Source organism: Actinacidiphila guanduensis (assembly GCF_900103985.1).
GTDB classification, from domain to species: domain Bacteria; phylum Actinomycetota; class Actinomycetes; order Streptomycetales; family Streptomycetaceae; genus Actinacidiphila; species Actinacidiphila guanduensis.
Genome location: NZ_FNIE01000001.1, coordinates 55,044 through 110,754 on the forward strand (window position 1 = coordinate 55,044; position 55,711 = coordinate 110,754).

At 73.2% G+C, this 55,711-nt stretch carries 52 protein-coding genes and 3 pseudogenes (2 of these 55 only partly in view); 18 read left to right on the forward strand and 37 right to left on the reverse strand.

Annotated features, from left to right (window positions below; translation table 11 throughout):
* Nucleotides 1-73, forward strand: partial view of an MBL fold metallo-hydrolase gene (locus BLR33_RS00285; RefSeq protein ID WP_093782176.1) — the 3' end only. It extends 779 nt beyond the left edge of the window; the window shows 73 of its 852 coding nt (coding positions 780-852); the start codon falls outside the window, past its left edge; the stop codon is at nt 71-73.
* Between the two features lie 17 nt (nt 74-90).
* Here the strand turns inward: BLR33_RS00285 and BLR33_RS00290 are convergent, their stop codons facing one another.
* Complete coding sequence (locus BLR33_RS00290) at nt 91-510, reverse strand: STAS domain-containing protein (RefSeq protein ID WP_093782177.1); 420 nt, start codon at nt 508-510, stop codon at nt 91-93.
* Nucleotides 511-646: 136 nt separating this feature from the next.
* On the opposite strand from BLR33_RS00290, the gene BLR33_RS00295 reads away from it, so the two are divergent.
* Nucleotides 647-994 (forward strand): helix-turn-helix transcriptional regulator, encoded by a 348-nt coding sequence (locus BLR33_RS00295; protein ID WP_093782178.1) that lies wholly within the window; start codon nt 647-649, stop codon nt 992-994.
* 21 nt (nt 995-1,015) lie between these two features.
* Here BLR33_RS00295 and BLR33_RS00300 read toward each other — a convergent pair whose 3' ends face one another.
* Nucleotides 1,016-2,056 (reverse strand): protein kinase family protein, encoded by a 1,041-nt coding sequence (locus BLR33_RS00300; RefSeq protein ID WP_245771049.1) that lies wholly within the window; start codon nt 2,054-2,056, stop codon nt 1,016-1,018.
* Between the two features lie 134 nt (nt 2,057-2,190).
* Nucleotides 2,191-2,907 carry a GntR family transcriptional regulator gene (locus BLR33_RS00305; RefSeq protein ID WP_093782180.1) on the reverse strand — a complete coding sequence of 239 codons (717 nt, stop codon included), beginning with the start codon at nt 2,905-2,907 and terminating at the stop codon, nt 2,191-2,193.
* Nucleotides 2,908-3,064: 157 nt separating this feature from the next.
* Between BLR33_RS00305 and BLR33_RS00310 the strand changes: the two genes are divergently transcribed.
* Together BLR33_RS00310 and BLR33_RS00315 are read left to right on the forward strand one after the other, a co-directional pair.
* On the forward strand, nt 3,065-4,216 hold the full coding sequence (locus BLR33_RS00310) for a thiolase C-terminal domain-containing protein (RefSeq protein ID WP_218136578.1): 1,152 nt from the start codon (nt 3,065-3,067) through the stop codon (nt 4,214-4,216).
* The gene (locus tag BLR33_RS00315) at nt 4,213-4,650 is read left to right on the forward strand and encodes a Zn-ribbon domain-containing OB-fold protein (protein ID WP_093782181.1); all 438 of its coding nucleotides are present in this window, start codon (nt 4,213-4,215) and stop codon (nt 4,648-4,650) included. The genes BLR33_RS00310 and BLR33_RS00315 overlap by 4 nt, the downstream gene beginning before the upstream one ends.
* A gap of 112 nt (nt 4,651-4,762) precedes the next feature.
* Here the strand turns inward: BLR33_RS00315 and BLR33_RS00320 are convergent, their stop codons facing one another.
* From BLR33_RS00320 to BLR33_RS00390, 15 genes are all read right to left on the reverse strand, one after another.
* The gene (locus BLR33_RS00320) at nt 4,763-5,497 is read right to left on the reverse strand and encodes a GntR family transcriptional regulator (protein ID WP_176930055.1); all 735 of its coding nucleotides are present in this window, start codon (nt 5,495-5,497) and stop codon (nt 4,763-4,765) included.
* A 256-nt stretch (nt 5,498-5,753) separates the two neighbouring features.
* Nucleotides 5,754-6,479, reverse strand: a complete 726-nt coding sequence (locus tag BLR33_RS00325; protein WP_093782183.1) for an ABC transporter ATP-binding protein — start codon at nt 6,477-6,479, stop codon at nt 5,754-5,756.
* Complete coding sequence (locus tag BLR33_RS00330; protein WP_093782184.1) at nt 6,476-8,341, reverse strand: branched-chain amino acid ABC transporter ATP-binding protein/permease; 1,866 nt, start codon at nt 8,339-8,341, stop codon at nt 6,476-6,478. The genes BLR33_RS00325 and BLR33_RS00330 overlap by 4 nt, the downstream gene beginning before the upstream one ends.
* Before the next feature lie 43 nt (nt 8,342-8,384).
* Complete coding sequence (locus BLR33_RS00335; RefSeq protein WP_093782185.1) at nt 8,385-9,257, reverse strand: branched-chain amino acid ABC transporter permease; 873 nt, start codon at nt 9,255-9,257, stop codon at nt 8,385-8,387.
* A gap of 88 nt (nt 9,258-9,345) precedes the next feature.
* Nucleotides 9,346-10,569 carry an ABC transporter substrate-binding protein gene (locus tag BLR33_RS00340; RefSeq protein ID WP_093782186.1) on the reverse strand — a complete coding sequence of 408 codons (1,224 nt, stop codon included), beginning with the start codon at nt 10,567-10,569 and terminating at the stop codon, nt 9,346-9,348.
* A 159-nt stretch (nt 10,570-10,728) separates the two neighbouring features.
* Complete coding sequence (locus BLR33_RS00345) at nt 10,729-11,976, reverse strand: PrpF domain-containing protein (protein WP_143031598.1); 1,248 nt, start codon at nt 11,974-11,976, stop codon at nt 10,729-10,731.
* Entirely contained in the window at nt 11,969-14,374 is a 2,406-nt protein-coding gene (locus BLR33_RS00350; protein WP_093782188.1) for a CaiB/BaiF CoA-transferase family protein, read from the reverse strand. Before BLR33_RS00350 ends, BLR33_RS00345 begins: the two co-directional genes overlap by 8 nt.
* Nucleotides 14,371-15,225 carry an enoyl-CoA hydratase/isomerase family protein gene (locus BLR33_RS00355; RefSeq protein WP_093782189.1) on the reverse strand — a complete coding sequence of 285 codons (855 nt, stop codon included), beginning with the start codon at nt 15,223-15,225 and terminating at the stop codon, nt 14,371-14,373. The genes BLR33_RS00350 and BLR33_RS00355 overlap by 4 nt, the downstream gene beginning before the upstream one ends.
* On the reverse strand, nt 15,222-16,007 hold the full coding sequence (locus BLR33_RS00360; RefSeq protein ID WP_093782190.1) for a carboxymuconolactone decarboxylase family protein: 786 nt from the start codon (nt 16,005-16,007) through the stop codon (nt 15,222-15,224). Before BLR33_RS00360 ends, BLR33_RS00355 begins: the two co-directional genes overlap by 4 nt.
* Nucleotides 16,008-16,077: 70 nt before the next feature.
* Entirely contained in the window at nt 16,078-17,004 is a 927-nt protein-coding gene (locus BLR33_RS00365; protein WP_093782191.1) for an NAD(P)-dependent oxidoreductase, read from the reverse strand.
* On the reverse strand, nt 16,997-17,410 hold the full coding sequence (gene pcaC, locus BLR33_RS00370; protein ID WP_093782192.1) for a 4-carboxymuconolactone decarboxylase: 414 nt from the start codon (nt 17,408-17,410) through the stop codon (nt 16,997-16,999). Before pcaC ends, BLR33_RS00365 begins: the two co-directional genes overlap by 8 nt.
* A gap of 11 nt (nt 17,411-17,421) precedes the next feature.
* A complete protein-coding gene (locus BLR33_RS00375; protein WP_093782680.1) occupies nt 17,422-17,808 on the reverse strand; it encodes a cupin domain-containing protein in 387 nt (128 codons plus the stop codon).
* Nucleotides 17,809-17,813: 5 nt separating this feature from the next.
* Entirely contained in the window at nt 17,814-18,725 is a 912-nt protein-coding gene (locus tag BLR33_RS00380) for an NAD(P)-dependent oxidoreductase (RefSeq protein ID WP_093782193.1), read from the reverse strand.
* Entirely contained in the window at nt 18,722-19,591 is an 870-nt protein-coding gene (locus tag BLR33_RS00385; protein ID WP_093782194.1) for an SDR family NAD(P)-dependent oxidoreductase, read from the reverse strand. Before BLR33_RS00385 ends, BLR33_RS00380 begins: the two co-directional genes overlap by 4 nt.
* A complete protein-coding gene (locus BLR33_RS00390) occupies nt 19,588-20,382 on the reverse strand; it encodes an N-acyl homoserine lactonase family protein (RefSeq protein WP_093782195.1) in 795 nt (264 codons plus the stop codon). The genes BLR33_RS00385 and BLR33_RS00390 overlap by 4 nt, the downstream gene beginning before the upstream one ends.
* 627 nt (nt 20,383-21,009) lie before the next feature.
* On the opposite strand from BLR33_RS00390, the pseudogene BLR33_RS00395 reads away from it, so the two are divergent.
* From BLR33_RS00395 to BLR33_RS00405, 3 genes and pseudogenes are all read left to right on the forward strand, one after another.
* Nucleotides 21,010-21,138, forward strand: a pseudogene (locus tag BLR33_RS00395) (RICIN domain-containing protein); the annotation flags it as partial.
* Nucleotides 21,139-21,333: 195 nt separating this feature from the next.
* Nucleotides 21,334-24,180, forward strand: a complete 2,847-nt coding sequence (locus BLR33_RS00400) for a carbohydrate-binding protein (RefSeq protein ID WP_245771050.1) — start codon at nt 21,334-21,336, stop codon at nt 24,178-24,180.
* 217 nt (nt 24,181-24,397) lie between these two features.
* Nucleotides 24,398-24,658: a GlsB/YeaQ/YmgE family stress response membrane protein gene (locus BLR33_RS00405; RefSeq protein ID WP_093782196.1), complete on the forward strand. Its 261-nt coding sequence runs from the start codon at nt 24,398-24,400 to the stop codon at nt 24,656-24,658.
* Between the two features lie 124 nt (nt 24,659-24,782).
* Here the strand turns inward: BLR33_RS00405 and BLR33_RS00410 are convergent, their stop codons facing one another.
* Complete coding sequence (locus BLR33_RS00410; protein WP_176930056.1) at nt 24,783-25,697, reverse strand: ribonuclease BN; 915 nt, start codon at nt 25,695-25,697, stop codon at nt 24,783-24,785.
* 298 nt (nt 25,698-25,995) lie between these two features.
* Nucleotides 25,996-26,838, reverse strand: coding sequence for a DUF4097 family beta strand repeat-containing protein (locus BLR33_RS00415; protein ID WP_093782197.1), 843 nt, complete (start codon nt 26,836-26,838; stop codon nt 25,996-25,998).
* 364 nt (nt 26,839-27,202) lie between these two features.
* Here BLR33_RS00415 and BLR33_RS00420 point away from each other — a divergent pair, with 364 nt between their 5' ends.
* The 3 genes from BLR33_RS00420 (at nt 27,203) to BLR33_RS34615 (ending at nt 29,308) form a co-directional block, all read left to right on the forward strand.
* Nucleotides 27,203-27,655: an ATP-binding protein gene (locus BLR33_RS00420; RefSeq protein WP_093782198.1), complete on the forward strand. Its 453-nt coding sequence runs from the start codon at nt 27,203-27,205 to the stop codon at nt 27,653-27,655.
* A gap of 126 nt (nt 27,656-27,781) precedes the next feature.
* A complete protein-coding gene (locus BLR33_RS00425) occupies nt 27,782-28,768 on the forward strand; it encodes an aminoglycoside phosphotransferase family protein (protein WP_093782199.1) in 987 nt (328 codons plus the stop codon).
* Between the two features lie 120 nt (nt 28,769-28,888).
* Entirely contained in the window at nt 28,889-29,308 is a 420-nt protein-coding gene (locus BLR33_RS34615) for a hypothetical protein (RefSeq protein WP_143031599.1), read from the forward strand.
* Nucleotides 29,309-29,585: 277 nt separating this feature from the next.
* On the opposite strand, the gene BLR33_RS00435 is transcribed toward BLR33_RS34615, so the two are convergent.
* Together BLR33_RS00435 and BLR33_RS00440 are read right to left on the reverse strand one after the other, a co-directional pair.
* Nucleotides 29,586-29,756, reverse strand: coding sequence for an AAA family ATPase (locus tag BLR33_RS00435; protein ID WP_245771051.1), 171 nt, complete (start codon nt 29,754-29,756; stop codon nt 29,586-29,588).
* Between the two features lie 91 nt (nt 29,757-29,847).
* On the reverse strand, nt 29,848-30,729 hold the full coding sequence (locus BLR33_RS00440; protein ID WP_245771052.1) for an NAD(P)H-binding protein: 882 nt from the start codon (nt 30,727-30,729) through the stop codon (nt 29,848-29,850).
* Nucleotides 30,730-30,828: 99 nt separating this feature from the next.
* Here BLR33_RS00440 and BLR33_RS00445 point away from each other — a divergent pair, with 99 nt between their 5' ends.
* Nucleotides 30,829-31,296, forward strand: coding sequence for a MarR family winged helix-turn-helix transcriptional regulator (locus tag BLR33_RS00445; protein WP_093782203.1), 468 nt, complete (start codon nt 30,829-30,831; stop codon nt 31,294-31,296).
* On the opposite strand, the pseudogene BLR33_RS36865 reads toward BLR33_RS00445, so the two are convergent.
* Both BLR33_RS36865 and BLR33_RS00455 read right to left on the reverse strand, forming a co-directional pair.
* A pseudogene (locus tag BLR33_RS36865) lies at nt 31,199-31,504 on the reverse strand (phosphotransferase); the annotation flags it as partial. The gene BLR33_RS00445 and the pseudogene BLR33_RS36865 overlap by 98 nt on opposite strands.
* Before the next feature lie 150 nt (nt 31,505-31,654).
* Nucleotides 31,655-33,094, reverse strand: a complete 1,440-nt coding sequence (locus BLR33_RS00455) for a discoidin domain-containing protein (protein ID WP_218136580.1) — start codon at nt 33,092-33,094, stop codon at nt 31,655-31,657.
* Nucleotides 33,095-33,488: 394 nt separating this feature from the next.
* Here BLR33_RS00455 and BLR33_RS00460 point away from each other — a divergent pair, with 394 nt between their 5' ends.
* Entirely contained in the window at nt 33,489-33,740 is a 252-nt protein-coding gene (locus BLR33_RS00460; protein ID WP_093782204.1) for a DUF6400 family protein, read from the forward strand.
* Entirely contained in the window at nt 33,724-33,966 is a 243-nt protein-coding gene (locus BLR33_RS00465) for a hypothetical protein (RefSeq protein WP_093782205.1), read from the forward strand. Before BLR33_RS00460 ends, BLR33_RS00465 begins: the two co-directional genes overlap by 17 nt.
* A 204-nt stretch (nt 33,967-34,170) precedes the next feature.
* Here BLR33_RS00465 and BLR33_RS00470 read toward each other — a convergent pair whose 3' ends face one another.
* Nucleotides 34,171-35,178: an aldo/keto reductase gene (locus BLR33_RS00470; RefSeq protein ID WP_093782206.1), complete on the reverse strand. Its 1,008-nt coding sequence runs from the start codon at nt 35,176-35,178 to the stop codon at nt 34,171-34,173.
* A 104-nt stretch (nt 35,179-35,282) separates the two neighbouring features.
* Between BLR33_RS00470 and BLR33_RS00475 the strand changes: the two genes are divergently transcribed.
* Nucleotides 35,283-36,167: an AraC family transcriptional regulator gene (locus BLR33_RS00475; RefSeq protein WP_093782207.1), complete on the forward strand. Its 885-nt coding sequence runs from the start codon at nt 35,283-35,285 to the stop codon at nt 36,165-36,167.
* 63 nt (nt 36,168-36,230) lie between these two features.
* Here the strand turns inward: BLR33_RS00475 and BLR33_RS00480 are convergent, their stop codons facing one another.
* The 3 genes from BLR33_RS00480 to BLR33_RS00490 form a co-directional block, all read right to left on the reverse strand.
* Nucleotides 36,231-38,087, reverse strand: coding sequence for a beta-xylosidase (locus BLR33_RS00480; protein ID WP_107408821.1), 1,857 nt, complete (start codon nt 38,085-38,087; stop codon nt 36,231-36,233).
* A 43-nt stretch (nt 38,088-38,130) separates the two neighbouring features.
* The gene (locus BLR33_RS00485) at nt 38,131-40,152 is read right to left on the reverse strand and encodes a glycoside hydrolase family 31 protein (RefSeq protein ID WP_322987079.1); all 2,022 of its coding nucleotides are present in this window, start codon (nt 40,150-40,152) and stop codon (nt 38,131-38,133) included.
* 441 nt (nt 40,153-40,593) lie between these two features.
* A complete protein-coding gene (locus BLR33_RS00490; protein WP_093782208.1) occupies nt 40,594-41,652 on the reverse strand; it encodes a LacI family DNA-binding transcriptional regulator in 1,059 nt (352 codons plus the stop codon).
* A gap of 337 nt (nt 41,653-41,989) precedes the next feature.
* On the opposite strand from BLR33_RS00490, the gene BLR33_RS00495 reads away from it, so the two are divergent.
* Complete coding sequence (locus tag BLR33_RS00495) at nt 41,990-44,008, forward strand: family 43 glycosylhydrolase (protein ID WP_218136581.1); 2,019 nt, start codon at nt 41,990-41,992, stop codon at nt 44,006-44,008.
* Nucleotides 44,009-44,075: 67 nt separating this feature from the next.
* On the opposite strand, the gene BLR33_RS00500 is transcribed toward BLR33_RS00495, so the two are convergent.
* Nucleotides 44,076-44,447, reverse strand: coding sequence for a VOC family protein (locus BLR33_RS00500; RefSeq protein ID WP_093782209.1), 372 nt, complete (start codon nt 44,445-44,447; stop codon nt 44,076-44,078).
* Nucleotides 44,448-44,701: 254 nt separating this feature from the next.
* Nucleotides 44,702-45,685, reverse strand: a complete 984-nt coding sequence (locus BLR33_RS00505) for a phosphotransferase family protein (RefSeq protein WP_093782210.1) — start codon at nt 45,683-45,685, stop codon at nt 44,702-44,704.
* A 289-nt stretch (nt 45,686-45,974) separates the two neighbouring features.
* Here BLR33_RS00505 and BLR33_RS00510 point away from each other — a divergent pair, with 289 nt between their 5' ends.
* Nucleotides 45,975-46,178: a hypothetical protein gene (locus BLR33_RS00510; protein WP_093782211.1), complete on the forward strand. Its 204-nt coding sequence runs from the start codon at nt 45,975-45,977 to the stop codon at nt 46,176-46,178.
* 139 nt (nt 46,179-46,317) lie between these two features.
* Here the strand turns inward: BLR33_RS00510 and BLR33_RS00515 are convergent, their stop codons facing one another.
* Together BLR33_RS00515 and BLR33_RS00520 are read right to left on the reverse strand one after the other, a co-directional pair.
* Nucleotides 46,318-46,890: a TetR/AcrR family transcriptional regulator gene (locus BLR33_RS00515; protein ID WP_093782212.1), complete on the reverse strand. Its 573-nt coding sequence runs from the start codon at nt 46,888-46,890 to the stop codon at nt 46,318-46,320.
* 447 nt (nt 46,891-47,337) lie between these two features.
* Complete coding sequence (locus BLR33_RS00520; protein ID WP_093782213.1) at nt 47,338-47,835, reverse strand: MarR family transcriptional regulator; 498 nt, start codon at nt 47,833-47,835, stop codon at nt 47,338-47,340.
* Nucleotides 47,836-47,985: 150 nt separating this feature from the next.
* On the opposite strand from BLR33_RS00520, the gene BLR33_RS00525 reads away from it, so the two are divergent.
* Nucleotides 47,986-49,137 (forward strand): PP2C family protein-serine/threonine phosphatase, encoded by a 1,152-nt coding sequence (locus BLR33_RS00525; protein WP_093782214.1) that lies wholly within the window; start codon nt 47,986-47,988, stop codon nt 49,135-49,137.
* A 109-nt stretch (nt 49,138-49,246) separates the two neighbouring features.
* Here the strand turns inward: BLR33_RS00525 and BLR33_RS00530 are convergent, their stop codons facing one another.
* The 5 genes from BLR33_RS00530 to BLR33_RS00550 all read right to left on the reverse strand — a co-directional run bounded on the left by BLR33_RS00530 (nt 49,247) and on the right by BLR33_RS00550 (nt 54,273).
* A complete protein-coding gene (locus tag BLR33_RS00530; RefSeq protein WP_093782215.1) occupies nt 49,247-49,696 on the reverse strand; it encodes a response regulator in 450 nt (149 codons plus the stop codon).
* On the reverse strand, nt 49,693-51,240 hold the full coding sequence (locus BLR33_RS00535; RefSeq protein ID WP_093782685.1) for a sensor histidine kinase: 1,548 nt from the start codon (nt 51,238-51,240) through the stop codon (nt 49,693-49,695). The genes BLR33_RS00530 and BLR33_RS00535 overlap by 4 nt, the downstream gene beginning before the upstream one ends.
* Nucleotides 51,241-51,342: 102 nt before the next feature.
* On the reverse strand, nt 51,343-52,560 hold the full coding sequence (locus BLR33_RS00540) for a PP2C family protein-serine/threonine phosphatase (protein ID WP_093782216.1): 1,218 nt from the start codon (nt 52,558-52,560) through the stop codon (nt 51,343-51,345).
* A 233-nt stretch (nt 52,561-52,793) separates the two neighbouring features.
* On the reverse strand, nt 52,794-53,387 hold the full coding sequence (locus tag BLR33_RS34620) for a hypothetical protein (RefSeq protein WP_093782217.1): 594 nt from the start codon (nt 53,385-53,387) through the stop codon (nt 52,794-52,796).
* Nucleotides 53,388-53,466: 79 nt separating this feature from the next.
* Nucleotides 53,467-54,273, reverse strand: a complete 807-nt coding sequence (locus BLR33_RS00550; RefSeq protein WP_093782218.1) for a hypothetical protein — start codon at nt 54,271-54,273, stop codon at nt 53,467-53,469.
* Nucleotides 54,274-54,602: 329 nt separating this feature from the next.
* Between BLR33_RS00550 and BLR33_RS00555 the strand changes: the two are divergent.
* A pseudogene (locus BLR33_RS00555) lies at nt 54,603-55,711 on the forward strand (ATP-dependent Clp protease ATP-binding subunit); it runs 1,429 nt beyond the window's last position.

Here is a 55,711-nt window from a genome sequence, read left to right on the forward strand (position 1 = left end):
CGCCCGCTACCCGGACCGCGTGAACCCGCTGACGGTGTGGATGTCGGCGGTCAGGCTGCTGCCAGCCGCCTGACCGCCGCGCCCCTCCTGCTACGCGGCCTTGGACTCCGCGAAGAACAGGGGCGCCGTGTCGGTCAGGGTGAGGACGCGGGAGACGGCGGGCGAGACGCGCAGCAGGCGCAGCGGGATGCCGTGCTCGCGGGCGAGGACACGCAGGTGGAGGAGGACGTTCAGACCGGAGCAGTCGAAGAAGCGGACGGCGTTGAGGTCGATGTCGAGACCGCCGAGGGACTCGACGAGGTTGGAGCACAGCACGTGGCGAAGGGTCGCGGCGCAGTCGAGGTCCACTTCGCCGCCGACTGCGGCGCGCACCCGCCCGGACCGCTCGGTGATGCGGATGGCCAGCCGACCGCGCAGGTCCCTGACCAGGCGCCCCCCGGCGACAATTTGCTCGCGGACGGGCGGTTCCTCTTCTTCTCCGTACGCGTACGCGAGCGAGACGAGTTCCATCACGGATGTCGCCGTTCTCCTCGTGGGTGGGGCGGTGCCCCTTCAGCATGGGTGAAGAACCCTCCACCCGTCAACAAATACGTGAAAACTTTTTCACGTATGGATGTGCGTGAATCTTCAGCCGTACGATGTCCGCATGGACGACGCCGCACGCCTCCGACCGGGATGGACCTTCCTCACCAACCACGCACGGGTCCTGGCTGCGATTGCCCGCGACCCGGGCGTGCGCGTACGCGACATCGCCGCCAGGTGCCTGCTCACCGAACGCGCCGTCCAGAAGATCATCGCCGACCTCGAGGACGCGGGGTACCTCGCGCACACCCGCAGCGGGCGCTCCAACCACTACACGGTCAAGGACCGCGCACCCCTGCGGCACCCCGCCGACACCGGCCCCATGGTGGCCGACCTGCTCTCCATCCTGGCCGTCCAGCAGCGCGCCGACGCCCCGCCGGACGGCCGCCCCCAGGACGACCACGGCGAATAGCCCCCGCCTCCGCCCGCCCGGTCAGCGGGCGGCCCGCAGCAGCCCGGTCAGCTCCTCGTGCGGGTACGGGGTCGTGCGGCTCTCCCGGCGCAGCGCGCGCAGGAACGTGCCCATCGCGTCGGCCACGGGGGCGTGGCGGGTGACGATGCCGGCGAGCACCGCGGGCATCCCCTCGGGCGTCGCTCCCTTCGCGCATGCATGCGCGAAGTCCGCGCGGGCATCCGGGTCGTGGCCGTACACCTCGGCGACCAGCCAGCTCACGAGGTGCCACAGTGTGTAGCAGCGGTCGTAGCCGCGGTGCCGCTCGAAGAAGGCGGTCTCGGCGGCGGAGAGGTCGAAGTCCGAGGACAGGGCGAGGCCGTAGTCGGCGAAGAACAGCCGCTCGCCGTCGGTGAGGACGTTGGCGAAGTGGGCGTCGAAGTGGAGCAGCCCGCGGTCGTTCATGAAGGCCACGCCGGCGGCCAGCTCGCGCTCCACCATGGCACAGGCCCGCTCGGCCGGACCCGCGCCTGCGGCGACCTGCGTGCGGAGCCAGGTGTGCAGGTCGTGCGGGACGTACTCCAGGAAGAGGGTCAGGCTCGCGGTCGCCTCCCGCAGCGACTCAATCCGGCGGCGCACCGCCGGATCACTGCCCCAGTAGGCCACGGCCCGCTCCACATCGGCCAGTTCGGATGGCAGCGGCCGCCGGGGGCCGGGCAGCACCCGCCAGTGGTAGGTCAGCGGGAAGCCGTCGTACTCCCCCGCGAGCGCCCACGCGGTGGTCGCCTCGTGCACCGCCAGCTCGCGCCAGGCGCCGAATCCCGGGCCGCCGAAGCCGTACTGGCAGAAGGGTGGCAGGCCGAACAGGTTCGCGGTGGAGCCGATGTGCTCGGGGCGGCGCTCGATGTCGGTCAGCGGCACCTGCTTGACGAAGACGGGGACACCGTCCACCTCCAGCAGCACCGATCTCCCGCCGATCCCCGAGCCGTGCGGTGTGCCCGCGGCCACGAGCGCGCGCAATTCGCCCTCGTCGCGGGCCGCGAGCGCGGCGGAGACGGCGCGGTGCGCGGCGAGCCGTCTCACGCGGGACGTGTCCGGGCTCCGCACGTGCTCCTCCGCTCGAAGTGCCCTTCGCACGCGGCCGGTTCGGCGTTGCCGCGAGGGCGTCTCGTCCAGCCTCTCACGGGCGCGGGAGCCCGAGGTGCGCGGTGGCAGGTCTACGGCGGCGGCGCCTGCGACATGCGGGCCAGGCCGATGCGCGCGGCGTTGCGGATGTGGGTGGCACTTGCCTCGGCCGCGGCGTCCGCATCGCGGGCCTCGATCGCGCAGAGCAGGGTGTGGATCTCGGCCAGGCTCTGCTGCACGCGGCCGGGCACCGAGAAGGAGGTCTGCCGCAGCAGCCGGACCCGGCTCTGCAGGCCGGTGAGGGTCCAGGTGAGGACGGGACTGGCGGCGCCTTCCAGCAGCACGGCGTAGAAGGCGTCCTTGGCGCGCAGCGGGCCGAGGGTGTCGTCGGTGGGCGCGGAGGCGGCGGCGAGGTCCTCGTAGACCTGCCGCAGGTGGTGGACCTGGGCGTCGGTGGCGCGTTCGGTGAAGCGGCGGGCGGCGAGCATTTCCAGGACGCCGCGCAGCTCGTAGATATCGGCGGCCTCGCTCACGGTCAGGACGGTGACGACGGCGCCGCGCTGCGGGACGGAGGTGACCAGGCCCTCGGACTCCAGGCGGACCACGACCTCGCGGACGGTCGCCCTGGACACCCCGAGCCGTTCCATGAGTTCGCGCTCGATCAGCCGCTGGCCGGGGCGCAACCGGAAGTCGAGGATCTCGCGGCGCAGGACGTCGAGCACCTGGTTGCGCAGCGGTGCGGAGACGCGGCCGATCGCGGTCGGCTGCCAGCTGTCCCCCGGCGTCGTGTGCGGTTCGTCCGGTGTCATCCGTTGCACCCCCGTGGCGTGTGGTGGTGGACGGTGCCGCCGCTCGGCTGTGACCTGCGGCGTACCGCCCGGGGATTCCCGTTCGGGCATGGTGCCGGCGGGACCCTTGCCGATAGTATCGTCTGACAGTCGGACGAACTGACAGAGGGAGTCGGGTGTGGGTTCAGGAATCGGGCCGCCCCCCGCAGTCGCGGTCATCGGCGCAGGAGCGACAGAACAGGGGGAGCTTCCCGGCGAGTCCCCCGAAGTCATCGCGGTTCGGGCCGCGGTGGCCGCGCTGGAGGACGCCGGGATCGACAAGTCGGCCGTGGACGGCCTGATCACGTGCAAGGCGCCGCTGACCACGCACGGCACCGACGAGGCGATGGGTCCGTTGCTCGGGATCAACCCCGACTACAGCACCACCCTCGACTACGGCATGGCCGGCTTCTCGCTGCATCTGGCCGCGATGGCGATCCGTTCGGGCCTGGCGAGCACCGTGCTGCTCACCTACGGCACCAACGCCCGCAGCGCGCGCATCGGTTTCTCCCGCCCGATCGGCGGCTCGGCGCAGTGGGCGGCCCTGACCGGCTTCCTGCACGTGGCGGGGCCGGCCGCGATGGCCGCCCGGCGTCACATGCACCTGTACGGCACGACCGAGGAGCAGTTGGGCTGGGTCAGTGTCGCGCAGCGGGAGTGGGCGGCGCTCAACCCGCGCGCGGTCTTCCGCTCCCCCATGGGCATCGGCGACTACCTGGCGCAGCCGTACGTCGTGGAGCCGCTGCGGCGGGCCGACCTGACCGTCATCTCCGACGGCGGTGCCGCCTTCGTGGTCACCTCCTCCGAGCGGGCGGCCGACCTGCACGCCAAACCGGTGCACCTGCTGGGCATGGCCCAGCGCTCGGCGATCCGCAACGAGCAGAACGAGGACAAGTTGATGCGCCCGTGGCTGGGCTCCATCGCCGAGCAGGTGTACCGCAACGCGGGCCTGGGACCGGACGACATGGACCTGGCCTACCTCCAGGACGGCACCTCGGTGTGGGTGCTGCAGATGCTGGAGTGGTACGGCTTCTGCGGCCTGGGTGAGGCGGGCCCGTTCCTGGCCGAGGGCCACACCCGCCCCGGCGGCCGGCTGCCGGTCAACACCCATGGCGGGCAGCTCTCCGAGAGTTACACCCACAACTGGATGCACCTGTACGAGGCGGTGGCCCAGCTGCGGGGCGAGGCCGGGGACCGGCAGGTCCCGGGGGCCGAAGTCGCCCTGCATGCCCAGACGCACGACTTCTGGAAGGGCGCCGCCACCATCCTGTCCACCCGGAGTGCGGTATGAGCACGACGCCCGAGGCGGCCGACAAGCCCGCCAAGCCCCTGCCCGACCTGGCCGACGCGGTCACCGCCCCCTTCTGGGCGGCCACCCGCGAAGGGCGGCTGACCGTCCCGCGCTGCACCTCCTGCGGCTACCGGCTGTGGCCGCCGGAGGCGCTCTGCCCGCAGTGCCAGCACGCGGAGTTCGCCTGGGAGGAGGTCGAGCCGGCCGGCACGCTGTGGAGCTACGCCACCTACCACCGCGCCCTGGACCCAGCCTTCGCCGACGAACTGCCCTACGTGGTGGGCCTGGTGGAGCTCACCTGCGGGCTGAAGATGTACGGCCTGATGCGCGGCGACCCGGCCGACCTGGTGATCGGCCGCCCGGTGACCGCCTTGTTCGAGCCGGTGGACGACGAGGTGACCTTCGTCCGCTGGAAGGCCGCCGCCGACGGCTGAGGCACCCGCGCCCGAGGCGGCAAAGCGGCGGCCCGGCACGATGCCGGGCCGCCGCCTCCCCTCGGGGGCTTTCGGGTGCCCGCCGCGACGGCAGGCAGGACGTGCCGAGGCTCTAGCTCCGGGCGGCCTCCGCCCCGTTCTCGGCGAGTTGGCTCAGCGCGCTCGCCGCTGCGTTGCGCACATGGGCGGTCGCGGCGGCGGCCACCGCGTCCAGGTCGCGGCGTTCGATGGCGGCGACCAGCTGGCGGATCTCCTCCAGCGACGCCTCCGGGCGGCCCGCGGTGGCCAGCGAGGTGGCCCGCAGCAGCCGGATGCGCCCCTGCATGGTCTGCAGCGTCTGGGCGAGGACGGGGCTGCGGGCCCCCTCGAAGACGATCTGGTAGAAGTCGTCCTTGGCCCGCAGCCGGCTCTGGGTCTCCGAGCCGGCCTCGGTGATCTCCTCGATCCGGGCCAGCGCGCCGCGCAGTTGGGCGACCTCCTCGTCGGTGGCCCGCTTCACGAAGCGCTGCATGACCAGCACCTCCAAGGGGACCCGCATCTCGTAGATGTCCTCGGCCTCGACCGGGGAGAGCACCGCGACGATCGCGCCGTGCTGGGGCTGGATGGTGACCAGCCCCTCGGCGACGAGGCGGGAGAGCACCTCGCGGATGGTCGGCCGCGACACGCCCAGCTGCTCGATCAACTCCCGCTCGATCAGCCGCTGTCCGGGCCGCAGCTGGAAGTCGAGAATGCCCTGCCGGATCACGTCGAGGACCTGCTCGCGAATCGGGGCTGCGACGCGGCCGATCCGGGCGCCGGCGAAGGGCGCTCCGGCCGCGCTGCCCGCCATGCTCTTGTCCGATCCCACGCTGTGTCCTCCCAATGGTGGCCTGTGCGGCCGTGTGCTTCGTCTGCGAGGCGTCCGTGCCTCGGTGTGCCGGCGCCCGTGTGCCGGCGGGCGGGTCCGGGGACGCCGACCTGCGCTCATATATTGTCTGACAATGAGCCGGCGCGCCCACCCAGCATAGGGCCTGCGCGGTCCGTGGCCGCCACCGTCGGCCGCCGCGCCCGCCGCCCCTCCACGGCGGACGCGGCGGCCGTCGGTGGCGCCAACTCCCGTACGGTCACTCGAAGTACGCCGAGGCGATGTCGCTGGCGTCCTCCCACAGCCGCACCCGCCCGTCCCCCAGCAGGTGGACGCGGTCGCAATGCTCGTGCAGCATCCGGCTGTTCTGGTCCACGACCAGCACGCCGATACCGTGCGCCCGGCCGAGCGCGGCCAGCGCCTCGATGGCCGTGCGCAGGGCGCGCGGTGACAGGCCCAGGCTCATCTCGTCCACGAGCAGCACCCGGGGGCTGCCGATCAGGCCGCGGAAGAGAGCGACCATCTGCTGCTCGCCACCGCTGAGCCGGCCGGCCTTCTGGTCGCGCAGCCGCACGACCGCGGGGAACGCCTCCTCCAGCGCGCCGCGCAGGGTCCGCTCCGCGGGCACCTTCCGGACGATGCCGAGCCGGATGTTCTCCTCGACCGTCAGATCGGCGAAGATCCCGCGCCCTTCGGGGACATGGGCGACGCCGGCCCGCGCGACCGCCTCCGGCCTTGCCGGCAGCGGGACGCCGTCCAGCGAGATCACCCCGCGGCTGCGGGCGGCAAGGCCCGAGACGGCGCGGAGTGTGGTGGTCTTGCCGGCGCCGTTGCGGCCGGCCAGGCCGACGATCTCGCCCGGCGCGACGGCGAGCGAGAGCCCGTCGAGCACCCGTGCGCCGGAGAAGCGCACGTGCAGGTCCTCGATGCTCAGACCCGCGCCCGCCTGCTCCCGGCGGGTCCCCTCCTGGCTCACCGCGGTCATGACTTCCCTCCGGCTCCCACGAACACGTCCACGACCTGCTCGTCGGTGAGGACGTCGGCGGCCGTGCCCGAGGTGAGGACCCGGCCGAAGTCCAGCACTGTGCAGCGGTCGGCGATCCTGCGGACGAAGCCGACGTGGTGGGCGATGACCAGGACGGTCACGCCCGCCCGCCGCACACCTTCGATGGCACCGGCCACGGCTCCGATCTCCTCCTCGCCGAGCCCGGCCGTCGGCTCGTCGAGGAGCAGCAGCTCGGGCTCGTTGGCGAGGGCGCGGGCGATGTCGATGTGCTTCTGCTCGCCCATCGTCAGCTCGCCGGCGTGCACGTCCCAGCGGGACCTCGGGAAGTCCAGCAGTTCCAGTGCGGCGACGGCCCGTTCGCGGGCGACACGGTCGCGCCGCCGGGTGCCGGGAAGTCCGGCCATCTCCAACAGGGCCGAGCCGTCGTGGGTGGCGTAGGCGCCCACCTCGACGTTCTGCCGCGCGGTGAGGTCGGCGACCAGCGAGGGATGCTGGAAGGTCCGTGAGATGCCGCGGGCCCGGCGCACGGAGACCGGCAACCCGGTCACGTCGTCGCCGTCCAGGACCACCTGCCCGGTGGCGGGCTGGATGCCGCTGATGCAGTTGAGCAGCGTGGTCTTGCCTGCGCCGTTCGGGCCGATGATGGCGTGCACCTCGCCGCGGGCGACGCTCAGGTCCACCCCGCCGAGCGCGCGCACACCGCCGAAGTCGACGCCGATGCCCTCCAGGACGAGCAGCGGCGGGCCCTGCGGGACAGCGGGCTCCTCACGGGGGCGGACCTCGGCGAGGACCGCGGGTCCGCAATCCTCCCCCGGGGCGGGCGCCTGTGCGGCCGGTACGGCCCCGTCCTCCGCGGGTCCGGCGGCCGGCGTCCCCTTCCCGCGCAGGGCGAGCAGCTTGCGCACGCCCTGCTCCACCAGGTCGTACAGGCCGCGGTTGAAGAGCACCACGACGGCGAGCACGACCAGGGAGAACAGCAGTTGGGAGGCGGACGCCGAGGTGGAGGCGAAGCCGTTGACGAGGCTGAAGAAGAAGATCGCGCCCAGGACCGGCCCGACGATGCTGCCGGTGCCGCCGACGGCAACGATCGCGAACAGCTCGATGGACTGGCTGATGCCGAAGGTGTCGGGCGAGAGGTAGCCGACGTCGAGGGCGAGCATACAGCCGCCGAGTCCGGCGACCGCTCCGGCCAGCGCCTGCGCGCGGACCTTCTCGCGGAAGACGCGTACGCCGAGGACGGCGGCGACGACCTCGTTCTCCTTGACCACGCGGGCGGCCATGCCGGCGCGGACCTTGGTGTAGCGCAGGCACAGGGCGACGCTGATCGCGAGCGCGATCCACACCGTGTAGTAGAGCCAGTCGCCCTGGGAGAGGCTGTTGGCGCCGATGGTCACGGGCAGCACGGCCAGGCCGTTGGAGCCGCCGGTCCAGTGCGACAGCCGCGCGCCGCTGATCAGGTCCACCGCGACCGCGCCCAGGAAGAAGGTGCCGACCGCGGACCCGAAGAACCGCAGCCGGACGAAGAGCGAGCCGATCACGGCGGCGACCAGCGCGGCGGCGAGCACGCCGGCGATGATGGCGGGCACCCACGGCCAGTGCGCGTGGACGCGCACGGCGGCCATGACGTAGGCGCCGATGGCGAAGTACACGAACTGGCCGAAGGAGAACTGCCCCGAGTAGCCGGTGAGCACGTCCAGGCCGACGGCGCCGACCGCGTAGATCATGGCGACGACCAGGATGCCCTGGTCGCTGACGCCGGTCACCACCAGCGGTGCGAGCGCCAGCAGCAGCAGGAGCAGCAGCGCGGGCCGCCCCACGTCGTCCCTGGCTCGCGTCAGCATGGTTCAACTCCCCGGTGGTCGTTGCGGTGTCGGGTGGGCGCGGTCACAGCCGCCTCACCTGGGCGGTGCCGAAGAGCCCGTTGGGGCGTACGGCGAGGGTGAGCAGCATGATCGCCAGCGCGCTGGCCAGGGTCAGGTCGCTGCCCCAGTAGGTGGAGACCAGGTCGGTGGCGACGCCGATGATGATGCCGCCGACGAACGTGCCCCCGAGGCTGGTGAATCCGCCGACGACCGCCGCCGCGAAGGCGAAGAGCAGGATCGGGTTCATCATCTGCGAGAAGAGCAGCTGCTTGGGGGCGAGCAGCAGGCCGATGAGCAGGGCCAGGCAGCCGGCGAGCATGTAGGCGATCGTCGACAGGCGCTGGGCGCGCACGCCCAGCAGCCGCGCGGTCTCCGGGCGCTGCGCGACGGCCAGGAACTGCAGGCCGGTGCGGGTGTAGCGGAACATCGCCACGAAGCCGGTGACGATCACCAGCACGATCCCCACCGTGATCAGGTCGGACCAGCGCAGCAGCACCCCACCGACCTTGGTGCCTCCGCTGGGCAACAGGGACGGGAAGTGGTACGGCTGGTCACGGCCGAAGAACACGTCCGCCATCGCCGCCAGCAGCAGGAACAGCGCGACGGTGCGCACCAGGGTGTTCGCCTGGTTGCCGCCGAAGGGCCGCAGCACCACCTGGTAGACGAGCACGCCGAACACGGCGCTGCACACCAGGCCGATGCCGGCCGCGGGCCACAGGCCCATGCCGTCCTTCCACAGTTCGTAGACGATGAACGTCTCGAACATGCCGATGTTGCCGACGGCGAAGTTGGCCACTCCTGTCGTCTTGTAGAGGAAGACGAGGATGAAGGCCAGCATGCCGATGAGCAGCCCGAAGGCGATGCCGCTCACGATGACCGATAGAGCAAGTCCCATGTCGTTCTCCCACTTCGCCGGGGGCGGCCGTACGGGTCCCGGTGGGGCCCGTACGGCCGCGCCGCCGCGCGTCCTCGCGTTCGGTCCGTCATCCGCCGATCGAGCCGGCCTGGTAGAAGGCGCCGTTCTTCACGCCGAAGATGTAGAGGTTGGAGACCCCCACGTGGTTGGTGGCGGAGAAGGTGATCGGCGGGTAGATCTCCGACGCCTTCACCTGCGACATGCTCTCCATCGCCGTCACCACGCTCTGGCTGGAGATCGGCTTCCTGGCGGCCTTGAGCACCGACTCCACGACCTGGGCGGTGCCGCAGCCGCGCAGGGTGACGCCCTCGACCTTGATCTTGGCGGCCTTGAGCACGGTGACGCAGTCGGTGCCCTCGGCGCTGGAGGGCGCGATGGTGTCGGAGGTGACCAGCAGCTTGGGCTGGAGCGCGGCGGAGACACCGGCCAGGAACGTCTGCTGGGAGACCGCGCTGGAGCCGACCAGGAACTTCTTGGGCGCGAAGCCGTTGTCGGTCATCGCCTGGGTGAGCCGGGCGGCGTCCTGCGGGATCTGGTCGAGCACCACGTAGTCGGGGTGCTTCTGCTTCATCTTCAGCACCTCGGGCGAGAAGTCCGCGGTGCCGGGCGGGGCGTTGTAGTCGCCGACGAAGGTGCCGCCGGCCTGCTTGACCGCGGCCTCGACCTGCTTGGCAGTGGTGGGCGAGTCCGGGGTGACGGTGCTCATCAGGGCGACCGTGCCGGGGCCGTGCTGCTGGAAGACCCAGGGGATCTCGGCGACCAGCTGGCTGCCGTAGGTCGGCATGAGGTTGAAGTACATCGGGCTGAGCGGCTTCAGCAGTGTGGTGGAGGCGCCGAAGACGTACATGAAGGGGATCTTGGCCGCGTTCAGCAGCGGCAGCTGGGCCGGCGGCTGGAGGCTGCCGCACTGGCCGGTGACGGCGACGACCTTCTCGGCGATGAACGCCTTGGTGTTGGTGACTGCGCGGGCCGCGTCGTAGCCGTCGTCGCGGTTGTCGACCTTGATCTTGTGCCCGTCGATGCCCCCCCGGGCGTTGACGTGGTCGAACCAGGCGAGCATGGCCTTGTTCATCGGCGCGCAGCTGGAGCCGACCGCGCCGCTCAGGGGCACCGAGATGCCCAGTTTGATGTCACCGCTCGCCGAGCTGCCCGAGCCCGAGCCGCCGCAGGCGCTCAGGACCAGGGCGGCGGCGGCCACCACGGCGGCGAGCGCGCCCCTGCGCGTGCCGAACCGCCCGTGGGCTCTGGCGGTGAACCGTGGACCGGCCCCTCCGCTGTGACGTCTTGCCATCACCGACTCCTTGTGGACTTTCGCATCCCATCGAGGTCCCTGAAAAGGATGGGGAGGATGAGAGATTGTCTGACAGGCTGACAATTCGTGAAGTGTGCCGACTGTAGCCCCCGGATGGAGGCACAGCAATAGGTCTGACGTGGTGCGATGACGCAGTGGCTACGCGTCGGCCGCACCGGCGGGCGGCACGGCCGACCGGATGCGGTCCTCCACGGGGATGACCGAGCACAGCCGCTCGACCTCCGCCTTCCGCACGAACACCTCCCCGCGCATGATCGGCCGGGCGGTGCGGGCGATCCGGACAGCGTCCACGACGCACTCGCCGCCCTCGTCGTGGGCGACCGCCTCGACCACCGAGATTCCGGAGGGGTGGGCGAGCAGCACGCTGCCCTCCTTGCGCCGCGGGTACAGGTCGTGGACGACCGTGCCCTCCACCACCGCGGCCACCGCCGTACAGCAGCTCGCGGTCCCCGGGAACGCCTCGTGGAGGGTGTCGCGCATCGGCTGGATGCCGGCGAAGCGCACCGCGAGGTCGTAGTCCGAGGCGGCGAGGTCCCCGCCGCCGTAGAGGTCGAAGTCCCGGGCCGCGGTGAAGCCGACCGGCCAAGGCGTGGTCGTGGCGTGGTCCACGCCGAGCAGGTCCTGGGCGGCCCGGCGCACCTCGTGGAAGCGCTCGGCGACCCCCAGGGGGCCCTGCGCCGGCATCTCCAGGCCGGTCAGGCCCACGTCCTCGGCCCGGAAGAACACGCACATGTTCGCCAGGTCCAGGATCGAGCAAATCACCTCTCCCACGCCCGGCACGGTGATCACATCGGTGCGCCGGCCGGTCGGGAAGAGCCCGCCGCCGAGCGAGGCGCCGATCGCCCGGGAGAAGTCGGTGGTCACCGGGGCCCCCGGCCCGGTCACCCCCGCCATCTCGAAGTCGCCCGCGACCAGCGGGCTGCCGTCCGGCCCGGTCGGCACGTCGACGGTGAGGAGCATGCGCGTGTTGGTCTGGTGGACACGCACGCTGGTGCGCCCGGGCACCGCCGGCACCAGGCCGGCCAGGATCGCGTACGTCCCCACGGCGGGCGTGAGGTTGCCGCAGTTGAAGTCCCAGTAGACCCGCTCCTCGCCGATGCCGATCTGGGCGAAGGTGTAGTCCACGTCGGCGTCGGGGCGGGCGCTCTCCTCGACGATGCAGCACTTGCTCGTGGTCGGCATCGCGCCGCCGATCCCGTCGATCTGCCGGGCGTCGCGCGCGCCGAACATGTCGATCAGGTACGGGCCCCACAGTGAGCGGTCGGCGGGCAGGTCGCGCCCGCGCAGGTAGACCCCCTTGCTGGTGCCGCCCCGGATCACCATGGCGGGGATGGCGGTCATCTCCGCGGCCATGAGTCCGCTCGCGGCGCTCATCGCGTCAGTCACCGGCTCTCGCCTTCCTTCCGTCCGTCGGTTCCCCGGCCGGCACCGCCGGCCGGGCGCAGTGGACGGCGCCGGCGTCCTCCAGACGCCGTACGTCGCCGGGTGCCAGGCCGGCCAGTCCGGTCAGCACCTCCCGGGTGTGCTCGCCGATGGCCGGCGCCACCGGCCGCACGGCCGGGGCGTAGCGGGCGAACATCATCGGGGAGCCCTTCACCGGCGGCCCGTCGCCGCCGAGGGTCACGCCGCGCGCGGTGAAGCGCGCGGTGGCCGCCCGGTCGGCGGCGGTGAGCACCGGCACGGCGGGCACGCCCGCGGCCAGCAGTGCGGCCGCGACCTCGTCGCGCGGGAGCGCGGCCGTCGCGGCGGCGACCAGTGCGGCCGCCTCGGGTCCGTCCCACCAGTGCGCATCGCGCCCGGCGAGGTCGGGACGGCCGAGCCAGTGCGCGAGGGCCGCGCGGTGGCCGTCGGTGGTGCACGCCACCGCGATCCAGCGGTCCTCGCCCGCGGCCGGGAAGGTGTCGTGCGGTGCGGCCCCGGGCCTGCGGTTGCCGGTCACGGCCGCGTCACGGCCGTTGACGACGTGGTCGGCGATCTGCGCCGACAGGGTCCAGCTGACCGCTTCGCGCTGGGACAGGTCGAGTTCGGCGCCGGTGACGTCCTGCTGCAGGCAGTAGGCCACGGCCGCCGCACCCACCAGGGAGACCAGCTGGTCGGGGTAGTTGACCTCGTAGGAGGACCAGGTGGGGCCGCGCTCGGGGTAGCCGGTGACGGAGGCGAGGCCGGAGAGCAGGTCCAGTGTCGAGCCGAAGGAGCGGTTGCCCGACTCCGGGCCGCGCTGCCCCTGGCTGGACAGCGACAGGCACACCAGGCGCGGGTTCTCCGCCAGCAGCGTGGATGCGTCGATGCCGAGCCTGCGGGTCACGCCCACCCGGAAGTTCTCCACCACCACGTGGGAGTGCCGGGCCAGTTCGCGCACCAGCAGTTGCCCCTCGGCGGTCTTCAGGTCGATCGCCACGTCCAGCTTCCCGATGTTGTTCGACGGGAAGTACGGCGAGGTGGGCGGTGGGCCCGAGCACAGCTGCGACTCGGTGAGCTTCCAGGTGCGGAAGGTGTCGGGCCGTTCGGTCCACTCGACCTTCAGCACCGTGGCACCGTGGTCGGCGAGCAGCCGGGTGACCGCGGCGCCCGCGGTGATGGTCCCGAAGTCGAGGACGACCACGCCCTCCAGCGGCAGCCGGCCTGCCGCGGCCGGGTGCGCGGCGGGCTCCTCACGCGCCGGCCAGGCGGTGGTGCTCGCGCCTTCGGCCGGCGGCTCGCCGGAGTCCCAGCCGAGCCCGGCGCCGTGCAGGGGGCCGCCGACGGCGGGCACCCGCCCGGCGCGTGCGGCCGGCTGCCGGTTGAGGAAGCCGCGGCCGGCCAGCTGCTCGGAGGCGGCGAGGTCGGATGTGCGGGTCACCCAGCCGAAGGGCAGGCCGAGCTTTTGGGCGCGGGTGTAGACCTCCTGCGCCGGCAGCTGCGCGGTCCACCGCTCGATCACCGGCCACCAGCGCTCGGGATGGGCGCTTCGCTCGTCCTGCGAGGCGAGCGCGGGGTCGCGCAGCGCCGGGTCGCCGACCAGCTCGACCACCGCGGGCCAGTGCCGGGGCAGGAAGATGTAGCCGACCCAGCCGTCCGCGGCGCGCACCAGCCGCCAGTCGCCCTCGTCGCGCACCGCGCGGCCCGGGGCGATGCCGGTCATCGACCAGTTGACGTCGCTCTTCCAGTCCATGTACGCGGCCACGTCGCACAGCGCCACCTCCACGAGGTCGCCGCCCTGCCCCGCGTCGCGGCGCAGCAGCGCCAGCATCGCGCCGAGGAAGCCGGTGACGGCCCCGCAGTGCGCGGCCTGCTCGCCGCCGAGGGCGAGCGGCTGCCGGCCGGCCTCGCCGATCATGGTGGCCAGGCCGCCGTAGCTCTCGGCGAGCAGGCTGTCGGCGGGCAGGTCGCTGTACGGGCTGCCGGAGCCGAAGCCGGTGATCCACACGACGACCAGCTCCGGGTGGGCGGCGGCGAGTTGGTGCGGGTCGATGCCGAGGGCGCGGGACCGGGCCGGGGTGGCGTCCAGGACGAGGACGTCGGCGCCGTCGAGCAGGTCGCGGGCTTGCGGCAGCAGCCGGCCGTCCCGGTCCACGGCGGCCAGGCCGCGCTTGCCCGCGTGGACGGCGACGAACTCCAGTGACAGGCCGTCGGAGTTGACCGGGCCGCGGTGCCGCAGGGGGTCGGCGGGGTCGGTGGCGCCGCGCACGACGTGGTGGCCGAGGCCGGCGAACAGCCGGCCGCACACGCCGCCCGCGACGCTCTCGGTCAGCTCCAGCACCCGCAACGGGCGCGGCGGCGCGGGCGCGACGGGTTCGGCGGTCATCGGTCGGCCCCCTGCCCGGGGTGGCGGACACCGCCGAGGAAGCCGTCCAGGGCGCCCTCGTGGGAGCGGGTGCGCGCGTGGATCTCGGCGTTGACGTACGCGCCGAACTCCAGGGCCGCGCGCCACTCGCCGATCTGCATCGGGATCTGCCAGAGCGCCTTCTTCGACCACTCCAGGGCGACGGGGTCGAACCCGGCGACCCGCTCGGCGAGTTCCAGGGTCCGCACGTCCAGCTCGTCCGCCGGCACGGCGAGGTTGGCCATGCCCCACGCCTCGGCGGTGCGGCCGTCGATGCGCTCGGCGGTGAGCACCATCCAGGCCGCGCGCTTGGCGGACAGCCGCAGTTGGGCGGCCGGGCCGGCAAGTCCGGGGTAGAAGCCGAAGCCGATCTCGGGGGTGCCGATCCGCGCGTCCTCGGCAACGACGGCCAGGTCGCACGTGTTGATCAAGGTGGCGCCGCCGCCCAGGGCGTAGCCGGCCACCGAGGCGATGACGATGGCGGGGTGGTGCCGGATGTCCTCCTGCACCATGCGCCAGCTGCGGTTCAGCTCGTCCTCGTCGTCGCGGCTCTTGGTGGCGAGCTGGGAGAGGTCCATGCCGGCGCAGAAGGTGCCGCCGGCACCGCTGAGCACCACCACGCTCGCGTCCCTGCACCGCGCCAGCGCCTCCCGCAGCGCCTGGCGGGCCCGGCGGTCCAGGGCGTTGCGCTTGTGCGGCCGGTTGAGGGTGATACGGGCGATCCGGTCGCTCACCCGGGTGAGGAGGATCGGCTCGGTGCCGGCCCGGTCCTCGCGCTCCTGGGACTGCGCGGGTCCGGTCCGGTCGGCGGGGCCGGGCGGGGTCGCCGTCATCGCCCGGCCCCGCCGTTCTGCTCCGCCGTGCGCACCTCGTCGAGGACCTCCTCAAGGATGGGCGCCGCGGCGGTGACCGCGTGGACACCGAGGACGGAGGCGATCTCCATCACCTCGAGGATCTCCTCGGGGGTGGCGCCGTAGCCCAGGGCGTTCTCGATGTGGGCCTCCAGGCCCAGGGTGTAGAGATGAGTGGCGGCGGTGTCGAAGGCGATGTAGACGAGTTCCTTGACCTTCGGCTCCAGCGAGCCGCCGCGCCAGGGCACCGAGGAGAACTCGGTGTAGGCGGCGAGGAGTTCGGGGTCGAGTTCGAGGATCTCGTCCCAGAAGGGGTTCCAGTAGCCGCGGTTCTCGGTGAAGTCGGCCTTGATCTGCTCCTGCCGCTCGGTGAGCGGGGCGGGTCCGGTGCGCAGGCCCTTCTCCTGAAGGACCCGCACCAGCACGGGCACGCCGATGTTCATCGCGTGGATGCCGAGCGTGGCGCACAGCTCCAGCACCTCCATGATCTGGGCCGGCGGCACGCCGATGTCCAGGGCGGCGCGCACGTGCTGCCGCACCCCGGGCAGGTACATGTGGGTGGCGTTGGCGTCGACGGCTATGTAGATCAGTTCCTTCACCTGGGGCGTCAGGTGGTTCTGCCGCCAGGGGACGGCGGAGAAGTCGAGGTAGGCGAGGAGGAACTCCGGGTCGAGGCGCAGGATCGACTCCCAGGTCGGGCTCCACGTCCCGCGTACCTCGATGAACCGCGCCTTGATCTCTTCCTGGCGGGCGGTGAGTGTCATGGTGTGCCTTTTCTCGTGCGGTGGGCGCCCGGGCCCGCTCCGAAAGGGGCTGCCGGTACGGGGACGGTGGTCACGCGGCCGCGGGCGGCGGGGCGTGCTCGTCGAGCCAGCGGGCGATCTCGGTGTGGTCGGCGTCGGCGGGCAGCTCCTCGGCGGCCCGGGCCCACACGGCGACGGCGTCCGCGCCCAGCCGGCTCGGCAGCCCGACCTGCTCGGCCAGGGCGACGGCGATCCGCATGTCCTTGAGCATCAGCCGTAGGCCGAAGCCTGAGTCGTAGCTGCCGGGCAGCACGAAGCGGGGCCACTTGTTCTCGGTGGAGCCGCTGCGACCGCTGGAGGCGTTGACGATCTCCAGCACCCGGGCGGGGTCGAGCCCGAACCGCCGGCCGGCGAGCAGGGCTTCGCTGGTGACCAGCAGGTGCGTGGCCGACATCAGGTTGTTGAGCGCTTTGACGGCGTGGCCGCTGCCGATGCCGCCGGAGCGGAACAGGGTGCCGAATCGTTTCAGCAATGGTTCGACCCGCGCCACGTCCGCGTCCTGGCCGCCGACCATCACGGCGAGTTCGCCGGTGACGGCCCGGGCCACACCGCCGGAGACGGGCGCGTCGACCATCGCGACGCCGGCCGCGGCGAGTTGCCCGGCCAGGGCCCTGGTCCGGGCCGGCTCGGAGGAGCTCATGTCGACCACGGTCGTGCCTGGCCGCAGTGCCGCAGCAACCTGCGGGGCGCCCAGCACCGACTCGACCACGCCGGAGTCCGGCAGCATGAGGATCACGGTCGCGGCCCCGGCGACCGCGGCCGCCGCGGAGTCCGCCACGGCTCCCCCCGCGGCGGCGAAGGCGTCGCGGGCCGCGTGGCCGACGTCCGAGCCGACCGTCGGCACGCCCGCCCGGACCAGCTGCGAGGCCATCGGCAGGCCCATCCTGCCGAGGCCGACGAAGGCGACGTGCCCTGCGGCCCCTTCGGTCCTTTCGGCCCCTTCGTGCGTCTCACTCATCGCCGGGCTCCTCGACCTCGCCCAGTTCCTTGAGCACCTTCTCCGCGACGCGGAAGGACTCAAGGGCCGCCGGCACGCCGACGTAGATCGCCGTCTGTAGCAACACCTCCTGGATCTCGGCCACCGACGCGCCGTTGGTGCGGGCGCCGCGCACGTGGACCGCCAGCTCGTGCGAGCGGTTGAGTGCGGTGAGCATGCCGAGGTTGAGCAGGCTGCGGGTCTTGCGGTCCAGCCCCTCGCGGCCCCACACCGCGCCCCAGCAGTACTCGGTGACGAGTTCCTGCACCGGGCGGGTGAAGTCGCTGACCTGGCCGAGCGAGCGGTCGACGTGCTCGGCGCCCAGGACCGCGCGGCGCAGGTCGAGCCCGCGCTCGTAGGTCTCGGCGTGCGTTGCCTGTGTCGTCATCGAAGGGGTCCTCACATCGGGCGGGGGCCGGCGCCCTGGGCACCGGCGACTTCCTCGGCCCACACCGTGGTGCCGAGCGAGATGGCGAGATGGACGAGATAGGAGCCGGAGCCGGCGCCGTGCCAGTGCCGCTCACCGGGCGGCACCCACACCACGTCGCCGGGCCGCAGCGGCTCCGCAGGGCCGCCGTCGCTGCAGACCAGGCCGGAGCCGGCGAGGACGTGCAGGATCTGGCCGTGCTCGTGGTGGTGCCAGAAGGTGCGGGCACCGGGGGCGAAGAAGACGGTGTTGATCACGACGCCGTCGGTGGCGGGCAGCACCGGGTCGGCCCACACGGTGCCGGTGAAGGTGTCGGACTTGCGTGCCGAGTCGGGCAGTTGCCTCGAGCGGCCGGGCATGATGATCACGCCGCTCCTCCTTCGGCCTGCGCGGTGTGCAGCCGCACCCCGCCGGAGACGTCGCCGATCGCGTCCACGACGGTGTTGCTGATCCGGTCGGCGTAGCCCAGGCCGTTCGCCAGCCCGAAACTGGCCAGCGGGCCGCCGGCGTTGAGCGAGGAGACGCCGAGGGCGGCGGCGAGGTCGGCGTAGAGGGTGACGTCCTTCATCATCAGGGCGTTGGTCAGGCCGCCCTCCAGGTAGTCGCCGGTGATGATCCGCGGGAAGCGGTTCAGCGTGGCGAAGTTGACGCCGGAGCTGGCGTTGAGGACGTCGAGCAGGACCGCGAGGTCCAGGCCCGCCTTCTTGCCGGCGACCATGACCTCGGCGGTGGAGGCGAGGGCGACGGCGTTGAGGAAGTTGTTGAGGACCTTGGCGGTGTGCCCGGCGCCGCTGTCGCCGAGGCTGAAGATCCGCGAAGAGAAGGCGTCCAGGACCGGGCGGACCTCCTCCAGCGCCTCGGGGTCGCCGCCCACCATGAGGGTGAGCGCGCCCTTGTCGGCGGCGGCCGCGCCGCCGGAGATGCCCGCATCGAGGAAGGCGGCGCCCCTGGCGGCGAACTGCCGGGCGAGTTCCCGGGTGGAGGCCGGGTTCGCGGTGCTGAGGTCCACCACCACCTGGCCGTCGCGGGCGTGGGCGAGCACGCCGTCCTTGCCGCCGATGACCTTCTCGATCACCTTGCTGTCGGGCAGCGACAGCAGCACCGTGCGGCAGGCCGCGGCCACTTCGCCCGCGCTCGCCGCGGCCCGCGCGCCCACGTCGGCGGCAAGGCCGTCCCGCACGTCGAAGCCGAGCACTTCGTGCCCGCTCTCGACGAGCCGCCTGACCATCCGCCCGCCCATGTTGCCCAGGCCGATGAACCCGATCCGTCCGGTCATCCGATCCCTCCGTCCCCGCCGGCCGGCACCGCGGTGCCGTACAGCGCTTCGTCCAGTTCGCGGGTGGGCCAGGCCCCGGCGCCGCCCGAGGGGCGCACGGTGTTGACGACGCTGGCGCCGCCGTCGGCCGAGACCACCTGGCCGGTGATGTAGGCGGCATCCTCGCTGAGCAGGAACGCGGTCACGGCCGCGATGTCCGCCGGGGTCCCGGCACGGCGCAGCGGCGTGGTGGACGCCCGCTGCTCCATGTCGTTCTTGCCGCCGACCGCGCCGGCAGCCGCGGCGAACAGATCGGTGGGCACGATGCCGGGGGCGACCGCGTTGACCCGTACCCCGATCGGCCCGCCGTACAGGGCGGCTCCGCGCAGCAGGCCGAGCGTGGCGTGCTTGGAGGTCTGGTAGGCCAGCAGGTCGGCGCTGCCGGTCAGGCTCGCGATCGAGGCGGTCAGAACGATCGCCCCGCCGCCGCCCTGGGCTGCGAAGCGCCGGAAGGCGGCCCGCAGCCCGAGGAACTGGCCGCGCACGTTGACCGCCTGCACCCGGTCGAACTCGGCCGCGGTCAATTCGGGCAGGGGCGCGAAGGTGCCGAAGATCCCGGCGTTGAGGTGGTAGAGGTCCACCCGGCCGAAGGCCGCAACGGCGGCGGCGTCCCAGCGCGCGGTCGCCTCCTCGTCGGCCACGTCGGCGGCCACGGCGACGGCCTCGGCGGGCAGTTCGGCGGCGGTGCGGCGGGCCGCGGCCTCGTCGATGTCGACAGCGACGACGCGGGCGCCCTCCTGCGACAGCCGCAGCGCGCTGCCCCGGCCGAGGCCGTTGCCGGCGCCGGTGACGACGGCGACCTTGCCCTCGAAGCGTGCCCCGCTCATGCCCGCGCCCTGCCGATCACGGCGGTGGCGTCGCCCAGCGGGCCGCCGTCGCGGCCGAAGCGGTCCAGGGTGGCCGGGTCGTGGCCGCTGATCACCTGGCCGCCCGTGGCCAGGGCCCCGACGGTGTCAAAGCCGGCGTACATGCCGACCAGGTCGGCGACCGAAACGAAGGGCATCGCCTTCTCGCTCTCCTCGTAGTAGTGGACGGCGTCGGAGGCGAGCAGCACGGGCCCGGCGGCGGTCTCGACGCGGACCACGCTCTGGCCGGGGGTGTGGCCGCCGACGCGGATGACCTCGATGCCGTCGGCCACGGTGGTCCGCTCGTCGAAGAGCACGGCCCGGCCGCTGTCCACGACGGCGGCGAGCCCGGCCAGTTCGGCGTCCTCCACGGAGTGGTGGAACTGCACGTGGCGGCTGTGTGGGCCGGCCCAGAACTCGGCCTCGGCGCGGGCCAGGACGACCGGCGAGCGGTCGAAGTGGCCGAGGTTGCCGATGTGGTCGTAGTGGGCGTGGGTCACGATGACCGTGGGCGCGTCCGCCGGGTGGACGCCGAGCGCACCGAAGGCCTCGACGGGGTCGATGAGCGTGGTGCGCTTGCGCTTCGCCCCGCCGGCCCGGCTGAAGCCGGTGTCCACGACGAAGGTGTGCTCATCGTTCCGGACGATCCAGAAGAAGTAGTCCATGCCGATGGGCGCGTCCGGCTCGCCGTAGAGGCCGTAGTTGAGGAAGACCTCACTGCGGACCGTCTGCCGCGTCCCGTAGCGGACGACGACGATCTCGTACCCGGTCACGGGTGCCTCCGCTCGTCGGTGGTGCACTCCGACGGGATGGCATGACTCATCGCCATTTTGCCCCCTTTGGCTCGGCTCCCGCGATCGATTGCCTGACTATATGACCGTCTGACAATCCTGCCAAGAGGTGGCGCACGACCGTTCCGGATCGGATGCGCACCCCGTCCGCACGCACCCGACGCACCTCACCGCGAGGCCGCCTCCACCGACGGCCGGGCACACACCGTGGACGTGCAGGTCGACGTCTCGGCCGAGTGGGTGCACGGCGACAACGCCACGGCGGTCGTGCGGGCGCAGCGGAACAACGGCACGCAGACCGTCTGGCCTGCGGGCAGGCCACCCCGGATGTGCTCCAGGAGAACTCCGACCAGGCGCCCTGGCGGCGTCCGGTCCTCGCCGCCCTCACCGCGACGACCGGGCTGACCTGGCGGCTCGGCCAGGGCACGGCGGACTGGTTCGCCCCCGACAGCGCGGCCGCGCTGTCCGCCGCCAGGGCCTGGACCAGCAGGCGCACCAGGCCGCGGCCAGTACGTGGTCGCCTCGGCCGCCCAACGCGGCTTCCAGGACCGCCCGGTCGTCGGCGGGATGTTCGCGCCGCTGCTGCCGCCGGCCGGCTCCACCGTGCACTGGTTCCGCATCCAGAACCGCAACTCCGGGAAGGTGCTGGCGGTTTCGGGGATGTCGCAGGCGGACGCCGCACAGGTGACGCAGTGGAGCGACAACGGCACCGCGGACCACCTGTGGCGGTTCATCTGACCGCGCCCACCTACCGGAAAGGTCCGATGACGCCTCCAGGTCGCAGGACAGCCACGACGGCCCGACTCCCCGCTCGCGGCGGGTCTTTCAGCCATCTGCGCCGGAATTTCCTTTACTGATGCGAACCTTGCGGTCCCTCCGTGCACTCAGTACGGTCGCAGCGCCATTCATCGGTGGACCCCGAGGAGCATTGCGATGCGTCAGATGTTACGGCCCGTACCGGGCAGGGGGCCGGCAGCGCGACTGGCAGTCGTCCTCGCCACCGTCGCCGGCCTGGTGTGGACGACCGCCGCCGCGGCCGGCGCGGCCCCGGCGGAGCGCGGCGCCGCCACGCCGGACCGGGTGCCGCTGACCGCGGCGGCCGCCGCGGCCCAAGGGGTGGGCGCCACCACCCCGTTCACCACCTACGAGGCCGAGGCCGGCACCCTCGGCGGCGGCGCCCAGGCGGTGACGCTGACGTCCGCGCCGACCACGCAGTACTCCAGCGCGGCACTGGAGGCCTCGGGCCACGGCTACGTCCATCTGGCCGGCACCGGGCAGTCGGTGCGCTGGACGAACACCACCGGGCAGCCGATCAGCTTCGTCAACGTCCGCGCCAGCATCCCCGACTCGGCCTCCGGCGGCGGCATCACGGCCACCTTGGACCTCTACGTCGACGGGGTCTTCCGGCAGGCGCTGAACCTCAACTCCAAGCAGACCTGGGTCTACGAGGGCACCAACTACAACAACAGCGACGACCAGAACCCGGCCGAGGGCGACCCCCGGGTGTTCTTCGACGAGTCGCACACCTTCGTCGCCGGGAGCCCGATCGCCCCCGGCAGCACCCTCACGCTGCAGAAGGACGCCGCCAACACCGCCTCGTCCTACGACGTGGACGCGATCGACGTGGAGAACCCGCCCGCGGCGCTCACCCAGCCCGCGGGCTCGATCTCGATCACCAGCTGCGGCGCCGTGGCCGACAACACGCCCACCAACGGCGCGGCCGACCCGCAGTCGACCGACAGCAGGGCCGCGATCCAGAACTGCATCGACCAGGCCCAGTCCCAGGGCAAGACACTGTGGATCCCGCAGGGCACCTTCTACGTGAAGGGGACCGCTGGGCTCAACGCCCAAGGGATCACCATCGCGGGCGCGGGCATGTGGTACAGCACGATCTACCGCGACGTGCCGGTGCCCAACAGCACGCCGCTGCCCGCCCTGTTCGGCCTGACCTCGACGCATGTGCAGAACTTCCACATCGACGCCAACGCGGTCAGCCGCAGCACGATCGGCGGTGACGGCGGCGCCATGGACACCACCGGCACCAACTGGTCGGCGGACGGGATATGGACCCAGCACACCGAGTCCGGCTTCTGGGCCTCGGGCACCGGCGGCACCGTCCGCAACTGCCGGCTGACGGCGATCTGGGCCGACGGCATCAACGTCAACAACGTCTCGCTCGGCGCGAGCAGCGGCAACGACCTCACCGTCACCAACAACTTCGTCCGCGGCACCGGCGACGACGCCATCGCCATCAACTCGGTGAACTACAACACCAACGGCGACGGCTCCAAGACGTTCTACAACCCGATGACCGACATCACCGTCACCAACAACACCTCGATCGCCCCCTGGGGCGGCAAGGGCGTCGCGGTCTACGGCGGCAGCGGGCACGTGGTGGAGAACAACTACATCAGCGACACCGCCCGCTACATCGGCCTGGGCGCCGGCCGGTTCGGCGTCAACGGCAGCGACCTGCTGTCGGCGACGATCTCCGGCAACACCGTCGTCCGCTCCGGCGGCAACGCCTACAGCCAGGGCCAGCCCGCCCTGCACATCGGCAACGGCGGCGACGGCCAGAACACCGGCACGGTGGACCACGTCAGCGTGACCGGCAACACCGTGGCCGACTCCGTCTACGACGCGATCGGCTTCTCCACCTCCACCAACACGCTCCTGCAGAACAACACGGTCACCGGCCCCGGCCGCAACGGCATCGTGATCTCGCCGCCGTTCTATCCCGCGCCGACCGGCTCGGCGACGATCACCGGCAACACCGTCAGCGGGCTCAAGTCCGGTGCGACGGCGTACGCGAACAACTCCAGCGGTTTCACCGCCTCGCTGAGCGGCAACAGCTGGCAGAGCGGCGGCACCGGCCCGGTCGAGGCGCCCTACGGCGGCACCCCGGCCGCCGTCCCTGGCACCGTGGAGGCGGAGAACTACGACACCGGCGGGCAGGGCGTGGCGTACAACGTCAACTCCGTCAACGGCAACGGCACCGCCTACCGGGCCGACGGGGTGGACCTGGAGGCCACCTCCGACACCGGCGGCGGCTACGACCTGGGCTGGACCAGCAGCGGCCAGTGGCAGCGCTACACCGTGAACGTCGCGACCGCCGGAACGTACGCCCTGGCCCTTCGTGTCGCGGCGCCCTCGGCCGTCAGCGGCGCGCTGCACCTGGCGGACAGCTCAGGGGCGAACCTGAGCCCCTCGGTGTCGATCCCGGCCACCGGCGACTGGCAGACCTGGTCCACGGTCACCACCACGGTCACCCTGCCGGCCGGGCGCCAGGTGATCACGCTCGACCAGGACAACGGCGGCTGGAACCTCAACAGCTTCGCGTTCTCCACCGCGAGCGGCAGCACCGGCACCAACCTCGCGGCGGGCAAGGCCACGTCGGAGTCCAGCCACACGCAGACCTACGCCTCCTCCGCCGTGACCGACGGCGACCGGAACAGCTACTGGGAGAGCGCCAACAACAGCTTCCCGCAGTGGGTCCAGGTCGACCTCGGCTCGGCGCGGAGCGTCTCGCGCGTGGTGCTCCAACTGCCCGCCTCCTGGGGGGCCCGCAGCCAGACGCTCACCCTCCAGGCGGGCACCGACCCGTCCACTGTGACCACCACACTGAAGGGTTCGGCGAGCTACACCTTCGACCCGGCGAGCGGCAACACCGTCACCCTCACCTTCCCGGCCACCACCCAGCGGGTCCTGCGGGTGACGGTCAGCGCCAACTCCGGCTGGCCGGCGGGGCAGTTGTCCGAGTTCCAGGTCTGGAGCGCCTGAACCGGCCCGCGCGGGGCAGCCGCTGAACGGCCCGGCGGGACAGCCGGCGCGGGAACCGGGCGCAGGACACCCGCCCGACAGGGGAAACCCGGCCATCGCGTACAACCGGAACGCCATTGTGGACATGTCGACTTGACCGCGGGGCAGACGGCCCGGCAGGCACCCGCAGCCGCGGGTGCCCGCCGGCCTCGGGCCGGCCGACGGAAGGGAGAGCCTCATGTCGTTCCTGTGGGCCATCATCGCCGGCCTGATCATCGGGTTGCTCGCCAAGCTCGTGCTGCCCGGACGCCAGCCGGTGCCGCTGTGGCTGACGATCATCATCGGTATCGTCGGCGGCATCCTCGGAAACCTGCTCGCCTCGGCGTTCGGGGTGGCGAACACCAACGGTGTCGACTGGATCCGGCACATCCTGCAGGTCGGGGTCGCGGCCGTGCTGATCGGCCTGGTCGCCCCGAGATGGGGTGGGCGGCGCATCTGATGCGGGCTGCTGCTCGCGGACGGCAAGGGCGGCGCCGGAAGGGGGCACGGACGGACGGCCCCCGAAGGGTGGGCAGGTACGGACGGCCCCGGCGACGGCCAGTGCCGACGGCCCCGGAACGCGTTCAGCGCGTTCCGGGGCCGTGCGCGTGTCCGGGGCCGTGCGCGTCCACCGCGGCCTCGCCGGTCGGGCCGTCCTCCCGGTAGCGGGCCCTGCCGGGGGTGTCCGCGGCGGGCTCCCGCTCGGGGTCGGGCCGCTCCCCCCGCTGGTGGAGCTGGCGCCCCACCAGCGGGCCGCCGAACACGACGAAGCCCACCCCGATCAGCCAGCACTGCACCATCAGCAGGGTGCCGACCGGGCCGTAGGCGATCGCGTTGCTGACGGTGAGCGGGGACAGGACGAGCACCGAGAAGACCCGCAGCCCGACCAGGCCCGCCATCGTGCACAGCGCGCCGGTCAGCGCGGGCCGCCCGGGCACCCGGTGGCCGAGCAGGAACCGCTGCCCCCACCAGAAGAACACGGTGCCGGCGGCGAGCGTCAGCGGCACCCGCACCCCCGACGACGGCCACCCGCTGCGCAGCACCCGGCCGCTCTGCGCCTCCGCGAACAGGTAGCCCGTCAGCGCCGCCAGCCACACCGCACGGCGCCACGCGCTGTGCCAGGGCGCCGCGGGCAGGTCCCAGATCCGCAGGTAGACCGTCTCCACGCTGGCCGCGAAGGACAGCCCGAACACGGCGAGCGACGCCAGGCTCAGCGCGCTGGTCGTGCTCAGCACGGTGCCGGGGGTGGCGAACAGGCGCCGTACGGCTCCCGCCGGGGCCGCCGACAGCCCCATGCCGTCCACGATCCACTCCTCGAACCCGGCCCGCCGGTACGGCGCCGCGGCCGCCACCACGATCAGCAGCGGCATCAGCGTCACCATGCCGAGGGCGGCGAAGCCCATCGCCCGGTGCATCAGCTCCACTTCGGCGCCCTGTCGCCAGATCCGCCCCGCGACGGACTCCCGCCACGCCTTGCCCACCCCGCGCGTCCCGCGCATCGCAGCCGACCTCCCGCCCCGCGCAGCCCCCGAGGCGCCCACGCGTCCGCGGGACTGCGCTGAAGGGCGATTACCCGCGGGGAGGGGGCGCACGCAGGGGGGGCGTTCAAGGGTGAATGCCGTGTGTGGACGGGGAGTTCGGGTGGCGGGGAGGGCCGGATGCCTGCCCGCGCGGGCGGAGGTGCGGTGCCGGCGGGATCAAAGGGCGCTCCGCGCGCGGTGTTGCCCCCGGAGGGGTGAGGTACGCGTGCGCGGACGCGCGGCCCGGACGCTGGGCTCGGCCGAGGACCGCTCGTGGTCAGGACGGGAGGACCGCCAGGGAGCCGGAGGTGACGGTCAGCGAGACGTGGTGGGCCGAGCCCGGATCGCGCGGCACCCCCACCCGCACGTCCGCGGAGGCGGCGTTCTCGGTGACGGCGTAGCCGGCGCCGGCCGCCGGCAGGCGCAGGGCGACCGAGGCCGAGGTGGCGCGCACGGCGACGTCGTGCGGGGCGGCGGCGAAAGCGAGGTCCGCGCTGCCGGACGTCACCGTCACCTCGGCGCGGTCGGGCCGCAGTCCGCGGGCAGTGAGCCGTACGGAAGCGGCGTCGATGGCCACGTCGCCGTGCAGCCCGCTGACCAGCGTCTCGCCGGACGTCTGCCGCAGCCGCAGCCCGGTGTGCTGCGGCACGGTGAGGACGAGGTCGCCCGCGCACGGCACGTCCCCGCCGTCGCCGTCCCCGCACCGTACGGCCAGGGCGTCGCGGCCGGTCGCCGGGTCGGCTTCGGTGGCCGCGTGCAGTGGCAGCGCCCGGCCGTCGCTGCGGACGAAGCGGCCGGCGACGCCGTGCGCGTGCGGGTCGGCGGTCACGCGGATACGTCCGGACACGCCGTCGAGCACGACGAGGCCGGTGTCCCCGGCGTGGAACTCGGGCGCCGGATGGGCCGCGGCCGCGTGGTGGGCGGTGCCGTTGCCGCTCAGCACCACGCCGAGCACGACGGCGACGGCCACGGCGAGGACGGCTGCCGACACGGCGAGGCGTACGGGCCGCCGCGGGCCGCGTGCCGGTGCGGGCGGTGTGTCCAGCCCGTCCGTCCTGCCGGGCCCGCCCGTGCGGTCCGGGGGGAACGGCGGCTTGGGTGGCACCTGCTGGCTGTCCATGCCGGGCGTGTGCCCCCGTGCCGCGGGCGCACGCTCCCGCATCTCCCGCGCCCGGGCTCCGAAGTACCTTCTGCCGAAGGCGCGTTGGTCCAGTCACGGCTGGCGCGAAGGCCGCGCGGTCGGTACGTGTGCCGCGGCATCGGCCCCCATCGCCCGCTCCCCCGCGCGCAGCCGGCCTCGGCGCGGCCGGCAGGTCCACCCAGGCCTGCTGATCATGGCCCGCCGGACACGACGGGTCTCCCCGGCGGGCGCCCGTGGGCGAGGGCGCGCAGCGGGGGCGCGGCGGCTCACGGTGGGGCGGAGTGAATCTCTTCGCGCCGGGTATCCGCCCTCCGTGAGAAGGCTACGGCTGGTAGAAGCGGGCATGGCGGTCGGGACGGCCGAAGTGCGGGAGACGGTTGCGCTGGACGGAGAGAGCGGGTGCATCGCGCAGGCGCGGGAGAGCGCCGCACGGTTCCTGGAGCGAGCACGGGTCGAGCACGCCGTGACGGTCTCGGAGCGGGCGGTGGACTCCGTGCGGCTGGTGGTGAGCGAGATGGTCACCAACGCTCTGAAGTACGCGCCCGGCCCCGTCCTGCTGGACCTGCGGATCGCGGGTGACGGCCTGGTCGAGGTGGAGGTCTGGGACAGCGATCCCGTGCTGCCGGTCGCCCGTGCCGCCGACGCCGGCCGCGTCGGCCAGCACGGCCTGGAGATCGTGATGGCTCTCGCCGAGGGCTACGAGGTCCAGCGCGAGCCGGTCGGCAAGCGCGTCACCGTCTGGCTTGCCCTCACCGACGACCCGGCCGGCCCGATCACACGGCACCACCCCGCGTAACCGCGGCGGCCTCGTATGAGGGCGTGCCCCACGTCCGTGGACGCCTGAGCGCGCCGCGTGACGACGGTAGCGGCCCCCTGAAAACCTCGTTGCCTCCCCGAGGAGGCCGCCTGGATCATGTGGCCCATGGGGAAACGGGCGGGCGCGAAGACCACGGCGGTGCCTGCGGCCGCGGGCGTGCGGCTGGAGTGGTGGGCGGTTCCCCTCGCTGTGAGGAGCGAGGTCGAAGCGGCCCTCGGGTCTCCCGTGGAGAGTGCCGTCACCCAGACCGGTGGCTTCTCGCCCGGCGTCGCCGCGCGTGTGCGACTCGCCGACGGCCGCCGGGTCTTCATCAAGGCCGTGGGACCCGAGCCCAACCCCGAAGCCCCCGGCATCCACCGGGCGGAGGCCCGGATCACAGCGGCCCTGCCGGGCGCAGCCCCTGTCCCCTCACTGCTCACGGCCCTGGACCTCGACGGCTGGGTCGTCCTGGTCCTTGAGGACGTGGACGGGAAGATGCCGGCTCAGCCGTGGCAGCCGGACGAACTGCGGCGTGTGCTTGCGGCGGCCGCCGACCTGTCCGTGCTGCTCGATCCTTCGCCGGTCGAGGCGCCGCCGGTGGCCGACCGCCTGGGCGCGAGCTTCCAGGGCTGGCGCCGGCTCGCCGCCGCCTCCGCGGCAGGGACGGACGACCTCGCCTGGCTCGGCCCCTGGGCGCGGCGCAATCTCGGCCGCCTCGCCGACCGCGAAGCCGGCTGGACCGCGGCGGCGGCCGGCAGTGCCCTGGTCCACGGCGATCTGCGGGCGGACAACATCCTGCTCACCGAGGACCGCGTCGTGGTGGTCGACTGGCCGTGGGCCGCGGTCGGCGCTGCGTGGTTCGACGTCGTCGCGATGGGACCGAGTGTCGTCATGCAGGGCACCCCGGACGCCGTACGGCTCCTCGACCGGCACCTCCACGCCCAGGGCGCCGCTCCCGAGGACGTGACCACCGTACTCATCGCCGCGGCCGGTTTCTTCCTCCACCAGTCCGTCCAGCCCCCACCCCCGGGCCTGCCGACGGTGCGGTCCTTCCAACGCGCCCAGGGCGAAGCGGCCCTCCCCTGGATCCGCGCCCGCACCGGCTGGCACTAGGCCGTGTTTTGAAAGATCGCTGACGTCGATGGTTCTCGTGGAGGTGACGGGGCGAAAGGAGCAGCCCAGCAAGTGGGACGCACCCTTGAAAGCTCGACACGCCCGCGGCAGCATCAACGCATGAGTCGCCGTATCCGCGCCGGGCAACCGACGTACGACGAAGCCCTCGCGGCGGCCTTTGGCTTCCTTCGTTCCGAGGGCTTCACCGGCCCAGAAGAGACACAGCTTGGCCACATCTACCGCCGCCCCGGCCTCCACATCCAGATCTGGCTTCATCTTGGGCACGAGTCGACGCTCTCCACACTCGTCGAGCGCTTCACCGAGGACGGCACGCGAGAGGCCGCATGGCTGGAATGCTTGTACGTCGCAGCGGCATGTGGCCCAGCGCAAGACGTACCCGGCTCGGTGCAATCGGGACGCGCCATGTTCAAACGGCTGCGGCAGCAAGCCGCCGGCCTGGAACGCCTCCTGCCCGCGATCACCGGCTCGGAAGCGTCAGTCTTGTTCGCTCGCTGCCCAACGAGCAGGCACTCTCCCTGAGCTCGGAACGAACAGCAGGACGACCTGGGCCCGCACGCAGCCAGCCGAGCCGAGCTCTTCGACAGGACGGTACTCCATGCCCGGAGGAAGGCCGGACCTGCTTCAAAGCCACTCGCGCGCCCCCGCACGAGCCCAGCTTCCGGCGGTTGGCGACCTGGTCCGTCTTCTCCGGGATGGTGCACTGGACCTTGCGTCGCCGAGTCCCCACGTCGACCGGCCGTGATCCGGATGGCCAACGGCTTCTGTCCCTGCTCACAGGCCAGGTGAATGTTCGTGGTCAGACCGCCTCGCTTCGCCAGGCATGGCCGCCGATTCCGAGCGAGTTGTAGAGGGACTCCAGGATCGCGTCCTTTTCGATCAGCGGGAGACCCAGACGCCCGGCCAAGCCCCGGGCCAGGGTGCTCTTCCCGCTGGCCGGCAGACCTGACACGACCACGAACGCGCTCACAGGGGCCGGTTTCTCGACGCCCATCCGACTCACAGCCCCCTTGGTCCGGTTGCGTACCCGCGATTCCTCGTCGGCTGCCCGATGGCGCCGGTCAAGCCGGGGTTCCGCGGAAGGCGTAGGCGTTGCGGGCGCACCAGTTGGCGAAGGTCTCGGGTTCGCGTCCCAGCAGGTGTCGCACGGTGTCGCTTCGTACGCCCACGGTGTCCTGGCGCATCAGTGTCAGTCCCTCGACCAGGGCCTCGGCGAGCTTCGGCGGCGCTCCGTCGGGGTAGCGGAACCGGACGGCCTCGGCCGGGGTGGCCACCGGCCGAACCTCTATGTCACGACCGATCGCCTCGGCCAGGATCCTGACCTGCTCGGCGACGGTGAAGCTCTCGCCGCCGGTCAGCAGGTACTCGCGTCCTTCGTGGCCGTCCTCGGTCAGGGCGAGGGCGGCGACGGCGGCGATGTCGGCCGGGTCGATCGGCGCCGCACGCCCGGGCCCGATCGGGTCGAGGACACAGCCCTCGGCGCGAAGGGTGGGCAGCCAGTCGAAGGCGTTGGTCATGAAGCCGGTCGGCCGCAGGATCGTGGCGGGGATGCCGCTGCCGCGGATCAACTGCTCCCGCTCGTGGTGCCAGCGGCCCATCGCAGGTATCGGGTCGCCGATGACGGCGTACGAGGAGAGGTACACGATGCGCCGCACCCCGGCTGCCAGGGCAGCGGCGAGGACGTTCTCGGTGTGCTCCAGGCCGATGCCCGGGACCAGCAGGAACAGGCCCTGGACGCCGTCGAGGACGGCAGTCAGCGTCGCGGGCTCGCCGAGGTCGCCGACGACGCGCTCGGCCCGCTCCGGCAGGCCGGCCGCACGAGCCCGGTCACGCACCAGGACACGGAAACGCGCGCCCCTCGCATCCAGCTCGCGGGCCAGTTCGCGGCCGATGTGCCCGGTGGCACCGGTGACCAGTAGCATGACGACCTCCAGATCGTTCACCGGTTTACGAACAGGAACGTTAACCAGTTAACGATTAGCTCGTCAACCCACGCCCGACGACCCCGCCACCCGTCGGTCTGACTCCCCCGGAGGCCCCTGGTGCCCGAATTCCTCGACCTGCACGGCAGGACGACGAAGGCGATCCGAGCGGCGGCCGACGCCGCGATACGGCGCCATGGGCTGCGCCTCGGACAGGACCACCTGCTGGCAGCGCTCTGGGAGCAGGACGGCCGCACCCCCGGGGAGATCGCGGCCGCCGCGAACGTCACGACGCCGGCCGTCACCAAGGTCAGTGCCCGCATGGTGGAGGCCGGACTGATCACCCGGCGTCGGGACGAGCGGGACCACCGCCTCGTACGGCTCCACCTCACCGACGCCGGGCGTGCGCTGCGCGAACCGGTGGAGAACGAACGGCGGTTGCTGGAAGAGAGGATCACCGAATCCCTCACCGCGGCCGAGCGCGAACACCTCATGAGCGCGCTGGCCAAGATCCACCGGTCGGCGAGCGAACTGCTGGACGCGGAGGCGGCACAACCGGTCGGCCCGACCGACCCGTCCTTGACGTAGCTCTCCCGCGGGCCTTCCGCGGACCGCCAGTGGTCTGCCGTGGCCTGCCCGTCCCGGAACGGTTCGACGAGACCCGCGACCCCGCGGCCGACGCCCCCGTGTCGCGGGCGGTCATGGCGACGTCCCACAGGGGGTGCCCGGGCGCGGCCAGGTCGAAGTCGATCAGGCCCGTGGCACGCCCGTCGCGGAAGACGACGTTCTCCCGGCACCCGGTACGCCGCCCGGCACCGTGCGGCGGCCCCGGCAAGGACGCCGTAGCCTCCCTCCGGCACAGGGCGGCGCCCGCCCGTCGGTACGCGAACGGCCCGGCCCCGCGAGCAGGCGCGGGGCCGGGCCGGGGTGGCAGCCGGGGTGGGGGTCAGCTGCCGAGGACCTGGAACTCGTAGAGCGAGTAGCCGTATTGCGTGGCGCGCTGGGTGCCGTAGACGCGGACGTATCTGCCCGAGCCGGAGACGTTCAGCGTCTGGTTGCCGCCGGTGCCGCTCGTGGTGGAGTAGATCGTCGTCCAGTTGGTGCCGTCGGTGGACGTCTGGATCTGGAACGCCTTCGCGTACGCCGCCTCCCAGTCGAGGTTCACCTGGCTGATGGTGTGGGTGGAGCCGAGGTCGACCTGGAGCCACTGCGGGTCGGAGAAGGCGCTGGACCACCGGGTGCCGGTGTTGCCGTCCACCGCGGCCGAGGCCGGGGTGCCGGAGTTCTCCGTCGAGGAGGCGGTCGCCGTCCTGCCCTGCGACAGGTTGGTGCCGGTCGAACCGCTGCCGCCGGGGGCCTTGTTGTAGACGGCGACGTAGTCGATGTTCATCTGGCCGCCGGACACGGTGGCGGAGTTGGGGCCGCCGCCGAAGGCGTCGGGGAAGCCGCCGCCCATCGCCAGGTCGTAGATGATGAAGAACGGGTGGTCCACGGCGTTGGCCCATGTGGTGGCGTCCACCTGGTTGGCCTTGACGGTGAAGTAGTTCTGGCCGTCGAGGTACCAGCGGATCTGCTCGGGCGAGACCGAGCGGTCGATCTGGACCGCGTAGGTGTGGTAGCCGGTCTGGCAGCCCGAGCAGGCGTGCTCGCCCGAGCCGATGCCGGTGGACTCGTTGCACGGGCCGCCGGGGTTGGTGCCGCAGTGCAGCGTGCCGAAGACCGAGCTGCGCGAGTTGATGTCCTCCAGGATGTCCACCTCGCCGGAGGTCGGCCAGCTGGTGCCGGTGCGCAGCGTGGAGCCGAGCATCCAGAACGCGGGCCAGTAGCCGGCCCCGTTGGCCGTGGTCAGGTTCGGCTGCTGGATCGAGGACTGCATCATGACCACGCCGCCGGGCGGCGCCCCGAAGGACGAGGACTGCGTCTCGATCCGGCCCGAGGTCCAGCCCGAGCGCGGGTCGCTGCCGGAGTGCAGCGCCTTCAGCACGAGGTGGCCGTTGCCGTCCTCGTAGACGTTGGAGGTGCTGTTGGTCATCGTCTCGATCTCGCCGGTGCCGAAGCTGCTGCCCGGCCCGGTGTCGTACTTCCAGGTGGACGACGGGACGCCGGTGCCTGCGGCGCCGTTGAAGTCGTCGCTCCAGGTGGTGGTGAAGCCGGACGGGGGCGCCGGTACGGCGTTCGGCGCGGCGGCGGCCTTCGCGGCTGCGACGGTGTGCGTGGTGGGGGCGGCGGCGCCGGAGCCGGTGGCGACCGCCAGGCCGGCCAGGCTCAGCGCGCCGACGGCCAGCGCCGCGAGCGCGGTCCGGGCGCGGGTCCGCCGGGCCCGGTGACCGGGACCCGGCGGATGGGGCAGGAGGGTTTCCTGCCGGGGTTCTTCTGCACTGGACACTGCGATCTCCTGTCCCAAGGAGGGAAGTGGGGGGTGAGGACAGCTCTTGAGAGCGCTCTCTCGGTGTCAGCCTGTTGTCTACCGAGTGCCCAGGGCGGCGTCAAGGACTTGCACACGAATCACGCGCACCCCACCCACCCCAGGGCCTGCGGCCGCTGCGACGCCACAGGCGGTGCCGCCCGGGCAGGCCCGTGGGCCGTGAAGTGGGTCACAGCGGCGGGCCGGGCGGCTCCACGTCCCGTGGCCAACGGCCCATCGGTGTCAGCGGATCGCGGCACGTGCGGGTGTCCCCGGCCGGAGCGCGGGAGGGCGGCGGCTCAGGCCGCCCTTCCCTGTGCCTGCGGTGCCTGGTACGGATGGAGGAGACGTACCAATGCAATCGGGAAGTCTCACCATGAGCCAGGACACCACAGGCGGCCTCATACCCTTCGCGATCGACCTGACCTTCGAGGAGGCCCGGCGGCGGGCCGAGGTCGTTGCCGCGCTCGGGCCGCACTGGGACCCGGCGGCCGAGCTGCGCGACGAGGAGGCGGCGTACGCCCTGCTCTACTCGGGCCTGGACGCCGAGCAGCAGCGCACCTACGACCTGCTGGTGGCGGCCGGTGTCCTGCCGGACGAGGGGCAGGGCCGTGCGGCTGCCCATTGACCCTCAGGCCGACCCCGCCCGCCGCGCCTGGGTGGCCTGTCCCGTCTGCGACGACGCCCGCCACTGCGCGGACTGCGCCGGCCGCCGCAACTGCGCCGAGCACTGGCGCTACCTGCTCGCCAACAAGGGCCCGGTGGTCCATCTGCAGTGCCCGCGCTGCACGCACGTGTGGTCGCTGAACACCCGCCCCGGCGCCGGCCGCCCGGCCGGCGACCCGTTCCGCTGACCGGTCCGCCCGGCCATGGGACATGCCGGGCGGGCGGCCGTGGCGGTGCCCACCGCGCCCGGCGTCCGGCCGCGCCTGCCGCCGCGGTTCGCCGGGCAGCCCTGGCTGCTAATGCCACTCTGCGCTGCCGTGCCGGCGACGCCTTGTGACGCTGCCGCCGCCCGCCCGGGCGTCGAGGCGGGCGGCGGCAGCGGGCGACCGGGCCTACCAGGTGGGCATCATCGCCTGCGGGTAGCGGGAGCCGGCCGCGCCGTGCGGCAGGATTTCCTGGATGCGGGCGAGGTCCTGCGCGGTGAGGGTGACGTGCGCGGCCGCGGTGTTCTCGGCGACGCGCTGCGGGCTGCGGGTGCCGGGGATCGGCACGATGTCCTCGCCCTGGGCGAGCAGCCAGGCGAGTGCGAGCTGTGCGACGGTGATGCCGAGCGTCCCGGCGAGCGCGGTCAGCTCGCGGGTCGCGGCGAGGTTGCGCTCGTAGTTGCCGGGCTGCCAGCGGTCGTCCCAGCTGCGCATGTCGTCGGCCGGGTAGGCGGCGGCCGGCCGCACCGCGCCGGTGAGGAAGCCGCGGCCGAGCGGCGAGTAGGGCACGAAGCCGATGCCCAGCTCCCGCAGCACCGGCAGCACGTCGGACTCGACGGCCCGCTCGTAGAGCGAGTACTCGGTCTGCAGCACGGAGACCGGGTGGACGGCGTGGGCGCGGCGGATGGTGTCGGGCCCGGCCTCGCTGAGGCCGAACCAGCGCACCTTGCCCTCAGCGATCAGCTCACCGACCGTGCCGGCGACGTCCTCGATCGGCACGTCGGGGTCCACGCGGTGCTGGTAGAACACGTCGATGCGGTCGGTGCCCAGGTGCCGCAGGCTGTTCTCGGCCACCTCGCGGATGTGCTCGGGCCTGCTGTCGAACGCGGCCCCTACGTTGTCCGGGTCACTGAGGTCGAAGCCGAACTTGGTGGCGATCACCACCTCGTCGCGGAAGTCCGCGACCGCGCGGCCGAGCAGCCGCTCGTTGCTGCCGGTGCCCATGCCGTAGAGCTCGGCGGTGTCGAAGAGGGTGACGCCGAGGTCGTGGGCGCGGCGGATGGCCGCGGTGCCGCCCTCGACGTCGGGGGCGCCGTAGGCGAGGGTCATGCCCATGGTGCCCAGGCCGATCGCCCCTACGGAAAGGCCCTGCGTGCCGAGCGTGCGTGTCGGCAGGTTCTTGTCGTTCTGCGTCATGCTCTCGACGCTAGGTCCGGCCCACCTGCGCGGTCATGGGGCAGCGATCGCGTAGGATTGCCTGATCGTCTCACCGGGCCCCGGTCCCGGAAGGGGAGGACGCCATGCTCGACGCACTCGCCGACGCCGTCTCGCGGCACAGCGGCGGCCTGGACCGCGGCGGGACTGCGGTGCCGCATCTGACCCTGGTGGCGCTGGACGACCTCATCGCGCCGGTCCCGCTGCTGTACGAGCCGATGGTCTGCTTCATCGTCGAGGGGTCCAAGCGAACGGTGGCGGGCGACCTGTCGTGGGTCGTCGGGCAGGGGCAGATGTTCCTCAACTCGATCGTGCTGCCGGTCACCGCCACGTTCGAGCGTGTCCCCTACCGCTCGGTGGTGCTGCACATCGACGGCGGGGCGCTGGCCACGCTGCTGGTCGAGCTGGACGAGGGGGAGCCGGCGGACTCCCCCGTGCCGCAGGGTGGGCAGATCGTGGCGCCGATGGACCCGGAGATCACCGACGCGGTCCTCCGCTGGGTGCGGCTGCTGGACACCCCGGGCGACATCCGCGCGCTGGCGCCCCGCGTCGAGGGCGAGATCCTCTACCGGCTGCTCCGCAGTCCGCTGGGCCCGCTGCTGCGGCAGTGCATGCCCGCGGACTCCGCCGCGGCCCGGGTGCGGGCGGTGGCCGCGTGGATCGCCGCGCACTACGCCGAGCCGGTCTCCGTGGAGGACCTCGCGGCGCGGGCGCACATGAGCACCGCCACCTTGCACCGGCACTTCAAGGCGACCACGGGGATGAGCCCGATGCGCTTCCAGAAGCACCTTCGGCTGCTGGAGGCGCGGCGGCGGCTGCTCGCGGGCGGCACCACGGCGGCCTCGACCGCGCAGGCGGTCGGCTACCGCAGCGCCACGCAGTTCAACCGGGAGTACCGCGGCGTCTACGGTCTGCCGCCCGCCCAGGACGCGGCCCGGCTGCGCGCCCAGGCGGGGGCGGCGAACTGGTGAGCGCGGGGCGCCGCCCCGCCGTTCAGGGCCGGCGGGTCGGCGCCCCGTTGTGGCGAGCGCCGTTCAGGGGATGGTGATGTCGGCGCTGTCCACCGCGATGTTGTCGCCGCTGGACGCCGGGTTGTGCGCGCCGGTGTTGGTGATGGTCAACGTGTGGGCGCCCGAGGCGAGTTGGGGGCTGGTCCACACGACGCCCGAGGCGTTGCGGCTCGGTGCCCAGTCGTCGACGGTGACGGGGGTGCCACCGTCGAGCGCGAGCGACATCCGGCCCTGGTCGACGTCGCGGACGGCGTGCAGCACGACCTTGCTGCCGGTGAAGTGCAGCGAGGCCGCGGCGCCACCGACGTAGGACCAGTTGGCGGTGCCGTCGTACATGTCGGACACGCCGGTGGTCAGGCCCCAGTTGGCGCCGTAGGTGAAGTGGTCGGTGTCGCCGGCGGCGGTGTCGTTGCCGTCGATGGTGACGGTGCCGGTGACGGGCCCGGTCGTGCCGTTGCCCGGGGTGAGGGCGACGGTGTAGGCGTCGGTGCCGCTGACCAGGGTGAGCGGGACGTGCACGGTGCCGCCGGAGGGCGACACGTCGGAGTCGAAGACCGTGGCGGGGGCGGTCAGCGGGCTCTGGTCGGGGATGCGCTGGACGGTGACGTGCACGGCGCCGTCGTGCAGCAGGTAGGGCGTGGCGCCGAGGCCGGTGAAGTCCAGTGCGGTGGAGCCGCCCTGGCCGGAGTTGTTGCCGACCAGGGCGAGGACCCGCTGGGCGCCGGCGTCCGCCGCCGAGGCGACCGCGACGCCGTCGCCGCCGCTGGCGGCCAGCAGCTTCCCGCCGAGTTGGGCGTACGCCCGGTAGACCCACCACTGGCCGGTGGGCTGCCCGCCGGCCAGCACCGAGTCCAGGGTGCCGGCGCCGCAGCAGTCGCTCCAGATGGCGTGCGCGGCGGCGCTGACGCCGGAGGCGGACAGGCGGTCGAGGAACCAGGCGGTGTAGCCGGCGTTCTGCTGCTGGGAGAAGAGGTACTCGTTGATGGTCAGCGGCAGTTGCGTGATGCCGTGGGCGGTGAGCAGGGCCCGGGCGTCGGCGGCGTCGGCGGCGGGGTCGGTGCCGAAGTGCCAGTTGACGGTGTCGGGCAGGGTGCCGTCGCTCTTGGTGCGGCCGAGGAAGTCGTCCAGCCAGCCGTGGTTGTAGCCGCTGTAGGAGGGGCCGACGATCGTCGCCGACGGCTGGAGCCGGCGGATCTCGCGGACCGCGGTGTCCCACATCCGGTAGTACTGGTCGCTGTTGACACCGCGCTGCCAGAACCCGGTGCCGTCCGGCTCGTTCCAGATGTCGTAGGAGACGGGGACGCCGGAGGCTTTGACGTCGGTGACCAACTGGTCGATGAACGAGGTCCAGTTGGAGCAGTCGCCGTTGTCGCAGGGGTAGACCGTGGTGGCCGGCTGGGTGGTGTCGGCGCCCCACACGTCGGAGACGAGCAGGTGGTAGGCGGCGTGGTAGGGCGCCGCGGTGACCCGGCGGGCCTGGCCGAGCGCGGAGTCGAGCCGGGCCCGGTAGCCGCTGCCGGCGCGGTAGCCGTCGCCGAGCCAGCCGCCGCCGTCGATGCGGGCGCCGCCGCCGCGGAAGAGGGTGGGCGCGAGCGGCTGGAGGAGGGAGTCGGCCGGGGCCGAGCCGTCCTGGCTGAGGCCGTAGAGGAAGCCTGCGCCCGCGCCGTTGGGGGCCGCGCCCTGGGCGGACAGGTCCACGGTGACGGTGCCGCCGGCGGCCTGGGCGGTGCCGGGCGTCAGGCACGCGGCACCGAGGACCGCGGTGGTGAGCAGGGCCAGCGCGCCGAGCAGGCGGGTCCGGCCGAAGCGGTGGCGCGTGCGCGGGCTGCGGGCGCGGCCGACGGGGTCGGTGGGCGGTCGGTGTGCAGAAGTGCGGCTCATGCGGTCCTCCCGGTGGGGGGTCGGGTGTACGGGTCGGTACCGGTCAGGGGGCCGGGGTGGCGGCCGGCGCGAAGGGGTCGGCGTCGTCGCGGAGGAAGAAGGGCACGGAGTCCAGCCCGGCCGGGACGGTGACGGTCTGCCCGCCGGTGTGCCGGGTGCCGGTGGCGTGGTGGGTCCAGTCGGCACCGGACGGCAGGTACACGGTGCGGGTCCGCTCGCCGGCCCGCAGCACGGGCGCGACGAGGATGTCCCGTCCGCACAGGAAGGCGTCGTCGACGTCCCAGGCGGCCTCGTCGCCGGGGAACTCCAGCAGCAGCGGGCGCATGAGCGGCAGTCCGGCCGCGCGGCCCGCCGCCAACTGGGCGTGCAGGTATGGCCGCAGCCGCTCGCGCAGGTGGAGGCCCGCCGTCATGGCGGCCTCGGCGCGCTCGCCGTAGGACCAGATCTCGTTGGGGCCGCCGCCGGTGCCCACGGCGCCGGAGTGGACGCGGGGCTCGCGGTGGCCGTGCAGCCGCAGCAGCGGGCAGAAGACCGCGAACTGGAACCAGCGCACCATCAGTTCGCGGTACGCCTCGTCGTCCGGGTCGCCGCCGTGGAAGCCACCGATGTCGGTGGTCCACCACGGGATGCCGCTCATGGCGACGTTCAGGCCCGCGCGGACGGAGCCGGCGAGCGCCTCGAAGGTGGCGGGGATGTCGCCGGACCACAGCGCGGCCCCGTACCGCTGCGAGCCCGCCCACGCGGACCTGACGAGGGAGAGCACCTCGGTCTCGCCCTGCTCGGTGAGGTGTTCGTGGATGCCTCGGGCGTGCTCGCGGGGGTAGAGGTTGGCGACCGCGGCGCCAGGGCCGGCGGCGTAGTGCAGGTTGTGCGGGTGGCCGGGGCGCATCTCCGGCTCGCAGGCGTCCAGCCAGAAGGCCCTGATGCCGATCTCGTGGTAGTTCTCCCGCAGCCGGCGCCACAGGGCGGCGCGGGCGGCGGGGTTCGTGGCGTCGTAGAAGGCGACCCCGATGCCCTCGCTCGACCCTTCCACGTCGGGCCACTCGGCGTGCACCGCGGCGCCGCTGTCGGTGGCCACCAGCAGCCCCGCGTCGCGCAGTTCGGCGTAGCCGGTGGACAGGGGGCTGACCGAGGGCCACACGGAGACGGCCAACTCCACCCCGAGAGCGCGCAGTTCGTCGACCATGGCGCGCGGGTCCGGCCAGTCGCGGCGGTCGAAGTCCCAGTCGCCGAGGTGGCGCCAGTGCAGGTAGTCCACCACGATCACCGACAGCGGCAGGCCGCGCCGGGCGTACTCGCGGGCGACGCCCAGGAGTTCGGCCTGGTCGCGGTAGCGCAGCTTGCTCTGCCACAGGCCGGAGGCCCAGGTGGGGAAGGCGGGGGCGCGGCCGGTGGCGTCGGCGTAGCGGGCGAGGATGTCGGCGGGGGTGCGGCCGGCGGTGAGCCAGTAGTCGATCTGCCGGGCCCGGTCGGCGACCCAGCGGGTGCCGTTGGCGGCGAACTCCACCCGGCCGACGGCGGGGTTGTTCCACAGGAAGCCGTAGCCGCGGCTGGAGACCGCGAACGGCACGGTCACCTCGCCGTTGCGCTGCTGGAGGTCGAGGACGGTGCCCTTGTTGTCGAAGCGGCCGTGTCCGTGCTGGCCCAGGCCGTGCAGGCGCTCGCCGTCGTAGGCCGCGAAGCGCTGCTCGATGCGGTACGTGCCGCCGCCCGCGGCCTCGAAGTGCCGGGCGCCGGGCCACCAGAAGTGCGGTGGCTCCTCGCGCAGCAGTTCCGCCCCGGTGTCGGTGCGGAAGGCGGTCACCCGTCCGTCGGCGGCGTCCACGGCCACCTCCAGCAGGCCGTTGCGCAGGACGGCGCGCCCGGCGTCGATCGCGATGGCGCAGGGGGTGCCGGCCGGGTCGGGCGTGTCCGGGTGGTCCAGGGCGCCGGGCAGGCCGTCCGCGACGCGGTGCATGCCGGCCCGGACGCGGACGCTGTCCCGGCCCCAGGGTTCGATCTCCAGCACGTGGTGGCCGTGGCGCCACTGGAGCCGGTTCGGGGTGCGGGTGAAGGCGGGCGGCAAGGTGGTCTCCTCGAAGGCGTACGTGCACGGGCGGGGTGGTCCGGTCCTTGAAGGCGCCGTCGGGCGACGACGAGCAGCGCGGCGGCGGCCTTTGCATGGGCGGAGAAGCTTCGAATCAATTCGACGGCGAAGAGGGTGGGGACCGGCTCGCCCCGACCGGAAGGGGCAGCCCCGCCTGGGGCCGCCGGACGGGCGGTGGACGGCCAACGGGGGCCTTGCGACGGGGCGTGCGGGGCCGGGACGGTGCCGACCGGTCGAAGGTCGGTCCGTCCGGGGGGAGGTCCGAGCCAGGGAGCCGGGCCGGGGAGCCTGGCCCAGGATGAGGCCCGGACGAGGCCGGTGGCAGGTGCAGTGGGGCCGGTGGCGGGCCGGGGTGGCCCGGGCGCAGGCCGAGGTGGGCAGGGTCCAGGCGCTGGGTCCAGATCCAGGTCAAGGTCCGGCTCAGGCCGAGTGGTCCGGCGGCCCGTGCTGCGGCCCGGCCCAGGGCCCCCGTTTCCGCCGGGGGCCGGTGCTGCCGCGGACCTTCAGCGCGGGCGCCAGCAGGGTCGCGCTCGGCAGTTCCTCTCCCTCGATCCGGCGGGCCAGCAGCCGTACCGCGGTGCGGGCCAGTTCCTCGGCGGGCAGGGACACCGAGGTCAGCGGCGGGTCGTACCGGTCGGCCTCGTCGTCGGTGCAGATCGCGATGACGGAGATGTCCTGCGGGACCCGGGCGCCGAGGCCGGCCAGGCGGTCCGTCACCAGCGTCAGCGCGCGCTCGTTGTAGACGATGAGCGCGGTCGGGCGGGTGCTGCGGGCGAGCAGGTCGTCCAGCGCCCTCACCACGCCCTCGGTCGTGGGCTCGCAGGGCGCCCACTCGCCGTGCAGCCCGCGCGAGCGCAGCGCGTCCATAACGCTCTCGCGGGCGTGCAGCGCGTAGGCGATGTCGCGTTCGAAGGCGCCGGGGCCCTGGGCGAGGTAGCCGACGGCACTGTGGCCGGCCTCGCGCAGGTGGTCCGCGCAGCCGCGGGCGGCGAGCGCGAAGTCGAAGTCGGTACGCGGCAGGCCCAGCGGGTCGTCGGGGGTGCCGACCAGCACCGCGGGGCACTCCAGCCCGGCCAGCAGCGGGATGCGCGGGTCGCGGCGCTGCACCTCCATGAGGATGACACCGTCCACGAGGGCGCCGGCGACGGTGTCGCGGATGGCCGCCTCGCCGTCGTCGTCGGTGAGCATGAGCATCTTCAGGCCGCACTCCTGCGCCGCCGTCAGCGCCGCCCACACGTAGGGCATCTGCACCTGGTTGTGCGGCCCGTACACCAGCGGCAGGCCCATCGCGATCACCCCGGTGCGGCGGGTGCGGATCGAGCGGGCCCCGGCGTGCGGCCGGAAGCCCAGCGCCTTGATGCTGCGCTCCACCCGCCTGGTCGTCTCGGCCGAGATGCTGCGGTTCCCGCTCAGCACGTACGAAACGGTGCTGCGGGACACGCCCGCGTGCCGCGCCACATCCGCGATGGTGACCGTCATGGACCGACTCCCGACGTCGCGCCGCGGAGCCGTCGAACTGATTCGACGCCCCGGAAACGGCCGTGAACGTAGCACGGCCCCGGATGCCCCACAACCCACCACGCACCGAACCGGTGTGCACGGGCCGGGAGTTCGAGGCGGCCCCCGGTCCGGCCGCCGGAGCCGAGGCATTGACGTGGACACGCCCTCCACCCACACTGATGCCCGACGCACGGGAGCGCTCTCCGCACGCTTTCGGGGCCGCCGTCGACACCTGTCCCCCGCGCCAGCCGCTTGCCTTACGTCGGCGCCCGATTGAAACGATTCACCCCCCACTCGACCTTCAATCGGAGGTGCCATGTTCCGTCGGCTCGCCCTGCTGGTCACCGCGATGGTGGCCGCGTTCGCCGCGGCCACCGCCCCCACTGCCGTCGCAGCCGGCCCGCCCGCACCCGCCGCCTCGTCGCCTGGCGCGGGGGCCGCGGCCGCCTCGTACCGGACGACGGTCACGAACTCCGACAGCGCCGGCGACCCCCTCGTCCGATTCGACACGCAGGGCGCGGCGGTCGACGCCCACGACGGGGAGATCTCCGTCTTCGGCGGGGTGTACTACCTCTACGGCACCTCCTACGACTGCGGCTACCGCTGGCAGCAGGCGGGCACGCCGTTCTGCGGGTTCAAGGTGTACTCCTCGACCGACCTGGTGCACTGGGACGACCGCGGTTACCTCTTCGACGGGACGTCGAGCACCTGGCAGACGCGGTGCAACGGCAGCACGTACGGCTGCTTCCGCCCGCACGTGGTGTACGACGCCGCGACCGCCCGCTACGTGCTGTGGATCAACGTCTACGACAACAGCGTCGGCTACCGCGTCTTCACCGCCACCCAGCCCACCGGCCCGTTCGCCGAGGCCGCCGTGCCGACGCTGGCGGTGAACAACTCGGCCCCGGTGGGGGGCGTCAACAACGGCGACCACAGCGTCTTCGTGGACGACGACGGCACCGCCTACCTCGCGTACACCGACTGGCGCAGCGGCGGCGACATCGTCGTCGAACGGCTCAGCGCGGACTACCTCACCGGCACCGGCGCGTACGTCCGGCTGCACCAGAGCGCGACCGAGGCGCCGGCGCTCTTCCGGCGCGGCAGCACGTACTACCTGACCTACTCCGACCCCAACTGCGGCTACTGCGGCGGCACCGGCACCTCGTACCGGACGGCCTCCTCGCCGCTGGGGACGTGGTCGGCGGGGACGAAGGTCACCACGAACTCCTGCGGGGGACAGCCGGCGTTCGTCTCCGCGATCCCCACCACGTCGGGCACCGCCTACCTCTACGCCAGCGACCTGTGGAACAACGGCGCGGCCAACGAGGCGCTGGCGAACTACTTCTGGGCGCCGCTGTCCTTCGGCTCCGACGGCTCCATCCAGCCCATCTCCTGCGTGCCGAACTTCTCGCTCGACCTGGCGAGCGGGTCGGCGGGCGCCCAGCGGCCCGCGCCCGACCAGGACCAGTCCGCGGGCGCCGACGGCTTCCGGTCCTGGTGCGACATCGGCCGGAACATCGCCCGTGTGCAGACCTTCGTCGCCGGCCGCACCGGCACGCTCACCTCGGCCTCGTACACCACGTTCCAGAGCGGTTATCCGGACGCGGGTCTGGAGATCGACCTCTACACCGCCGACAGCTCGTTCCGCCCGACCGGCGGCGCGCTGTTCCACACGGTCGTGCCGTCCTACTCGATCGGCTGGTCGCCGCACCCGGTGACGGTGTACCCGAACATCACGGTCACCGCCGGCACCCGCTACGGAATCGTCGTCAAGTCGGCCAACGCCGTGGGGTGTTACGGGATGGTCCACAACGACGCGTTCGCGTACCCGAGTTCCGGCGAGGGGTACAGCAGCGACTCGGGCGCCACTTTCACGCCCGAGGCGGGGCGCTCCACCGCTTTCTCCACCACGGTGGCCACCCGTTCCGCGCTGCCGGCCGCGGCGCTGCCCGCCGGGTGGACCACGTGCGCGGGCGAGCACGGCGTCTGCACGGCCACCGCCCCCGGCATGATCGCCTACGGCGCGCCCGGCGGCTACGTCTACCAGAGCGTCGCGGCTGGCCCGGTGCCGTGCACGACGGCCTCCTTCGGCGGCGACCCGGACTACAACACGCTCAAGTCCTGCGGCCTGGCGCCGCTGGGCGGCCCCAGCGGCTACACCCGCTGCGCCGACGAGGGCAGTGCCTGCACGGTGCCGGGCACCCACCAGGTCGCCTACGGGCAGAACGGGGCGTTCAGCGTCCGGCAGGTGACGGGCGGTTCGGTGGAATGCTCCAACGACGTGTTCGGCGACCCGCTCTACTCGGTGGTGAAGTCCTGCTACGTCTCACCGTGACGGCGGGGTACGGCGGGTTGTGACGGTGCGGCGCGGGCAGCCGGTGGGCGGTCCGCGCCGTGTGGGGTCAGCCGAGGGTCGCGCGGGCTTCCTCGTGGAACTCGACGTACTCGATCGTGGCCCCGCCGGGGTGGCGGACGGTGAGGTTGCGGCCGGTGGGGACGTCCTTGGGGCCCGAGAGGATGTCGCCGCCGTGCCGCCGGACGAGGTCGAGGACGCCGTCGAGGGAGTCGACGATCGTGGTGGCCTGGGTGCCGCGGAACGGTGCGAGGGCTTCGGGGCTGCCGGCGAGCAGCAAGTACCCGCCGATGCGGGCGAGTTCCAGCTCCCCGTAGCTGAAGCGCAGGCGCGGCTGCTCGCCGGTGAGGGCGACGAACGTCGGCAGCGCGGCGTCCAGGTCGTCCACGTGGACACGGGCGAAGGTGGCGAGCACGGTCACGGGGATCCGCCGTTCTGTCCTGTTCGACCTTCCCGAAAGGTCGAAGCGATCTCCATCCTAGGCCGGTGCCCTTCACCGGGCCGGGACAGGTTCGTCGGCCCGCCTGCCCTGCCTGTTGTTGTCGCCCGGCTCGTCGGCCTGGCCGCCGCAGGGCGGAGGGACGCTCAGGAGTCGGGGATGCGCGGCGTGACAGGGCCGCCGACCGCAGGTCTCCTTTCTGCAGACAGCCCAGCCCGCAGGCCGCCGATCCGGATTCAGGCATAGCGGTCGAAAAGGGCCTGGAGGTATCCCTCCAGTCGCCTGGTCAACACGGTGGGGGTCAGATCGGTACGGCCCACCTCACGCCAGGGGACGGCGACTTTCTCGGCGTCCGGAGCGAAGGCCAACGCGTCCAGCAGCCCCCAATAGAGATGAGCGGCGCGGTCTTCGGCCGGCGTCCCTCCCGCCGCGAGGTAGCGGTCGGCGAAGTTCATGCCCGCGGGAACCCCGTGCAGCAGGGCCAGGGCCGTCGAGCAGTGGGCCACGTCCAGGTCGGCGGGTCCCCAGGACGTCTCCACCCAGTCGACGATGCCGCTGATCCGCAGGTCGTCGCCGTCACCCGTGAAGAGGACATTGCCGGGATGGAAGTCCCGGTGCAGGAAGCAGGCCCGGTGATCCGGGGGCTCGCGCCGGATGACGTCCACGGCCCGTCGCCACAGTTCGGGCCGCTCGGTGTCCTCGGGCGGGCTCACCCGCTCGGGAGAGGTCCACGCCTGATAGGTGCGAGGCCGTGCCTCCGCGGTCACCGGCAGACGGTGGATGCGCAGCAGCTCGCGGGCCAACAGGTCGGCACGCCGATCGGCCCCTTCATCGCCCAGGCGCACGGTCCCGGGCAGCAGGGACATCAGCAAGGAGGGATGGTCGCAGTACCGCGCAGTCGCGTCCACCGCCACAAGCGTGGCCGCGGGCACGTCCGTGTCGCCGAGCAGGCGCAGAACGGCTGCCTCGCGGTTCAGCAGGCCCTCCGCGTGCCGAACGAAGAAGGGCTTGACGAAGGACCGCAGGACCAGTGCGCGTCGACCGTCCGGTCCGCAGATGCCCAGGCGGCGCATCTCCGACGTCCAGCCGCCCCGCAGCCGCACGACTTCTTCGATGCGCTCTCCCCCGGACAGCCCCTTCTCCACCCAGGCACGCGTCGCGCCCCAGCCCTGCCCCTCAAGATCGGCACCGATCTGCTCGGTCCCCTCGCCCGTCACCATGAAGGCAGGCTATCCACCCCCCGACGGACGCGTCCCTTGGCCACCCCGCCCAGAACGCGGGGTTCCGATGGTGCGGGTCGGCACCGGCGAGGAGAGCGCGGTGGCGGTCCCCTTCCCGCCTTCGAGGTCGCCTGCTGTAGCCAACGGGGCGCACCTCGCCGTGGACGGCGGCTTCCTGGCGTGTGGCTGCGGGCGGCCCATCGCTCCCGGTGAGCGCGCCCTCGGCGGAGGCCGAGCTCAACGTGGCTGACGCGCCCACGTGCCCGCTCGCAAAGTGAAGCGATCGGCCGTGTCTGCCAGCGCCACGCAAACACGAGGCTGCGCCGAGGACAGCGGCAAGGCGGCCCTCGTCGTCGTCAACAGCGTGGTGTTCCGCTCCAGCGGCCAGAACCTCACCACGCCCGGCACGGTGATCGAGATGCTCTCCCGCATCGGCGAGCCGGTGCTGCTCGGCCTGGCCGCACTGGCGGTGCGGGGACGGGTGAAGCGGTGAGAGTCCCGGCCACCTCGGGCCGCCGCAGATACTGGCGGGCCGGCCTACGGCCCCGCGGCCACCTCAGCCACCTACGGCCCACAGCCGACCGCTGCTCCATCGCAGCGACCGCAGCCGCGCACGGCCCCGCAGCCGGCCGCTACTCCAGCGCGGCCATCGCGATCTGCAGTTCGCGCAGCTCCTGCCGGGCGATCTCGCCGAGGGTCCTGGCCTCGCCCCGCCGGCACCACCGCGAGAACGCTCCGGTGAACGCGCGCACGGCCAGGTCGGCGGCCAGGCTCGCGGCCGGGTCCAGGACCCCGCGCTCCCGCAGCGCCGCGGCGAGGTCCGCCGCCAGGGCCGCGCGCTTGAACGCCTGGCGCTCCCGCAGTTCGGGGGTGCTCGCGACGACCGCTTCGAGCCGCGCCCCCATGGCGCGCTGCGCACGGGTGACGGGGGCGGTGGCAGCGTCGAGGGCCGCGCCCACGGCCTCCAGGGGCGTGGCGGTCGCGGGCGCGGCGGCGATCCCCTCGACGAAGCGCCGGTGGTGCGCCTCCTGGCCCGCGAAGAGCACTTCCCGCTTGCCGGGGAAGTGACGGAAGAAGGTGGTCTTGGTGAGCCCGGCGCGCTCGGCGATGCGGTCGACCGTGGTGCCGCCGTAGCCCTGCTCGGCGAACAGGTCGAGCGCGGCCCGCGCCAGCCGCTCCCCCGTGCCCGGTTCCCATCGGCCCATGGCTCCACCCCACATGATGTGACTCGGTACCGTCACACCGTACCAACGTGATGGCACCGAGTCACGTCACCGCGTGGGACAATCCGGCGGGACGGACGCGTGCGGGGCGATGGCCTCCCGGCCGGGCACCCGCCGCGGCCACCACCTGCGCACAGCGGACATTCCCGGCCCGGCAGGTCCCCACGGAACCGGCATCGACGCAGGCCGGAACCGCTCGCTGAGCTGCGACGGTCCCGCGACGCGCAGGGCGAGGCACGACGCGGGGTGCCCGACCGCCCAGGAGAACCGTTGCCGTTTGACAACTATGACCTTCAGGCAAGAAAGTAGCGACGTCGTGGCAGTGGGGAAAGGAACTGGCATGTCTCGGTGCGCGCAGAGCGCTCCGTTCGCCGGCCCGGGACACGTGGCGAGGGGGGCGTCCGCCGGCGGCCCGAGTGCCGTGCCGGGTCAGGCGGTCCGGCTGTCGGAGGCGTTGTCGGAGGCGTCGGCGGCGTCGTGGATCTGGGCGGCGGCCGCGACGCAGAAGGCCTCGAGGCCGGTCAGCAGCGCGCTGCGGCCGGCCGGCGCCATCTGCTCCAGCACGGCGCGCAGCGCCTGCTCCCGGCGGGCGCGCAGGTCGGCGAGGAAGGCCCGGCCCCTGGTGCTCAGGTACAGCCGGATCTCCCGCCGGTCGGCCGCGCTCACCTCCCGCTCCACGAACCCGGCCGCCAGCAGGCGGTCGCACAGTCTGCTGGTCGACGGCGGCGTGGAGCCGAGGAAGTCGGCAAGCGTGCGCAGGTTGATGCCCTCCTGGTGCTCCAGCACCAGCAGGACGCGCAGCTGGGACGCCGAGGCGGGAGCGGTGGAGGCACGCCCCCACAAGACCTCCAGCAGCTCCGCAGCCGTGGACGTCACGCGCGCGACCTCATCCGGCTCGGGACGGGGGTGGAAAAACGTCACGGTCACACTCTCGCAGGCACAGGGACGCCTCTGAGCGTACTAGCCGCACGCACAGACAGGGATAGGGACGGGAGGACGACACGCGCGGCCGGTAACCGGCCGGGGGATGCGTGCGTCCGGCGGAAGAATGGCATATCAACGAACGTGAACAGATTCATGGCCGTCGAGCGGGCGGTGCGCACGGCAGCACCGCACGAGCTGCTGGACGCCGCCCGGCGGGAGCTGGGGCGCGGGTACGCGGCCGAACAGGTGGACCTGCTGCTCGCCGACTACAGCCTGACCGTGCTGCAGAGCGTGGCCGAGGCGCAGCACCCCGGGCCGCCGGTGTCGGTCCACAACACGCCCGAGGGCCGGGCCTTCGCCGCGCAGGAGCCCTTCGTGGCGGACCTGCCGGACGGGAAGGCGCGCGTCCACCTGCCGGTCAGCGCCCGCGGTGACCGGCTCGGCATCCTGAGCCTGGACCTGCCCGGCCGGAACGAGGCGTACGAGTACCTGGCCGAACTCGCGGAGATCGCCGACATACTGGCGCACGAGGTGCTGGTCGCCGAGCGGGACACCGACCTCTACCACCAGGCCCGTCGCAAGGACCGGCTCACGCTGGCCGCCGAGATGCAGTGGCAGCTCCTGCCGGGCCGCTCCTGCTCGCGCCCGGAGTACGAGCTGGGCGCCCAGCTGGAGCCCGCCTACACCGTCTACGGCGACAACTTCGACTGGTCGGCGACCGCGGACCGGCTGATGCTCTACGTCACCAACGGCATGGGCGAGGGGATAGAGGCCTCGCTGCTGACGAGCCTGGCGATCAACGCCCTGCGCAACGCGCGGCGCGCGGACCTCCCCATCGCCGACCAGGCGGCCCTGGCCGACCAGGCGCTGTACGCCCACTACCGGGGCCGCTGCTACCTGTCGGTGCTGATGTTCGACTTCGACCTGGCCACCGGGCAGGCGTGGGCGGTGGACGCCGGCTCGCCGCAGCTGCTGCGGCTGCGCGACGGGACCGTGGAGCGGGTCGGCCTGGACGCTCAGCTGCCGCTGGGCATGTTCGAGGAGACCGACTACGTGCCGCAGAAGTTCCAGGTGATGCCGGGTGACCGGCTGGTCTTCGCCAGCGACGGGGTGTACGCGGTCGCCTCCCCCAAGGGCGGCGAGGTGTACGGCGACGCGGCCCTGGCCCGGGCGATCCTGTCCACCCGGCTGCTGCCCGCGGCCGAGGTGCCGCGCGCCATCCTGCGCGAGCTGGCCGGCTACCGCGGCACGCCGACACCGGACGACGACGCGCTCGTGGTGTGTCTTGACTGGCATGGACGCTGACCTGCCTCGATGAAGGAGCCGACCGCCGCCGCTGCCCCGCCGGGTGCGGCGGCGGCCGTGCTCACCGGATACTCACCGGGTGCTCACGGGGGTGCTCACCGGCCGCCGCTCACAGGGTGGTGCGGCCGGGCAGGCGCACCACTTGGACGAAGAAGTCGTCGATCTGCCGGACCGCGGCGATGAACTGCTCCAGGTCGACGGGCTTGGTGACGTAGGCGTTGGCGTGGAGCTTGTAGCTGCGCAGGATGTCCTCCTCGGCCGCCGAGGTGGTGAGGACGACGACGGGGATGTGGGACAGCTCCGGGTCGGACTTGATGCGCTCCAGGACCTGGCGGCCGTCGTACTTGGGCAGGTTGAGGTCGAGCAGGATCAGGTCGGGCCGTGGCGCGCCGGTGTGCTCCCCGCGCTTGTAGAGGAAGTCCAGGGCCTCCTCGCCGTCGCGTACGACGTGCAGGGTGTTGCCGATCTTGTTGTCCTCGAACGCCTCGCGGGTCATCAGCTCGTCGCCGGGGTCGTCCTCCACCAGGAGGACGTCGACGGGAGTGGCGGGGAGGGTCATGTCAGTGCCGTTTCCTCGGTGGGCGCGCCGGCGGCATCCGGGGTGACGGTGCCGGCGGGCGGAAGGGTGAAGCAGACGCGGGTGCCGCTGTCGTGGGCGGCGTCGATCCAGATCCGGCCTCCGTGGTGCTCGACGATCTTCTTGCACAGCGCCAGGCCGATGCCGGTGCCGCCGTAGGTGTCGCGGCTGTGCAGCCGCTGGAAGATGACGAACACCTTGTCGGCGAACTCCGCGGGGATGCCGATGCCGTTGTCCGTGACGGACAGCAGCAGGCCCCCGGGGACGTCCGGATCGGGTCCGCACGCCACGGTGACGTGGGGGGCGCGGTCGGGGTGGCGGAACTTCAGGGCGTTGCCCAGCAGGTTCTGCCAGAGCATGGCGAGCAGCGTGGGATCGCCGGTGACCTCGGGAAGCTGCTCGGGGCGGTCGATGCGCGCGCCGGACTCCTCGGCGGCGACGGTGAGGTTCGTCAGGGCCTTGTCGAGGGCCTCGCCGAGGCCCACGGGGGCGCGCTCGTCGTTGAGCCGCCCGACCCGGGAGAAGGTGAGCAGGTCGCTGATGAGGACCTGCATGCGCTTGGCGCCGTCGACGGCGAAGTCGACGTACTGGCGGCCGCGTTCGTCGAGCGTGTCGCCGTACCGCTTCTCCAGCAGCTGGCAGAAGGAGGCGACCTTGCGCAGCGGTTCCTGCAGGTCGTGCGAGGCGACGTAGGCGAACTGTTCCAACTCGGCGTTGGACCTGCGCAGTTCGACGGCCTGGGCGTCCAGGTCGGCGGCCTGCCGGGTGAGGATCTCCTGCTGGTCGCGGGAGGCGTCGAGTTCGGCGACGATTCGGCGCCGCATGTCCTCCACGTCGGTGCCCACCGCGGTCAGGTCGGCGGGTCCGCCGGCGGTGATGACGTGGCTGAAGTCGCCGCCCGCCACCCGGCGCGAGGCCGAGCGCAGCGCTTCCAGCGGGCGGGCCACCATCAGCCGGATCAGCACCGCGAGGGCGATGCCGGTCAGCAGGAAGACCGCGACCATGGCGGCCAGGGCCGAGTTGCGCAGTGCGCGTTCGTGGGCGAGCCGGGTCTGCCCGTGGTGGATGGCCTGCGCGAGGTCGCTGTTCTGCCGGGCCCACTTGGCGCGCAGCTGGTCGAAGGCCGCCTTGCCGCGGTCGGCGTTCTGCCGGTCGAGGGTCTTGGGCCGGCCGGGGGTGACGGAGGCTTCCAGCGGTTCCGCGTAGTCGCGCCGCCAGGCGGCCGCGGCCTGCTCGACGGATTGGAGGTCGGCGAGCAGGTCGGGCCGGTGGGCGAGCATCGCGCGCAGCCGGGCGGCCGAGCGCGACTCGTCCTGCTCGCCCTGGGTGTAGGGGGTGAGGAAGTCGCGGTCGGCGGCGATGGCGTAACCGCGGATGCCCGTCTCCTGGTTGACCTGGGCGTCCTGCAGCCGCAGTGCCTCGGCCTGGGCGGGCTGGAGGCGGTGGAGCAGGTCGTCGCTCACCTCGGAGGTCTGGCGCAGCAGGCCCGCGCCGACCGCGGTGCCGATCAGGACCAGCAGCACCATGAGGGCCAGCACCAGGTAGAACCAGCCCTGCACGGTCAGCCGGCCGCCGATCCGCGCCCCACCCTTCACGTCCGCCACGTTGTGCTCCTGCTCCTCAAGTGTTCAGTGCCAGCCGAGGTGGACCACGGCGACGTCGTCGGCGAGACCGCCGCGCGGTTCGGCCAGTTGCTCGGCGCGGCCGATCAGCCCGTCCACGAAAGCGGCGGGCGGAAGGTCGGCCCGCTCCCGCGCCAGTTCCAGCAGGCCCGCCTCGCCCAGGCGCTCGGGGCCGGGGCCGATGTGGCCCTCGAAGAGGCCGTCGGTGAAGAGCACCAGCGAGGTGCCGGGCGGCACCGCGAGGTCCGCGTCCGGCCAGCTCGCGCCGGGCATCACGCCGAGGGCCGGGCCGCCGGGCACCTCGACCCAGTCCACGCCCCCGGCCCGGCGCAGCACTCCGTGGTGCCCGGCCCGCACCACCCGGGCGGAGCCCTCGCCGGCCACGGCGGTGAGGCTGACGAGGGTGGCGAAGACGTCGTCACGGGCCCGCTCGGCGACCAGGATCTCCTCCAGCCGGCTCACCTGCTCGCTGCCGGTGACGCCGCCGAGCACCAGGGTCCGCCAGGCGATCCGCAGGGCGACGCCGAGAGCGGCCTCGTCGGGCCCGTGGCCGGAGACGTCGCCGACCACCGCGTGCACGGTGCCGTCGGCGCCCTGCACGATGTCGTAGAAGTCGCCGCCAAGAAGTGACTGCGCCCGGCCGGGCCGGTAGCGGGCGACGACGTGGACGCCCTGGCCGCGCAGCAGCGGGCGGGGCAGCAGGCCGCGCTCCAGGCGGGCGTTCTCGCGGGCCTGCAGCCGGCTGATCTCGAGTGCGGCCGCGGCCCGCTCCGCCTGCTTGCGGGCGATGGCGTAGCGCACCGCCCGGCCGAACAGTTCGGGCTCGACCCGGCCCTTGATCAGGTAGTCCTGGGCGCCCGCGGCGACCGCGGCCAGACCGGTCTCCTCCTCGGCGAGGCCGGTGAGCACGACGACGGCCGCGCGCCGGGCGTGGGCCCGGATCCGCGAGACGGCCTCGACGCCGCGGGCGTCGGGCAGGTGGAGGTCGAGCAGCACGCAGTCGGGCGTCTCGGCGGCCGCTTCCCGCATGGCCTCGGCCATGGAGCGCGCCCAGCGCAGCCGGATCTTCAGGGCGCTGTCGAGGACGAGTTCCTCGACCAGCAGGGCGTCGCCGGGGTCGTCCTCGACCAGCAGGACACCGGGTTCCCACGACATCCAGGCGTCGCCGGCCGCCGCCACGTCCGGGGACAGCAGGTCGTCAGCCGACGGCTGCGATGACACCATGGTCTTCATTCCTCCCCGGCGCCCTTACGACGAGCCGCTTCAGTTGTCATGTGACAACTGAAGCGAGCATACACGAACTCCGGTTCAGCCTTCGCGGGCGGTACGAGCCATTCCGCGGGATCGCGCCGGCCGCCGTCCTGGAGCCCGGGGAGGGGGGACGGCGGCCGGCGGTGCGGGGCGGGTTCGGTGTTTTCAGGCGGGCCCGGGCGGGCTCGACACGGCAACAGCCGCTGTCAGGCCAGGTCGAGCAGCTTGTGCGCCATGTCGCGGTAGCGGGTCAGCGCCACCCGCAACTCCTCGGTGCCGGACGGGGAACCGTCCTCGCGGTGCCAGTCGGCGTGCAGCGAGCGGCGCCGCTCCTCCAGCATCTTCACCAGGCGCCGGGCGGCCTCGTCCAGTACGGACTCAGCCTCGGCGACGGCGCCCCGGGGGTCGTCCACGAAGGTGCCGACGGCGTGGTCCAGCCGCTCGGCGAGCCGGCTGTCCCCCGATGTGGTGCCTGTCGCGGTGCCGGTCGTCGTGCCGCTGCCGCGCGTTCCGTCGGCGTCGGGCCGCGCCCCGTCGGTGCCCGCGGTCGGGGTCGTCGTCGGGCTCGGCGCCGTCTCCTCGGCGGCGCCCGTCGTGAGGTGCTCGGTGCCGGCGGTGCCGGCCGTGGGCGCCACGGTGGGCGCGCTCGGCGGCGGGGCCGGGGCGTCCGGGGGCATCTGGGTCGCCGGGGCGCTCATCCGGTCCCCGGTACGGCTGTCCCGCCCGGTGCTGTCCGCCGACCCGCTCGTGGCGGCAGGCTCGGTTCGGTGGGCGCTGTCGTGGCCCTGGCGGATCTTCATCGTCTTCTGCCTCGTCTTCCTCGCGGGGGTCCTGGGTGCTGCGGCGCGGGCGCTGCTGCTGATGGGCTGCCGCCGCCCGTCAGGCGCGGTCGCCGCGGCCGTCGTCCTTGTGCCCGGCGCCGGTCAGGGCGGCGAAGCGGTGGCCGAGCGTGCCGCGGCCGCCGTGCTCCCCTGCGTTCCCGGCCGCAGGGCTTTCGGTGGGGTCGGCCCTGTCGGCGCTCTCGGTGCTGCCGGTCTGCTCGGGCATGCGGGTCCCGGCCTTCGTGGCGGCGGCGGGCCCGGGGGCGGGCTCGGCGCCGTTCGCGCCGCGGGGCTGCGGCGCCTCGCGCGGGGCGGTGGCGGGGGTGTCGCCCAGCAGCTCCAGGAACAGTTCGCGGGCGCCGATCAACGCCTGCCGCAGGTCCTCGGTGTCGTGGCGGCCGCCCGCGACGGTGTGCTCGGCGAGCGCGTGCGCCTGGCGGTAGCCCTGGACGGTGCCGGCGTGGTGGACCGACAGCGCGTCCAGGTGCTCGGGCGAGTCGGCGGGCGGGAAGCCGCGCGTGGCGGCGAGGTCGCCGACCAGGCGGTCGGCCTGGCTCACGGCCCGGCCGGGCTCCTGCACGAAGGACGCCTGCACGTCCTGCCACTGCGTCTCGTAGCGCTCGCGGTCGGCCGGGGACAGCGGCGTGGGCTTCAGGCCGCCGAACCGCTTGACCCGCCCGGCCAGCTCCTTGCGGGCCGCCTTGGCGTCGCCGTCGTGCCGGGCGAGCGCGCGGTCGTACTCCGGGCCGAACCGGCGCTTGAGGCCGCCGGTGCCGGTGCTCCCGCGGGCCATGGTGAAGGCGGCGACGAGCGCGGCGACGACGAGCACCGCCACCACGATTCCGACGACGGCTCCTGTCGACATGTCGTTCTCCCTTCCTCGCGGGGCGCCTTGCCCCGACCTCCGGGCCCAAACCCGGGCGGTGCGGGCCGGGTTGGCGCGGCCCGGGCCGTGAGCCGGGCAGGGGACGGCGAGGCGCCCGCCCGGCGGGGCCGTGTCCACCCGTGCCGTCCTGCATGAGCCGGGCCCACCTGGTTACCCGTAGGGGGTGACTCCTCGCCCGCACATGCGGCCACGGATGCCGCCGCGAACGCAGCCACGGGCCCCCGGCAGAAGGTTCCACGGGACCGGCAGAAGGTCCCCGCGGGCGGCCCGGCCACCGACCCACGCACCACGCGACGGAACGGAATGCGATGACCAGCAGCTTCATCGGCCCGGAGGGCGACCCCTTCGGCGACTTCCTCGCCCGCTTCTTCGGCGGTTCGCGCCCCGGCCCGCGCCAGGTCGACATCGGCCGGCTGCTCAGCCGGCCCGCCCGGGAGCTGGTGATGGGCGCCGCGCAGTACGCCGCCGACCACGGCAGCCGGGACCTGGACACCGAGCACCTGCTGCGGGCCGCGCTCGCCGCGGAACCCACCCGCAGCATGCTCAGCCGGGCGGGCGCGGACCCCGACTCGCTCGCCTCCCAGATCGACGAGCGCTCCGGACCGCTCCAGCAGCCGCCGGCCGAGGACGCCCCCACCGCGATCAACCTCACCCCCGCGGTCAAGCGCGCCCTGCTCGACGCGCACGACGTGGCCCGGGCCAGCGGCGCCGGCTACATCGGCCCCGAGCACGTGCTCACCGCGCTGGCCGCGAACCCCGACTCCGCCGCCGGGCACATCCTCAACGCGGCCCGCTTCGCCGCGGCGGGGGCGGCGCCCGAGCAGGGGCCGGAGGCCGCGCCGCCCGGCGCCGAGCCGCAGCAGGCCACCGGCACGCCCACCCTGGACTCCTACGGCCGCGACCTGACCGACCTGGCCCGGCAGGGCCGTATCGACCCGGTGATCGGGCGCGACCAGGAGATCGAGCAGACCATCGAGGTGCTCTCCCGGCGCGGGAAGAACAACCCGGTCCTGATCGGCGACGCGGGAGTGGGCAAGACCGCCATCGTCGAGGGCCTGGCCCAGCACATCGCCGACGGCGAGGTACCCGACGTGCTGCTCGGCCGCAGGGTGGTCGCCCTGGACCTGACCGCCGTGGTGGCGGGGACCCGCTACCGGGGCGACTTCGAGGAGCGGCTGAACGGCATCGTCGGCGAGATCCGGGCCCATTCCGAGCAGTTGATCGTCTTCATCGACGAGGTGCACACCGTGGTCGGCGCCGGCGGGGGCGGCGAGGGCGGCTCGATGGACGCCGGCAACATCCTCAAGCCCGCGCTCGCCCGCGGCGAGCTGCACATCGTGGGCGCCACGACGCTGGAGGAGTACCGGCGGATCGAGAAGGACGCCGCGCTCGCCCGCCGCTTCCAGCCGATCCTGGT

Coding starts and splice junctions, on each gene's coding strand:
- BLR33_RS00290 (WP_093782177.1), bottom strand. CDS start 510: ATGGAACTCGTCTCGCTCGCGTACGCGTACGGAGAAGAAGAGGAACCG.
- BLR33_RS00295 (WP_093782178.1), top strand. CDS start 647: ATGGACGACGCCGCACGCCTCCGACCGGGATGGACCTTCCTCACCAAC.
- BLR33_RS00305 (WP_093782180.1), bottom strand. CDS start 2,907: ATGACACCGGACGAACCGCACACGACGCCGGGGGACAGCTGGCAGCCG.
- BLR33_RS00315 (WP_093782181.1), top strand. CDS start 4,213: ATGAGCACGACGCCCGAGGCGGCCGACAAGCCCGCCAAGCCCCTGCCC.
- BLR33_RS00325 (WP_093782183.1), bottom strand. CDS start 6,479: ATGACCGCGGTGAGCCAGGAGGGGACCCGCCGGGAGCAGGCGGGCGCG.
- BLR33_RS00330 (WP_093782184.1), bottom strand. CDS start 8,341: ATGCTGACGCGAGCCAGGGACGACGTGGGGCGGCCCGCGCTGCTGCTC.
- BLR33_RS00335 (WP_093782185.1), bottom strand. CDS start 9,257: ATGGGACTTGCTCTATCGGTCATCGTGAGCGGCATCGCCTTCGGGCTG.
- BLR33_RS00340 (WP_093782186.1), bottom strand. CDS start 10,569: ATGGCAAGACGTCACAGCGGAGGGGCCGGTCCACGGTTCACCGCCAGA.
- BLR33_RS00350 (WP_093782188.1), bottom strand. CDS start 14,374: ATGACCGCCGAACCCGTCGCGCCCGCGCCGCCGCGCCCGTTGCGGGTG.
- BLR33_RS00355 (WP_093782189.1), bottom strand. CDS start 15,225: ATGACGGCGACCCCGCCCGGCCCCGCCGACCGGACCGGACCCGCGCAG.
- BLR33_RS00360 (WP_093782190.1), bottom strand. CDS start 16,007: ATGACACTCACCGCCCGCCAGGAAGAGATCAAGGCGCGGTTCATCGAG.
- BLR33_RS00365 (WP_093782191.1), bottom strand. CDS start 17,004: ATGAGTGAGACGCACGAAGGGGCCGAAAGGACCGAAGGGGCCGCAGGG.
- pcaC (WP_093782192.1), bottom strand. CDS start 17,410: ATGACGACACAGGCAACGCACGCCGAGACCTACGAGCGCGGGCTCGAC.
- BLR33_RS00375 (WP_093782680.1), bottom strand. CDS start 17,808: ATGCCCGGCCGCTCGAGGCAACTGCCCGACTCGGCACGCAAGTCCGAC.
- BLR33_RS00380 (WP_093782193.1), bottom strand. CDS start 18,725: ATGACCGGACGGATCGGGTTCATCGGCCTGGGCAACATGGGCGGGCGG.
- BLR33_RS00385 (WP_093782194.1), bottom strand. CDS start 19,591: ATGAGCGGGGCACGCTTCGAGGGCAAGGTCGCCGTCGTCACCGGCGCC.
- BLR33_RS00400 (WP_245771050.1), top strand. CDS start 21,334: ATGCGTCAGATGTTACGGCCCGTACCGGGCAGGGGGCCGGCAGCGCGA.
- BLR33_RS00405 (WP_093782196.1), top strand. CDS start 24,398: ATGTCGTTCCTGTGGGCCATCATCGCCGGCCTGATCATCGGGTTGCTC.
- BLR33_RS00410 (WP_176930056.1), bottom strand. CDS start 25,697: ATGCGCGGGACGCGCGGGGTGGGCAAGGCGTGGCGGGAGTCCGTCGCG.
- BLR33_RS00415 (WP_093782197.1), bottom strand. CDS start 26,838: ATGGACAGCCAGCAGGTGCCACCCAAGCCGCCGTTCCCCCCGGACCGC.
- BLR33_RS00420 (WP_093782198.1), top strand. CDS start 27,203: ATGGCGGTCGGGACGGCCGAAGTGCGGGAGACGGTTGCGCTGGACGGA.
- BLR33_RS00425 (WP_093782199.1), top strand. CDS start 27,782: ATGGGGAAACGGGCGGGCGCGAAGACCACGGCGGTGCCTGCGGCCGCG.
- BLR33_RS34615 (WP_143031599.1), top strand. CDS start 28,889: ATGAGTCGCCGTATCCGCGCCGGGCAACCGACGTACGACGAAGCCCTC.
- BLR33_RS00460 (WP_093782204.1), top strand. CDS start 33,489: ATGAGCCAGGACACCACAGGCGGCCTCATACCCTTCGCGATCGACCTG.
- BLR33_RS00470 (WP_093782206.1), bottom strand. CDS start 35,178: ATGACGCAGAACGACAAGAACCTGCCGACACGCACGCTCGGCACGCAG.
- BLR33_RS00475 (WP_093782207.1), top strand. CDS start 35,283: ATGCTCGACGCACTCGCCGACGCCGTCTCGCGGCACAGCGGCGGCCTG.
- BLR33_RS00480 (WP_107408821.1), bottom strand. CDS start 38,087: ATGAGCCGCACTTCTGCACACCGACCGCCCACCGACCCCGTCGGCCGC.
- BLR33_RS00490 (WP_093782208.1), bottom strand. CDS start 41,652: ATGACGGTCACCATCGCGGATGTGGCGCGGCACGCGGGCGTGTCCCGC.
- BLR33_RS00495 (WP_218136581.1), top strand. CDS start 41,990: ATGTTCCGTCGGCTCGCCCTGCTGGTCACCGCGATGGTGGCCGCGTTC.
- BLR33_RS00505 (WP_093782210.1), bottom strand. CDS start 45,685: ATGGTGACGGGCGAGGGGACCGAGCAGATCGGTGCCGATCTTGAGGGG.
- BLR33_RS00515 (WP_093782212.1), bottom strand. CDS start 46,890: ATGGGCCGATGGGAACCGGGCACGGGGGAGCGGCTGGCGCGGGCCGCG.
- BLR33_RS00525 (WP_093782214.1), top strand. CDS start 47,986: ATGGCCGTCGAGCGGGCGGTGCGCACGGCAGCACCGCACGAGCTGCTG.
- BLR33_RS00530 (WP_093782215.1), bottom strand. CDS start 49,696: ATGACCCTCCCCGCCACTCCCGTCGACGTCCTCCTGGTGGAGGACGAC.
- BLR33_RS00535 (WP_093782685.1), bottom strand. CDS start 51,240: ATGGTGCTGCTGGTCCTGATCGGCACCGCGGTCGGCGCGGGCCTGCTG.
- BLR33_RS00540 (WP_093782216.1), bottom strand. CDS start 52,560: ATGGTGTCATCGCAGCCGTCGGCTGACGACCTGCTGTCCCCGGACGTG.
- BLR33_RS34620 (WP_093782217.1), bottom strand. CDS start 53,387: ATGAAGATCCGCCAGGGCCACGACAGCGCCCACCGAACCGAGCCTGCC.
- BLR33_RS00550 (WP_093782218.1), bottom strand. CDS start 54,273: ATGTCGACAGGAGCCGTCGTCGGAATCGTGGTGGCGGTGCTCGTCGTC.